Annotated in this window: 52 protein-coding genes (2 of these 52 only partly in view); 27 read left to right on the forward strand and 25 right to left on the reverse strand. The window is 68.9% G+C overall.

Going from position 1 to position 56,302, the window contains the following annotated elements; translation table 11 throughout:
- Together ACQHIV_RS04815 and ACQHIV_RS04820 are read left to right on the forward strand one after the other, a co-directional pair.
- On the forward strand, window positions 1-455 hold the end of the coding sequence (locus ACQHIV_RS04815) for a glycoside hydrolase family 20 zincin-like fold domain-containing protein (RefSeq protein ID WP_427892054.1). It extends 2,122 nt beyond the left edge of the window; 455 of the gene's 2,577 nt are visible here — the last part of the coding sequence; its start codon lies beyond the left edge, outside the window; it ends in the stop codon at window positions 453-455.
- Between the two features lie 76 nt (window positions 456-531).
- Window positions 532-2,832, forward strand: coding sequence for a DUF4838 domain-containing protein (locus ACQHIV_RS04820; protein ID WP_427892056.1), 2,301 nt, complete (start codon window positions 532-534; stop codon window positions 2,830-2,832).
- A 10-nt stretch (window positions 2,833-2,842) separates the two neighbouring features.
- On the opposite strand, the gene ACQHIV_RS04825 is transcribed toward ACQHIV_RS04820, so the two are convergent.
- Genes ACQHIV_RS04825 through ACQHIV_RS04840 form a run of 4 tightly spaced genes read right to left on the reverse strand, consistent with a single transcriptional unit; the run spans window position 2,843 to window position 5,825 of the window.
- Window positions 2,843-3,664 (reverse strand): hypothetical protein, encoded by an 822-nt coding sequence (locus ACQHIV_RS04825; protein WP_427892057.1) that lies wholly within the window; start codon window positions 3,662-3,664, stop codon window positions 2,843-2,845.
- 7 nt (window positions 3,665-3,671) lie between these two features.
- Window positions 3,672-4,205, reverse strand: a complete 534-nt coding sequence (locus ACQHIV_RS04830; RefSeq protein ID WP_427892059.1) for a hypothetical protein — start codon at window positions 4,203-4,205, stop codon at window positions 3,672-3,674.
- A complete protein-coding gene (locus ACQHIV_RS04835) occupies window positions 4,187-4,738 on the reverse strand; it encodes a hypothetical protein (RefSeq protein ID WP_427892060.1) in 552 nt (183 codons plus the stop codon). Before ACQHIV_RS04835 ends, ACQHIV_RS04830 begins: the two co-directional genes overlap by 19 nt.
- A 52-nt stretch (window positions 4,739-4,790) precedes the next feature.
- Window positions 4,791-5,825, reverse strand: coding sequence for a LacI family DNA-binding transcriptional regulator (locus ACQHIV_RS04840; protein ID WP_427892062.1), 1,035 nt, complete (start codon window positions 5,823-5,825; stop codon window positions 4,791-4,793).
- Window positions 5,826-5,944: 119 nt separating this feature from the next.
- Between ACQHIV_RS04840 and ACQHIV_RS04845 the strand changes: the two genes are divergently transcribed.
- Genes ACQHIV_RS04845 through ACQHIV_RS04860 form a run of 4 tightly spaced genes read left to right on the forward strand, consistent with a single transcriptional unit; the run spans window position 5,945 to window position 10,612 of the window.
- Complete coding sequence (locus tag ACQHIV_RS04845; RefSeq protein ID WP_427892064.1) at window positions 5,945-7,447, forward strand: alpha-N-arabinofuranosidase; 1,503 nt, start codon at window positions 5,945-5,947, stop codon at window positions 7,445-7,447.
- Window positions 7,448-7,469: 22 nt separating this feature from the next.
- Window positions 7,470-8,810: an ABC transporter substrate-binding protein gene (locus ACQHIV_RS04850; protein WP_427892066.1), complete on the forward strand. Its 1,341-nt coding sequence runs from the start codon at window positions 7,470-7,472 to the stop codon at window positions 8,808-8,810.
- A 9-nt stretch (window positions 8,811-8,819) separates the two neighbouring features.
- Window positions 8,820-9,713, forward strand: coding sequence for a carbohydrate ABC transporter permease (locus ACQHIV_RS04855; RefSeq protein ID WP_427892068.1), 894 nt, complete (start codon window positions 8,820-8,822; stop codon window positions 9,711-9,713).
- Window positions 9,710-10,612: a carbohydrate ABC transporter permease gene (locus tag ACQHIV_RS04860; protein ID WP_427892069.1), complete on the forward strand. Its 903-nt coding sequence runs from the start codon at window positions 9,710-9,712 to the stop codon at window positions 10,610-10,612. Before ACQHIV_RS04855 ends, ACQHIV_RS04860 begins: the two co-directional genes overlap by 4 nt.
- On the opposite strand, the gene ACQHIV_RS04865 is transcribed toward ACQHIV_RS04860, so the two are convergent.
- The 4 genes from ACQHIV_RS04865 to ACQHIV_RS04880 are packed head-to-tail and all read right to left on the reverse strand — an operon-like array spanning window position 10,609 to window position 13,865.
- On the reverse strand, window positions 10,609-11,541 hold the full coding sequence (locus ACQHIV_RS04865; RefSeq protein WP_427892071.1) for an aldo/keto reductase: 933 nt from the start codon (window positions 11,539-11,541) through the stop codon (window positions 10,609-10,611). The genes ACQHIV_RS04860 and ACQHIV_RS04865 overlap by 4 nt on opposite strands.
- Window positions 11,542-11,570: 29 nt before the next feature.
- Window positions 11,571-12,485 carry an alkaline phosphatase family protein gene (locus ACQHIV_RS04870; protein WP_427892073.1) on the reverse strand — a complete coding sequence of 305 codons (915 nt, stop codon included), beginning with the start codon at window positions 12,483-12,485 and terminating at the stop codon, window positions 11,571-11,573.
- Window positions 12,464-13,264, reverse strand: a complete 801-nt coding sequence (locus tag ACQHIV_RS04875) for an alpha/beta fold hydrolase (RefSeq protein ID WP_427892075.1) — start codon at window positions 13,262-13,264, stop codon at window positions 12,464-12,466. Before ACQHIV_RS04875 ends, ACQHIV_RS04870 begins: the two co-directional genes overlap by 22 nt.
- 13 nt (window positions 13,265-13,277) lie before the next feature.
- Entirely contained in the window at window positions 13,278-13,865 is a 588-nt protein-coding gene (locus ACQHIV_RS04880; protein ID WP_427892076.1) for a TetR/AcrR family transcriptional regulator, read from the reverse strand.
- Between the two features lie 89 nt (window positions 13,866-13,954).
- On the opposite strand from ACQHIV_RS04880, the gene ACQHIV_RS04885 reads away from it, so the two are divergent.
- On the forward strand, window positions 13,955-14,407 hold the full coding sequence (locus ACQHIV_RS04885; protein WP_427892078.1) for a nitroreductase family deazaflavin-dependent oxidoreductase: 453 nt from the start codon (window positions 13,955-13,957) through the stop codon (window positions 14,405-14,407).
- On the opposite strand, the gene ACQHIV_RS04890 is transcribed toward ACQHIV_RS04885, so the two are convergent.
- Window positions 14,304-15,527 (reverse strand): MFS transporter, encoded by a 1,224-nt coding sequence (locus ACQHIV_RS04890; protein WP_427892080.1) that lies wholly within the window; start codon window positions 15,525-15,527, stop codon window positions 14,304-14,306. The genes ACQHIV_RS04885 and ACQHIV_RS04890 overlap by 104 nt on opposite strands.
- A 99-nt stretch (window positions 15,528-15,626) precedes the next feature.
- Here ACQHIV_RS04890 and ACQHIV_RS04895 point away from each other — a divergent pair, with 99 nt between their 5' ends.
- Entirely contained in the window at window positions 15,627-16,706 is a 1,080-nt protein-coding gene (locus tag ACQHIV_RS04895; protein WP_427892082.1) for a DUF5937 family protein, read from the forward strand.
- Here the strand turns inward: ACQHIV_RS04895 and ACQHIV_RS04900 are convergent.
- Window positions 16,683-17,924, reverse strand: a complete 1,242-nt coding sequence (locus ACQHIV_RS04900) for a glycosyltransferase 87 family protein (RefSeq protein WP_427892084.1) — start codon at window positions 17,922-17,924, stop codon at window positions 16,683-16,685. The genes ACQHIV_RS04895 and ACQHIV_RS04900 overlap by 24 nt on opposite strands.
- Window positions 17,925-18,246: 322 nt before the next feature.
- Between ACQHIV_RS04900 and ACQHIV_RS04905 the strand changes: the two genes are divergently transcribed.
- Entirely contained in the window at window positions 18,247-19,119 is an 873-nt protein-coding gene (locus ACQHIV_RS04905; protein ID WP_427892086.1) for a GDSL-type esterase/lipase family protein, read from the forward strand.
- Here the strand turns inward: ACQHIV_RS04905 and ACQHIV_RS04910 are convergent.
- From ACQHIV_RS04910 to ACQHIV_RS04920, 3 genes are all read right to left on the reverse strand, one after another.
- Window positions 19,095-19,283 (reverse strand): phytanoyl-CoA dioxygenase family protein, encoded by a 189-nt coding sequence (locus ACQHIV_RS04910; RefSeq protein WP_427892087.1) that lies wholly within the window; start codon window positions 19,281-19,283, stop codon window positions 19,095-19,097. The genes ACQHIV_RS04905 and ACQHIV_RS04910 overlap by 25 nt on opposite strands.
- Before the next feature lie 43 nt (window positions 19,284-19,326).
- Window positions 19,327-21,030: a hypothetical protein gene (locus tag ACQHIV_RS04915; protein WP_427892089.1), complete on the reverse strand. Its 1,704-nt coding sequence runs from the start codon at window positions 21,028-21,030 to the stop codon at window positions 19,327-19,329.
- Between the two features lie 135 nt (window positions 21,031-21,165).
- The gene (locus ACQHIV_RS04920; RefSeq protein ID WP_427892090.1) at window positions 21,166-22,119 is read right to left on the reverse strand and encodes a helix-turn-helix domain-containing protein; all 954 of its coding nucleotides are present in this window, start codon (window positions 22,117-22,119) and stop codon (window positions 21,166-21,168) included.
- A 102-nt stretch (window positions 22,120-22,221) separates the two neighbouring features.
- Between ACQHIV_RS04920 and ACQHIV_RS04925 the strand changes: the two genes are divergently transcribed.
- The 5 genes from ACQHIV_RS04925 to ACQHIV_RS04945 all read left to right on the forward strand — a co-directional run bounded on the left by ACQHIV_RS04925 (window position 22,222) and on the right by ACQHIV_RS04945 (window position 28,785).
- A complete protein-coding gene (locus tag ACQHIV_RS04925; RefSeq protein ID WP_427892092.1) occupies window positions 22,222-23,355 on the forward strand; it encodes a glycosyltransferase WbsX family protein in 1,134 nt (377 codons plus the stop codon).
- On the forward strand, window positions 23,352-25,172 hold the full coding sequence (locus tag ACQHIV_RS04930) for a DUF2264 domain-containing protein (RefSeq protein WP_427892094.1): 1,821 nt from the start codon (window positions 23,352-23,354) through the stop codon (window positions 25,170-25,172). The genes ACQHIV_RS04925 and ACQHIV_RS04930 overlap by 4 nt, the downstream gene beginning before the upstream one ends.
- Window positions 25,173-25,268: 96 nt before the next feature.
- Complete coding sequence (locus ACQHIV_RS04935; protein WP_427892096.1) at window positions 25,269-26,240, forward strand: ABC transporter permease; 972 nt, start codon at window positions 25,269-25,271, stop codon at window positions 26,238-26,240.
- Entirely contained in the window at window positions 26,237-27,130 is an 894-nt protein-coding gene (locus ACQHIV_RS04940) for a carbohydrate ABC transporter permease (RefSeq protein WP_427892098.1), read from the forward strand. Before ACQHIV_RS04935 ends, ACQHIV_RS04940 begins: the two co-directional genes overlap by 4 nt.
- A gap of 59 nt (window positions 27,131-27,189) precedes the next feature.
- Window positions 27,190-28,785: a hypothetical protein gene (locus ACQHIV_RS04945; protein ID WP_427892100.1), complete on the forward strand. Its 1,596-nt coding sequence runs from the start codon at window positions 27,190-27,192 to the stop codon at window positions 28,783-28,785.
- On the opposite strand, the gene ACQHIV_RS04950 is transcribed toward ACQHIV_RS04945, so the two are convergent.
- Both ACQHIV_RS04950 and ACQHIV_RS04955 read right to left on the reverse strand, forming a co-directional pair.
- Window positions 28,782-29,666, reverse strand: a complete 885-nt coding sequence (locus ACQHIV_RS04950) for a sigma-70 family RNA polymerase sigma factor (RefSeq protein WP_427892102.1) — start codon at window positions 29,664-29,666, stop codon at window positions 28,782-28,784. The two genes, ACQHIV_RS04945 and ACQHIV_RS04950, sit on opposite strands and share 4 nt — an antisense overlap.
- A gap of 24 nt (window positions 29,667-29,690) precedes the next feature.
- Window positions 29,691-30,380 (reverse strand): NAD(P)-dependent oxidoreductase, encoded by a 690-nt coding sequence (locus tag ACQHIV_RS04955; RefSeq protein ID WP_427892104.1) that lies wholly within the window; start codon window positions 30,378-30,380, stop codon window positions 29,691-29,693.
- A 98-nt stretch (window positions 30,381-30,478) separates the two neighbouring features.
- Here ACQHIV_RS04955 and ACQHIV_RS04960 point away from each other — a divergent pair, with 98 nt between their 5' ends.
- The gene (locus ACQHIV_RS04960) at window positions 30,479-30,943 is read left to right on the forward strand and encodes a DoxX family protein (RefSeq protein WP_427892105.1); all 465 of its coding nucleotides are present in this window, start codon (window positions 30,479-30,481) and stop codon (window positions 30,941-30,943) included.
- On the opposite strand, the gene ACQHIV_RS04965 is transcribed toward ACQHIV_RS04960, so the two are convergent.
- Entirely contained in the window at window positions 30,940-31,233 is a 294-nt protein-coding gene (locus ACQHIV_RS04965) for a putative quinol monooxygenase (protein ID WP_427892107.1), read from the reverse strand. The two genes, ACQHIV_RS04960 and ACQHIV_RS04965, sit on opposite strands and share 4 nt — an antisense overlap.
- 82 nt (window positions 31,234-31,315) lie before the next feature.
- On the opposite strand from ACQHIV_RS04965, the gene ACQHIV_RS04970 reads away from it, so the two are divergent.
- Window positions 31,316-31,933 (forward strand): TetR/AcrR family transcriptional regulator, encoded by a 618-nt coding sequence (locus ACQHIV_RS04970; protein WP_427892109.1) that lies wholly within the window; start codon window positions 31,316-31,318, stop codon window positions 31,931-31,933.
- Here ACQHIV_RS04970 and ACQHIV_RS04975 read toward each other — a convergent pair.
- From ACQHIV_RS04975 to ACQHIV_RS04990, 4 genes are read right to left on the reverse strand one after another with little or no spacing between them, the layout of a single operon-like run.
- Window positions 31,902-32,729: a carbohydrate ABC transporter permease gene (locus tag ACQHIV_RS04975; RefSeq protein ID WP_427892111.1), complete on the reverse strand. Its 828-nt coding sequence runs from the start codon at window positions 32,727-32,729 to the stop codon at window positions 31,902-31,904. The genes ACQHIV_RS04970 and ACQHIV_RS04975 overlap by 32 nt on opposite strands.
- 25 nt (window positions 32,730-32,754) lie before the next feature.
- Window positions 32,755-33,732 carry a carbohydrate ABC transporter permease gene (locus ACQHIV_RS04980; RefSeq protein ID WP_427892113.1) on the reverse strand — a complete coding sequence of 326 codons (978 nt, stop codon included), beginning with the start codon at window positions 33,730-33,732 and terminating at the stop codon, window positions 32,755-32,757.
- Window positions 33,733-33,739: 7 nt separating this feature from the next.
- Entirely contained in the window at window positions 33,740-35,080 is a 1,341-nt protein-coding gene (locus tag ACQHIV_RS04985; RefSeq protein WP_427892115.1) for an ABC transporter substrate-binding protein, read from the reverse strand.
- Between the two features lie 44 nt (window positions 35,081-35,124).
- Window positions 35,125-36,255, reverse strand: a complete 1,131-nt coding sequence (locus ACQHIV_RS04990; RefSeq protein WP_427892117.1) for a DUF4185 domain-containing protein — start codon at window positions 36,253-36,255, stop codon at window positions 35,125-35,127.
- A 188-nt stretch (window positions 36,256-36,443) separates the two neighbouring features.
- Here ACQHIV_RS04990 and ACQHIV_RS04995 point away from each other — a divergent pair, with 188 nt between their 5' ends.
- A complete protein-coding gene (locus tag ACQHIV_RS04995; protein ID WP_427892119.1) occupies window positions 36,444-40,160 on the forward strand; it encodes a hypothetical protein in 3,717 nt (1,238 codons plus the stop codon).
- Here ACQHIV_RS04995 and ACQHIV_RS05000 read toward each other — a convergent pair.
- The gene (locus tag ACQHIV_RS05000; RefSeq protein ID WP_427892121.1) at window positions 40,157-42,163 is read right to left on the reverse strand and encodes a right-handed parallel beta-helix repeat-containing protein; all 2,007 of its coding nucleotides are present in this window, start codon (window positions 42,161-42,163) and stop codon (window positions 40,157-40,159) included. The two genes, ACQHIV_RS04995 and ACQHIV_RS05000, sit on opposite strands and share 4 nt — an antisense overlap.
- A gap of 111 nt (window positions 42,164-42,274) precedes the next feature.
- Window positions 42,275-43,000 carry a FadR/GntR family transcriptional regulator gene (locus ACQHIV_RS05005; protein ID WP_427892123.1) on the reverse strand — a complete coding sequence of 242 codons (726 nt, stop codon included), beginning with the start codon at window positions 42,998-43,000 and terminating at the stop codon, window positions 42,275-42,277.
- Window positions 43,001-43,171: 171 nt separating this feature from the next.
- On the opposite strand from ACQHIV_RS05005, the gene ACQHIV_RS05010 reads away from it, so the two are divergent.
- The 9 genes from ACQHIV_RS05010 to ACQHIV_RS05050 are packed head-to-tail and all read left to right on the forward strand — an operon-like array spanning window position 43,172 to window position 52,433.
- On the forward strand, window positions 43,172-44,479 hold the full coding sequence (locus tag ACQHIV_RS05010) for an ABC transporter substrate-binding protein (protein ID WP_427892124.1): 1,308 nt from the start codon (window positions 43,172-43,174) through the stop codon (window positions 44,477-44,479).
- Window positions 44,476-45,447: a carbohydrate ABC transporter permease gene (locus ACQHIV_RS05015; RefSeq protein ID WP_427892126.1), complete on the forward strand. Its 972-nt coding sequence runs from the start codon at window positions 44,476-44,478 to the stop codon at window positions 45,445-45,447. The genes ACQHIV_RS05010 and ACQHIV_RS05015 overlap by 4 nt, the downstream gene beginning before the upstream one ends.
- Window positions 45,448-45,450: 3 nt before the next feature.
- A complete protein-coding gene (locus ACQHIV_RS05020; protein ID WP_427892128.1) occupies window positions 45,451-46,278 on the forward strand; it encodes a carbohydrate ABC transporter permease in 828 nt (275 codons plus the stop codon).
- 4 nt (window positions 46,279-46,282) lie between these two features.
- Window positions 46,283-47,449 (forward strand): mandelate racemase/muconate lactonizing enzyme family protein, encoded by a 1,167-nt coding sequence (locus tag ACQHIV_RS05025; RefSeq protein WP_427892130.1) that lies wholly within the window; start codon window positions 46,283-46,285, stop codon window positions 47,447-47,449.
- Between the two features lie 14 nt (window positions 47,450-47,463).
- Entirely contained in the window at window positions 47,464-48,189 is a 726-nt protein-coding gene (locus ACQHIV_RS05030) for an SDR family NAD(P)-dependent oxidoreductase (RefSeq protein ID WP_427896405.1), read from the forward strand.
- Window positions 48,174-49,304: an aldose 1-epimerase family protein gene (locus ACQHIV_RS05035; protein ID WP_427892132.1), complete on the forward strand. Its 1,131-nt coding sequence runs from the start codon at window positions 48,174-48,176 to the stop codon at window positions 49,302-49,304. The genes ACQHIV_RS05030 and ACQHIV_RS05035 overlap by 16 nt, the downstream gene beginning before the upstream one ends.
- A gap of 47 nt (window positions 49,305-49,351) precedes the next feature.
- Window positions 49,352-50,632 carry a CaiB/BaiF CoA transferase family protein gene (locus ACQHIV_RS05040; RefSeq protein ID WP_427892134.1) on the forward strand — a complete coding sequence of 427 codons (1,281 nt, stop codon included), beginning with the start codon at window positions 49,352-49,354 and terminating at the stop codon, window positions 50,630-50,632.
- Window positions 50,632-51,669, forward strand: a complete 1,038-nt coding sequence (locus ACQHIV_RS05045; RefSeq protein ID WP_427892135.1) for a hypothetical protein — start codon at window positions 50,632-50,634, stop codon at window positions 51,667-51,669. Before ACQHIV_RS05040 ends, ACQHIV_RS05045 begins: the two co-directional genes overlap by 1 nt.
- Window positions 51,666-52,433, forward strand: coding sequence for an enoyl-CoA hydratase/isomerase family protein (locus ACQHIV_RS05050; RefSeq protein ID WP_427892137.1), 768 nt, complete (start codon window positions 51,666-51,668; stop codon window positions 52,431-52,433). The genes ACQHIV_RS05045 and ACQHIV_RS05050 overlap by 4 nt, the downstream gene beginning before the upstream one ends.
- A 106-nt stretch (window positions 52,434-52,539) precedes the next feature.
- Here ACQHIV_RS05050 and ACQHIV_RS05055 read toward each other — a convergent pair whose 3' ends face one another.
- A complete protein-coding gene (locus ACQHIV_RS05055; RefSeq protein ID WP_427892139.1) occupies window positions 52,540-54,417 on the reverse strand; it encodes a DUF222 domain-containing protein in 1,878 nt (625 codons plus the stop codon).
- Window positions 54,418-54,668: 251 nt separating this feature from the next.
- Here ACQHIV_RS05055 and ACQHIV_RS05060 point away from each other — a divergent pair, with 251 nt between their 5' ends.
- Window positions 54,669-54,983, forward strand: a complete 315-nt coding sequence (locus tag ACQHIV_RS05060) for a DUF7660 family protein (protein ID WP_427892141.1) — start codon at window positions 54,669-54,671, stop codon at window positions 54,981-54,983.
- Between the two features lie 122 nt (window positions 54,984-55,105).
- Here ACQHIV_RS05060 and ACQHIV_RS05065 read toward each other — a convergent pair whose 3' ends face one another.
- Both ACQHIV_RS05065 and ACQHIV_RS05070 read right to left on the reverse strand, forming a co-directional pair.
- Window positions 55,106-55,783: a FadR/GntR family transcriptional regulator gene (locus tag ACQHIV_RS05065; protein WP_427892143.1), complete on the reverse strand. Its 678-nt coding sequence runs from the start codon at window positions 55,781-55,783 to the stop codon at window positions 55,106-55,108.
- A 10-nt stretch (window positions 55,784-55,793) separates the two neighbouring features.
- Window positions 55,794-56,302, reverse strand: partial view of an SDR family NAD(P)-dependent oxidoreductase gene (locus tag ACQHIV_RS05070; RefSeq protein WP_427892144.1) — the 3' portion only. It continues 253 nt past the right edge of the window; 509 of the gene's 762 nt are visible here — the last part of the coding sequence; the start codon falls outside the window, past its right edge; its stop codon occupies window positions 55,794-55,796.

Consider the following 56,302-nt stretch of genomic DNA (forward strand, 5'->3'; position numbering starts at 1 on the left):
CGGACGTCGCCAGCGGCGTCGTGGGCGACCCGGCCGGAGTGGTGAACTCAGGCGGCGACCAGGTCCTGTGCTTCTTCGTCCGCACCTCGGCAGGCCAGATCCTGCACGGCTGGGAAGGGCTGAACGGGTACTGGGGCTACCGGACTCTGGCCGCCAACATCGCCGGCAGCCCGTCCGCGATGGTCGACGCGAACGGCCGGATGACCTTCGTCGCCCGCCGCACCGACGGACTGATCGTGTCGGGCTACCAGAACACCCCGGGCACCGGGACCTGGACCGACAACAACGTCATCACCAGCACCACGGTTGCCGGAGACCCGAGCATCGCCCGCGACCTGAACGGCGTACTCGTCTTCTTCGCTCGCACCGGGCGGGGCACCGTGCTGCACGGTTGGCAGGCCTCAGCTGGTGCTACCCGATGGGACACCACCGAGGTCGGCTCAGGCATCACCTGACCGATCCCCGCGCCCGCCGTGTTCAGGGATACGGCGGGCGCGGTCCGTCCGCATGACCTCATGAAAGGAACTGAAGATGGGCTCTTCGAACGTGTCGAGGCGGACCGTGCTGGCCGTCGGGGGGATCGCGGCGGCCGCGACGATGGTGCCGGTGACGGCGCAGGCGGCAGCGCCCACGCTGGAGCTGGTGCACAAGGGGGCGCCGAAGTACACGATCTACCACGGCCCGAGCGAAGGGCCGGTGACCCGGCAGGCGGCGCGGGAGCTGTCCGAGACGATCGGCGCGATCACCGGGGTGGCGCTGCCGATCGTGGTCGGCGCGAAACCGCCGTCCGGCGGCGACAGGCTGATCGTGCTCGGCCAGGAGAACCCGCTGACCGTTGCCCTGAACCTCGACTACAGCACGCTCGGCGACGACGGGTTCGCGCTCCGGACTGTTGGGCAGACCATCTATCTGACCGGGCCGATCCCGCGCGGCACGCTGTACGGCGTCTACTGGGTGCTCGACCGGTTGTGCGGTGTCCGGTGGTGGTCGCCGGACTTCACCAGCATCCCGAAGTCGCCGACGCTCGCCCTCGCGGTGAGTGCACTGAACGGCGACCAGGTGCCGCGGTTCCGGTTCCGTGAGTACGCCTCCGGCGACGGCAAGGACGCGGCGTACCGGCAGCACAACCTGCTGAACGGGCTGCGTGGACAGGACGAGTTCGACACGTTGCCGCGGACGCCGGGGATCGACACCTGGTCGCGGTACTGGCCGGAGGACAAGGACGACTACTTCAAGACGATCCTTCCCGAGTCGCAGTGGGCGGACGGCGGGCAGGTCAGGATGATGGACGCGACGACCCGGGCCACGGCAGCGGAACGGCTGATCGTCAAGATCCAGCAACGCGTCGACGCCGGGGAGGCTGCGACCGCGTCGTTCGCACAGAACGACCAGCCGTGGAGTCCCGACCCGGCCAGCAGGGCCTTCATCGACCTGCACGGCGGCGCATACTCGGCGCCGCTGGTCGACATGCTGAACGACATCGCCACCCGGGTGACCAAGCGGATCCCATCCGCGATGCTGGAGACCGAGGCGTACACCTGGAGTTTCACGCCGCCGACCGGGATGAAGGTGCACGACGCGGTCGTGATGACGGTCGCCCCGATCCTCGCCGACTTCGGCAAGTCGCTGATGGGTCCGGGCAACGCCGACGTCGACGCGGGCATCCGGGAGTGGGGGCGGATCGCGAAGAACATCGTGATCTGGGACTACCTCTGCGACTTCCACGCCTACCCGCAGCCGTTCCCGAACTGGTGGGCGATGTGCGAGTCGTTCCCCGAGTTCGCCAAGATCCCGTCCATCCAGGGGTACTTCGGCGAAGGCGCGTGGAACGTCCGCGGTGCCGAGTTCGCGCACCTGCGGATCTGGGTGCTGTCGCGGCTGATGTGGAACCCGGCGGAGGACCCGGACGCGCTGATCCGCGAGTTCCTCCAGGGGTACTACGGTCCCGCGGCCGGGCCGCTGTACGAGTACATGAAGCTGATGGCCGGTGCGGTCGCGTCCACGAACACCCGGCTGACCTGCTTCGTGCCGGAGAACTCGCCGTACCTGAACTTCGAGTCACTGACCGGGGCCGACGCGCTGCTGGACAAGGCGCAGACGCTGGTGCAGGACGATCGGGTGCTGGCCGCGCATCTGGCCGCGGTACGGCTCGGGGTCGACTTCCAGATCCTGATCCGGCGGGACGAGTTCGGGCGGTACGCGAAGGCGCACGGGATCAGCTGGAACCCGGACACCACGCGCCGGCTGGCCCGGTTCAAGACCGAGATCATCCAGTCGGGGCTGACGCAGTACACCGAGACCGGCGGCACGCTGCAGCAGATGATCGACCGGGCGACGACGGTCGTGGAGCGGGTGCCGGCCCCGGTGCCGCAGGTCGCGCAGGGGCTGCCGGCGGGGGACTGGTTCGAGATCCAGGACTTCGACTTCACGATCTCGACCAAGACGGCGGCGATCGTCCCCGACGACCTCGCCTCCGACCACGGCACCGCGCGGATGGTTGCCACCGGCAACACCGACTGGGCGGTGATGTTCCCGCTCGACAAGCTCCCGGCGGAGGGCACCTGGAAGCTGTACGTCGCGGCCCGGATCCCGGCCACCGCCGCGGACGGCAGCAAGCAGGCGCTCGCGACGGGCGTCTGGCCGCCGTTCGGCAACGTGGTCTTCCCGACGGTCGCGTCGATGCGCGACGGCCAGTACCACGAACTCGCCATCCCCGGCAGCTACCAGCGCGACACCGACCCCAATACCACCCACTGGTTCTGGATCGCCCCGGTCGACAACGCCGACGTCCCCTACCTGTACGTCGACCGCCTGATCGGCGTCCGCGTCTAGGTGGGTCGCCTCACGTCGTTCGCACCCCGGTGGACGGCGTGAGGGTGTCGGCGGCGTGGAAGGCGAGGTCGACGATGCTCAGCAGGTGCTGCCAGGTGGACGGCTTCGCCGGATCGAAGTGGCCTTGGCGGGTGAGGAGGAGCCATTCGCCGGAGATCTCGATGCGGAACGCGGTCAAGAGGGCGAGCGCCTCGGGAGGGAAGGCTGCCCGCACGAGCGGGCGCCAGTCGTCCGGCGTGTGGTCGAGTTGGTAGCCCGGGGCAACGAGTGTGATGTCGGGGACCGGTGAGCGCAGGCGGACCGCGACGTACTGGGAGAGTTCGAGTTCGTTGTACTCCGTGTCGGCGCGGGAGCCGGTGCTGGTGAAGTAGTTGCCGATGTCGAAGTACCGCCCGGACTCGCAGATCAGCCGGTCCCGGACCTCCGGCGGCTTGGTGCCCTTGCGGAAGATCGCGCCTGGGTAGCGGGGCCCGATGGTGGACGGCTGCATCCGCCATCCGTTGGCGCGGGCGAAGGCATCCAGTCGCGCCCATCGACGCCAGTGCGTCCATCCCGCGGCGTAGCTGAACGCGAAGATCGCGGCCAGCGTGATCACGAAGACGGTGCCGAGGATCGTCGCCGGCGACTGTGCGTGGGCGAACAGCGCGATCGGCGTGGCGATCGCGGCGCCGGCGCAGAGCACGACGCTGATCCGCCAGACGACGTTCAGCGCGTACGGCGCGGCCGCGCGACCGACCGGCGGTCCGTAGTCGCCGCGTCGTACGGCACGGCGGAACGCCGAGACCTGCCCGGACGTGATGCGCCCGCGGAGCGGCCGGTCGTCGTACTGCACGGTCTCCTCAGATCGAGATGAAGTCGGTGAGCATCGCGATCGCGCCCGGGCGGCCTGGGCCGATGGCGAACCACAGCAGGGCGATGGCCAGTTGGTCGAGGTCGTCGGTGGGGGTGGCGGACTTGAGGTGGAGGTGGCCGAAGAGGCCGCTCTTGGCGGTGGCGATCAGGGTGCCGGCGCGGCGCAGTTCGGTTCGCATGCGGCGGAAGTGGAGCACCTCGTAGGTGCGGCCCGCGAGTTGGAGGGTGCCGTTGTGGTCGCGGCGACGTTTGCGGGTGGGGTTGCCGAAGGTGATCAGGGCTTCTTCGGATGGTGCGTCGGGGTAGTAGACGGTGACCGGATGGATCTGCACCATGTACGGGACGAGCGTCGTCCTGGCGGGCGGTTTCCAAGGGAGTGCCTTGCCGCCGCCGGTCCAGCGGAGGAGTTGCCAGGTCGCGCGGACATGGCCGCTCGGGTCGCGGAGTACCGCGTGGCCGGTGTCGTCGGCGGTTGCGGTCCAGCCGAACGGTGACTTGCGCTTCACGGTTGGTTCGGCCACCGCTGGATCCTTCCCGGAAGGCCGCGGGCAGCGTCGTGCTGTTCCTTCAGCAGGAGGTCGAGGGCGATCTTCAACGTGTCCGCCCGGGGACTGAGCAGCAGCGGCAGGGCGGCGGGCCGTGCCGGTTGCCCGTCAGGTCCGGTGCGTTCGGCGACCACATAGGTGTACGTCGCGCGGCTCTGCGCGACGCCGATCCGGAACTCCGAGATCTCCGCCCAGCGCACCCGCTTGCCGCGCACCACCAGGCCCTCGCCGTCGACCACGACCCGGACCCGGGGGATCAGCAACCACGCGATCCAGATCGCGACTCCGAGCAGCGGCCCCACGAACACGCCGCCGATCGCGATCGGCATGTCCGGGTTCGGGCTGGTGAAGGAGAACGCGAACATCCCCAGGAACGGCACCGTGCACGCGACGATTCCCGCGACGGCCTTCGACGACGTCCGCACCTCGAACGCGCCCGTACGCCGGAACTCGTCCACGAGCCGTCCCGCTGCCGGGGGAAGCTCCCACGGGAGCGGAGGATGCGACACGGCGCGAGAATACGGCACTCCGCCGATCCGCAAGAACCGTGAAGCACTTGCCTTAATCCTGCTCGCCTCCGGCCCGCTCGCGGCCCGATGACCGGCCGGCGGTGCTCTCCCGGATCGTGAGCGACCACGGTACGTCGACCTGTACGCCGTCGTCGCAGCCGTCGATGAGGAGCCCGACCGCGCTGCGGACCAGCGCCTCCATGTCGGGCGTGATCGTGGTGAGGGACGGCGTACTGAACGCGGCCTGGCGGTTCCCGTCGAACCCGGCGATCGCGATCTCGTCCGGGACCGCCACGCCGGCCTCGTAACAGGCCCGGATCGCGCCGAGCGCCATCAGGTCGTTGAAGCAGACGACGGCGTCCGGTCGTTCGGACCGCTCGAGCAACGTCAGCATCGCCTGCCGCCCGCACTCCTGGTCGTACTTGTGGACGCCCTGCAACAGTTGCCGGTCGAACGTCAGGCCCGCGGCGTCGAGCGCCTCGATGACACCGCGGAAGCGCAGCACCCCGGTACCGATGCTGCGGTCGTGCTCGAAGTGCCCGATGACCGCGATCCGCCGGCGGCCGGTGGCGATCAGGTGTTCGGTGACGGCGCGCGAGGCAGCGACCGAGTCGACCGTGACGCGCGACCAGCCGGGCGGTGGTTCGCGTTCGCCGAGCAGGACCATCGGCTGGCTCGGTGAGTGTTCGGCCAACTCCGGGCCGGACAGGCTGAGCGGCGAGAACAGGATGCCGTCGATCATGTGTGTCTGCGCGCCACGCAGTACCAGCTGCTCGTGTTCCCGGGTGCCGCCGGTGCTTTCCAGCAGTCCCAGGTAACCACGTTCGACGCACACCTGCGTGAAGAGCGCGGCGAGTTCGGCGAAGTACGGCGCCTCGAGCTCGGGGACGACGAGCGCGAGGAAACCGCCGCGGCCGTACTTGAGCTGGCGCGCGGACAGGTTCGGGCGGTACCCGAGCGCGGTGATCGCGTCCAGCACCCGTGCCCGGGTGCCGGGCCGCACGTGCGGTTTCCCGTTCACGACGTTCGAGACGGTTCGCACCGAGACGCCGGCGCACCGGGCGACGTCGCGCAATGTCACGGCCATACAGGGATTCTAACGATGAAGATTTCTGGGTGCCGAGCCGTTGACAGCCTGTTTGCACCCGTTGCAAACTTCCTGCACCGCGGGCGTTACATCGTTGGAACTACCTGTGAGGACTGCCCATGCTCACGTCCACGATCGACCCGGCTTTCACCGTCGGTGAGCTCAATCCGCTGCTGTTCGGCACCTTTGTCGAGCACCTCGGCCGCTGTGTCTACACCGGGATCTACGAACCTGCCCACCCGACCGCCGACGCGGACGGGTTCCGCGGCGACGTCGCGGCGCTCGTCCGCGAGCTCGGCGCCACCGTCGTCCGTTACCCGGGCGGGAACTTCGTCTCGAACTACCGCTGGGAGGACGGCGTCGGGCCGCGCGAGCAGCGGCCCCGGGTGCTCGACCTGGCCTGGCGGTCGATCGAGACCAACCAGGTCGGCACCGACGATTTCCTTGCCTGGTGCAACAGAATCGGCATCCAGCCGATGCTGGCCGTGAACCTCGGCAACCGCGGCCTGGCCGAGGCGGTCGACTACCTGGAGTACGTCAACGGCGCGGCCGGCACCCGGTACGCCGACCAGCGCGTCGGCAACGGCTACGCCAAACCCTGGAACGTCCGGCTCTGGTGCCTCGGCAACGAGATGGACGGCCCGTGGCAGATCGGCCACAAGACCCCGCTGGAGTACGCGCGCCTCGCACAGGAGGTCGCGCGGGCGTACAAGACGTTCGACGCGGACCTCCAGCTGGTCGCGTGCGGGTCCTCGAACACCACGATGCCGACGTTCGGCGAGTGGGAACGGGTCGTCCTGGAGCACTGCTTCGACGACGTCGAGCTGATCTCCGCGCACGCGTACTACGAGCCGGTCGGCGGCGACGAGGTGTCGTTCCTGGCCGCCTCGACGCACATGGACCGCTTCATCCGGGACGTGGTCGCGACCGCCGACCACGTCGCGGCGATGCGGCACTCGAAGAAGCGCATCAAGGTGTCGTTCGACGAGTGGAACGTCTGGTTCGCCGCGCGGCACGGTGAGCGGGAGGTCGAGCGGACCGAGGCGTCCGAGGCGCCCGACCTCATCCAGGACGTCTACAACGCGCTTGACGCGGTCGTGGTCGGATCGCTGCTGATCACGCTGCTGCGCAACACCGACCGGGTCGGCGTCGCCTGCCAGGCGCAACTGGTGAACGCGATCGCCCCGATCCTCACCGTCGAGGGCGGGGCGGCCTGGCGGCAGACGATCTTCCATCCGTTCGCGCTCACCGCGAAGCACGCGCGCGGAACGGTACTCACGCTCGCCGGCGACCACGGGCGCATCGACACGCCGGCGTACGGCGAGGTCGAGCAGGTCTGGGCCGTCGCGACGTACGACGCGGAGTCCGGCGACCTCGCCGTCTTCGCGGTCAACCGGTCGCTGACCGACTCCGCCTCCTGGACGGTGAAGCTCGGCGCGTTCGGCGAGGTCCGGCTGCTCGAACACCTGACCGTCGCCGACGACGACCGGTACGCCGTCAACTCCCAGGACGCGCCCGACCGGGTGGTCCCGCTCCCGGGCGTCTCGCACGTTGCCGGCGGCAACCTCGAGGTCACGCTGCCGCCGGCGTCGTGGCACTGCATTCGGCTTTCGAGCCGTTGATCCCCTCAGAAAGGACCTGACCATGAACGCACCAGATCCTGTGCGGCTCGGCCGCCGGACACTGCTCGGTGCCGCCGGCGCGGCCGCGACCGCTCTCTCGCTCGCAGCCTGCGGCGGCAGCCACGGACCCGGCCAGGCCGGGGCGGCGCCCGCGACCGGCAAGGGCGGCGCGGACGGGTACGACGGCCCGAACGTCGAACTGCAGTACTGGAACGGCCTGACCGGCGGCGACGGCCCGGTGATGAAGAAGCTGGTCGCGAACTTCATGGCCGCGAACCCGAAGATCAAGGTCACCACCACGTCGATCGCCTGGGCCGACCTGTTCCAGAAGCTGCCGGCCGCGGTGCAGAGCGGCAAGGCGCCGGACATCTGCCTGATGCACACCGCGGACATCGCGACCAACGGCGCCCGGCGGGTGATCCAGCCGATCGACGACGTCGTGAAGGGCCTGAACCTGACCGCCGCGGACTACGCGGACGCGGTCTGGAAGTCGGCGCACTACAAGGACTCGCAGTACGCGATCCCGCTCGACATCCACCCGGCGGGGCTCTACTACAACAAGAAGGTGCTGTCCCAGGTCGGCGCGGATCCGGAGAAGCCGCCGACCACGAAGGACGAGTTCATGGCGGTCCTGGACAAGTGCAAGTCCAAGGGCGTCAAGGGCTACTGGGTGAGCGCGCTCAGCGTCGGCGGGCTGATCGCCCAGTCGATGATCTTCCAGAGCGGCGGCTACATGATCAGCGACGACGGCACCAAGACCGGCTTCGGCGACCAGCCCGCGATCGACTCGATCTCGTTCTTCAAGAGCCTGATCGACCAGGGGTACTCACCGCAGAACGCCGCTGGTGACGGCGACTGGGTGTCGTTCAGCAACAACAAGGCCGCGTTCATGATCGTCGGCCCGTGGATGGTCACGCCGTGCAAGACCGCCAAAGGCCTGGACTGGGGCTGCGCGCCGATCCCGGTGTTCGGGTCCGACCAGCAGACCTGGGCCGGATCGCATTGCTTCACGCTGCCGCGGCAGGTGAACAACGACAAGAACAAGGCCGACGCGTCGCGGTTCTTCATCAACTGGATGAGCCAGCACTCGGTCGGGTGGGCCGAGGCCGGCATGGTCCCGGCGCGCAAGTCGGTGCGCGAGTCGGCGGACTTCGCGAAGTACACCGAGGTCAAGCAGTTCGAGAAGATGATCGACTGGGCGCACTTCCCGCCGAACGTGCCGGGCATGGGCGATACCGACCCGGAGTGGTCGAAGGAGGTCAGCCTGGCGATGACCGGCAAGAAGCCGGTCGACCAGGCGCTCCGCGACGCGGCCCAGAAGGGCGATCAGATCCTGACCTCGAACAAGAAGAAGTACGGGTGAGTCGGGGCCATGAGCCGGACCGCACTGCGCCACCACCGCCCGTGGACGCCGTACCTGTTCGTCGCCCCGTTCGTCGTGCTGATGCTGACGTTCCTGATCTGGCCGGCGATCCGCGGCGTCTGGATGAGCCTGCACAACTGGGACTTCATGCTGCCGGGCAAGCCGTGGGTGGGGTTGCAGAACTACCGTGACCTGTTCGACTCGGGGTCGGTGATCTTCCAGCCGTTCTGGAACGGGATGCAGAACACGTTCCTGTTCGTGCTGATCAGCGTGCCGTTCCTGGTCACGGTCCCGCTCGGGTTGTCGCTGCTGCTGAACCGCAAGTTCCCCGGCCGGACGTTCTTCCGGGCGGTGATCTTCACACCGTTCGTGCTCGGCGTCGCGGTGGTCGGCGTGCTGTTCGGGTACCTGTTCGACCCGGAGGTCGGCCTGGTCAACGGGCTGCTCTCCGGGCTCGGGCTGCCGAAGGTCGCCTGGCTGTCGAGTCAGCCGCAGGCCTGGATCACGATCCTGATCACCACGGTCTGGTGGACGATCGGCTTCAACGCGGTGATCTTCCTGGCCGGGCTGCAGTCGTTGCCGCCGGAGCTGTACGAGGCCGCCGAGCTGGACGGCGCCGGCCGCTGGGGACAGTTCCGGCACGTCACCGTTCCGGGGCTGCGGAACGTGTTCGTGTTCGTGCTGACCACGACGATCCTGGCCAGCGCGAACCTGTTCGGCCAGCCGTACCTGCTGACCCACGGCGGGCCCGGGGACAGTACGACGACGGCGATCATGGCGATGACCAACGAAGGTCTGCGGGGCTTCCGGATGGGTACGGCGGCCGCGATGAGCTACGTGCTGGCGCTCGCGCTGGCGCTGGTCTCGATCGCCAACTTCCTGCTGATGAGGGAGCGCAAATGACGACGACTCTGCCGAACGTAGCCGCTACCGCGACGCCGGACGACGACGGCCCGGGACGCCGGCGGCGGGCCTATTCGCGGAACCGGGTCGGCCCGCTGACGTACGTCGCGATGACGCTGATCTCGCTGATCTTCGTCCTGCCGCTGCTGTGGATGCTGCTGACGACGTTCAAGACCGAGACCGACGCGCGGTCGATCCCGATCCACATCCTGCCGGGGCAGTGGACGCTGCGCGCGTACCACCTGATCTTCGCCGACGCCGCGAACCCGGTGTACCTGTGGCTGGCGAACTCGCTGATGGTGTCGGTGCTGCACATGCTGCTGGTCGTCGCGGTCGCGTCGATGGCGGCGTACGCGCTGTCGCGAATGCAGTTCGTCGGGCGCAACCTGCTGTTCGGCGTACTGATCGCGACGCTGTTCGTGCCGGGCTTCATCTTCTTCATGCCGAACTACCTGACGATGAGCACGCTCGGCTGGCTGGACAGCATCTGGGCGCTGGTGGTGCCCGGCGCCGCCAACGCGTTCGGGGTGTTCTTCCTCCGGCAGTTCTTCCTCGCGATCCCGCGAGAGCTGGAGGAGAGCGCGCTGATCGACGGCGCGAACTCGTGGACGATCTTCACCCGGATCGTGCTGCCGCTGTCGAAGCCGGCCCTTGTGACGCTGGCGGTGCTGAGCTTCCTCGGTGCGTGGAACGACTTCGTCTGGCCGGTGTTCGTGCTGTTCAGCCCGGAGAAGATGACGCTCGCACCGGGCCTGGCGACATTGCAGGGCGCCTACACCACGGACTACCCGGTGGTGATGGCGGGCGCGACCCTGGCCGCGGTCCCGGTGCTGATCCTCTACGTCGTCGTCCAGCGCTACGTCATCGAGGGGGTCGCCAACAGCGGACTCAAAGGCTAAGGCACCTGGTGGCCGGCGGCTTTGAACAGCTCGTACCACTCGGCGCGTGTCAGCGGGACGTCGGAGCCTTGTGCGGCGCCCGCGACACGCTCGGGGGTGGTGGTGCCGAGGACGACCTGCATCTGCGCCGGGTGCCGAGTGATCCAGGCGGTGGCGATCGCGATCGCAGGTACGCCGTACTGCTTGGCGAGCCGGTCGATCACCGCGTTCAGCTCCGGGTACTCCGGGGAGCCGAGGAACGGGCCGGTGAAGAAGCCGGCCTGGAACGGGGACCACGCCTGCACCGTGATGCGGTGGATGCGGCAGTAGTCGAGCACCCCGCCGCCGTCGATCACGGCGGACTGGTCCAGGCCGGCCATGTTCGCGGCGACGCCCTGCGCGATGATCGGCGCGTGCGTCAGCGACAGTTGCAGCTGGTTGACGACGAGCGGCTGCCGTACGGCGGTCTTCAGCAGCTCGATCTGCAGCGGCGTGTGGTTCGACACCCCGAACGCGCGGACCTTGCCGGCCGCCTCCAGGTCGTCGAACGCGCGCGCCACTTCGGCCGGCTCGACCAGGGCGTCGGGACGGTGGATGAGCAGTACGTCGAGGTAGTCGGTGCGCAGCGCCCGCAGCGACGCGTCGACCGAGGCGACCAGGTGCTCGTACGACGAGTCGTACCCGAACGCCGGGTCGATGCCCGCCTTGGTCTGGAGGGTGACCTCGGCGCGCTCGGACGGCGTCAGCCGGAGGGCGTCGGCGAACCGTTCCTCGGCGCCGTGCAGCGCACCGCCGTACACCGCGGCGTGGTCGAAGAAGTCGATGCCGGCGTCCCGCGCGGTGCGGACGAGGGTGCGGATCTCCTCGTCGGTCTTGTCGCCGATCCGCATCACGCCGAGCGTGACGTTCGGTACGGCGAGGTCGGTGGCGCCGAGAGGCACGGTCTTCATCGAGAATCCTTACGGGGTTGTGGGTGGGGTCAGTTCCAGCAGTCGCTGATGGGTGCCGCGCCGGCGGCGGCACCCGCGGGTGGCAGGCCGTACATGTCCTCGACGGTGCGCAGTACGCGGAAGTGGTCGATCCGCTCGCCGTAGTTGCCCGGCTTGACCTGCTGGCCGTCGAAGATCGTCGCGATCTGGTTGCCGCTGTCGTTGTCGTCCTCGTCGAACGTGGTGATCAGCAGGCTGTTGTGCGTCTTCGCCCACTGGACGTAGCCGTCCAGGTGGCTCTTGAGCCAGCCGTCACCGGTCTCGACCGAGCAGTCGTGCATGTCGTTGCACACGTTCGGGATCACCCAGGACACCGTCGGCAGCTGGGTGTAGTCCGTCGGGAAGTCGCTGAACGGTTTGCTGTCCGTCGCCGGCACGTTGCTGAAGTTGGTCCACGGGACGTGCCGGCGCGCGTACCGGCCGGAGTTGCAGTCGGTCGACCCTGTGGACGGGAGGTCCTCGGAGTAGCCGGCGAAGGTGAGGCCTTTGGCGATCAGTTGGGCGGCTTCGTTGTCGGCGCTGAAGGTGTGTGGGCAGGAGTCGTCGGTGACGCCCTGGTTCGCGCCTGAGAACAGGTCGAGGTAGTTCGGCTGGCTCGGGTGTTCGATCGCGTACGACTTGGTGAAGCTGGCGCCGCTGGTGGCGAGCTGGTTGAAGTACGGCGCCTTGGAGTTGCCGATGATCGATCCGGCGGCGGTGTTCTCGAACAGCACGATCACGACGTGGTCGGGACGCGGGACATGGCCGGCGGCCGGCACCGATGTGGGTGTGGTCGACGGGGTGGTCGACGGGGTGGTCGACGGGGCGGTCGACGGTGCCGTCGACGGGGTGGTCGCGGGGGTGGTCGACGGCGTGCAGCCGCTGACGAGCAGGAGGGCCGCGACTACTGGTCCGAGGATGCGCATTCGGAGCTCCGCGGGAGGAAGCTGGTCAGTGCCGCGAGGTACTGCGGGCGGTTGTCGCGGCGGACCGAGTGGCCGGCGTTCGGGATGTGCGCGGCGTGGAACTCACCGGCGGCGGCCCGCGCGCACTGTGCGGCGTACTCGGGGGAGATGAGGCCGCCGCGTTCGGGGTCGCCGTGGATCAGCAGCACCGGGCAGGTGATCTCGGCCAGTAGGTCGGTCAGCGGGGCCGCGTCCTGGAACGTGAGGTCGAACAGTCGCGGGTTGACCTGGCCCTTCGACACGGCCCAGGGCTCGAGCTCGTCGTCCGGCCAGCCGGGGTCGTTGGCGCGGCCGCGGGCGATCCGGTCCGGCAGGTCGAGGGCGCGGAGGCCGGCCAGCCAGTCCGGCTCGGACCACGGCTCGTCCGGATGGTTGCCGGGGGCACCGGGTGGCGGATCCTCCAGTACGACGGCGCGCACCAGGTCGGGCCGCGCCGCGGCCAGGTAGGCGGCGGCCATCGCGCCCATCGAATGGCCGACCACGACGACGCCGTCGTTCGGCGGCTGGTCCGACAGTACGAGCGCCGCGTCGTCGCGGTGGGCGGTGTAGCGGATCGGTTCCTCGGGAAGGCCGGACTCGCCGTGGCCGCGGGCGTCGATCGCGAGCGTACGGACGTCCGGGAGCGCCCGGATCACCGGGTCCCAGCACTGCGCCGAGTCGGAGAAGCCGTGCAGGAAGGCGACCTCAGCGGCGCCCTCGCCGGTCCGGTACCACACCAGATGCCCCGTTCTGCCTCGCATACACAGCATGATTTCACAGCTGGAAGACGCCGGCCCGTGCGGCCGCGAGGGCGATGCCGGCGGCTTGCTCGGCGGTGCGCTCGTCGACGGGTTCCGAGACGACCGTGAGCTGGAAGTAGATCGGGGCGATCAACGTGCGGATCACCGCGACCGGGTCGGTGCCGGCGGGGAGTTCGCCGCGCTCGACGGCCCGTACGACGACCTGCTGCGCGCGGCGCGGGCCGTACTCGAACAGGTCCCGGCGTACGGCGTCGATCTCGGCGAAGCGGGCCGCGTCGCTGTAGATCGCGGTGAAGATCATCCGCCCCGGCGGGCTCGTCACCCACGCCACGAACGCCTGCGCGAGCGCGAGCAGATCGTCGGCAAGCCTCCCGGTGTCGGGGATCGGAAAGTCCGTCGTGATGTGCTCCCCGAGCACATCCGCCACCAGCCGCTCCCGATCCGGCCACCGCCGATACACCGTCGTCTTGTGCACCCCCGCCCGCCGCGCCACGTTCTCGATCGTCAACGCCGCATACCCACCATCCCCCAACTCCGCCAACGTCGCCGCCAGTACGGCCGCCCGCACCTTGGGACCACGACCGGGGGGTTGTGTACTCATTCGATCAGCTTATCGCAACTGGGAGTTGCGATGGGGGGAGTTGGCGTGCGACTCTGTATTGCAACTTGGAGTTGCGATGGAGGGTGGAGATGCGGACCAAGGACCTGCTGTACAAGTTCTCGACGAAGCTGCACGTGGTGGTGTTCTTTCGGTCGAAGGGGCGGGTGTTCGGGCGGGCTATGGGGATGCCGGTGGTCGGGCTCGTGACCGTTGGGCGGAAGAGTGGTCAGCGGCGTACGACGACCCTCGCCGCGCCGATCGCCGACGACGAGCGGGTCGTGCTGGTCGCGTCGTTCGGCGGGGATGACCGGCACCCCGCCTGGTACCGGAACCTGCGCTCCAACCCCGACGTACAGGTCCTCCTCCGCGGCCGCACCCGCTCCCTCCGCGCCCGCACCGCAACCGGCCCCGAGCGCGAAGCCCTGTGGAGCAGCATCGTCAAGATCTACGAAGGCTACGAGCGCTACCAGCGACGGACCGAGCGTCAGATTCCGGTGGTGATACTCGAAGCCGCGCCGCAGCGAGCAGCGTCGCAACCGTGAGCGGCACCCACAGTGTGACCTCGCTGCGAGCGGCGAGCGTGGTGATGATCGCGGGGGAGACGGCGAGGCTGAACCCGGTCGAGAGCTGGAAGCGCGACAGCGCCCGTCCGAGCAACCGCGGCGGGGCGAGCGCGGTGACGAGAGCGGTGGCGCTGCCCGCGTAGATGATCTCCCCGAGCGTGCAGACCACTGACACCACGCCGACGGCCGGAGCGCGCCACCCGTGTCCCAGCGCGGTCGCCGCGAGGAACCCGACGTACGACGCCGCGAGTACGACGCCCGCGACGACCAGCGCCGGACGCCGGGAGAAGCGCGACATCAGGATCGTCACCGGCACCTGCAGCGCGACCACCAGCACCGTGTTCGCCACCAGAACGGCCGCCGCCCACGCGGGGGATTCGTGCAACTGCGTCACCAGGATCAACGGGATCGCGATCTCGGGAACGTTCAGACAGAAGACATAGACAACGTTGACCGCCAGCAGCACACCCATTTTCGGCGCCGGCCCGACCGCCTGACTGCGAGCAGCAGGTACGTCGACGTGCACCGACCAGGCCAACGCCGCCGCGACAAGATACGCAAGCCCCGTCACCGCCGCCATCGCATGCAAAGCCGAGGTCCCGCCTGCCAGGCAAGCCGTCGCGACCAACGCCCCCGCACCCACACCCGCGTTGCGCAGGGAACGACCAGCCGCCAGCGCGGCGTCGCGCTCACGCCCGTGCGCGACCGCCGCGACAAGTGCCGCGTGCGCGGCGGGCCACGCTTGGTTGCCGATGCCAAGGAACAGCGCCGCAGCCGCGAAAACCCAGACCTGCTGAGCGTTCGCGGCCAGCAACAACCCCACACCGACCACCCGCACCAGCATCGACGCGGCAACGACCGTACTGCGCGCCCCGCGGTCCAGCCATCGCCCGACCGCGGGCATACACACCAGGCCCACGACGATGCCGCCCGTCATCGCAAGGCCGGCGACCGGCGCGGACAACTTCAGTACCGCCACGCCGTACAGCAAGAGGAACGGCCGCAACAGCCCGGTGCCGAGTGCGTCCACGACGAGCGCGACGGCGTACCGGGGGCCTCCGGAGGCGCGGACGAGGGGCCGCAGCTGGATCTTTGCCATGGCGGCAACGGTGCGGCCGGCCGCCGTACGAGGCATGCCGGTTGACGAAACCTGTCAACTGACGTGCTCGGCGTACGGGCGTCCGGCGAGAATGTGGAGGTGACGTTGAGGATCGACATCGGCGGTGTGCCGTCCGGGCGGGTGCGGTTCGCCGCGTCGCCGTTGGCCGAGCTGACCGCGATGCTCCACGTACTGGCCGAGCCGGCGCATCACCCGCAGCTCGCCGGCTGGGCCGCGGACGTCTGGGCCGGGCTGCGGCCGGAACTGGCCGAGCGGTTGCGGGAGGCCGAGTTCCTCTGGCGGTCCTCGCGGGCCGACTTCCTGGTGCCCGCGCGTCCGCGTCCGACCCTCGCCGAGGAGCTGGACGACGTCGACCGGATCGACGACGAAACTTACGTCACCGCCGCGCTCATCACCACCTGTGGCAGCAACCGCGTCCACTTCGGTACGCCGTCACCGCTGGCCGACGCGACGGCGCGGGAGCGGGCGCTGGACCTGGCGCAGGCCCGCGGCGTACTGCAGGAGGCGTTCGCGGAACGGCTGCTCGCGGATCCCGCCGCCGTACGGGCGCGGGTCCGGGACACCCTCGAACAGTGCGCCGAGGCGTTCTTCGACGCCGCCTGGGCAGGGGCCGCCGTACAGCTCGCGACCGATCTGCGGGTGAAGAACGACCTGCTGAAACGCCAGGGCATCGCGGCAGCGCTCGCGGCCGTCTCCAGCGCGATCACGCTCTCGCCGGACGGGGACTGCATCGTCGTCGACAAGCTACAGGACAACGCGACCTCCGGCGCCGGGGTCACCCTTCTGCCCAGCGTCTTCGGCCGCCCGCACCTCGTGGCGGTGCACGCACCAGGGTGGGAACCGGTCATCCAGTACCCCGTCGCCGACCCGATCGCGGCGGAGCCGGTCTCGCTGGAAACGGTCACCCTCCGGCTGGAGGCGCTCGCGCATCCGGTTCGTCTCCGCCTGCTCCGCACCCTCGCCCGCGGCCCGCACACCACCGGCGAACTCGCCGACGCCTGGCAGCTCACGCCCCCGGAGGTCTCCCGTCACCTGGCAGTCCTCCGCCGCGCCGGCCTGCTCACCTCCGAACGCCAGGGTCGATACGTCCGCTACACCGCCAATCTCCCGGACCTGACCAGCCTGGGCTCCGACCTAGTGACCGCTGTACTGCGTTGACGGGTACTTCGTCTGATGCCGGGCGCGTCCGGTCCTGCTCGTGATCGCGAGCATGGTGACGGCGGCGATGCCCGCGAGGATGTAGGCGTTGCCGGGGAGTTGCTGGCCAAGGGTCCAGTCGTACTCGCGGTCGAAGGCCTGTGGCACCCACCGGAACGGCCCCGCGATGAAGTAGCCGAACCAGACAGCGGCCACCGCGAGCCTGACCAGCGGCCGACGAGCAGGCACCATTTTGGCCAGTGCGATGCCCATCGGGACCATCCACACCCAGTGGTGGTCCCACGAGATCGGCGCGCACAGCAGTCCGACGGTCGCGCCGACGCACAGACTCGCCAGCGTCTGCCCCTGGTCGTACAGGCGGCGGCTCAGCCAGAGACCGGCGACGACGGTCGCGAGCACCAGGACCATCCACACCGCTCCGCTCGAGGGTGCGCCCAATCTCACGAGCAGGCCGTTCCAGGACTGGTTGCCGGCGAACGCCGGCGGTCCGATCCGGCCCGCGTTGAAGACGAGCCGCGTCCAGTACTCCCACGATGCGCTCGGTGCGAAGACGAGCCCGATCAGCACCGTGCCGCAGAAGGTCGCGGCCGCGTACCTGAGGGCGCGCCATTGCCTGGTGACCAGGAGCCACGCGACGAAGACGAGCGGCGTCAGCTTGATCCCCGCCGCGACCCCGATCCAGATCCCTCGACCGGCGTGTTTCCGGTCGAGTACGTCGTACATGACGAGGGCGCAGAGGAACAGGTTGATCTGACCGTACGACAGCGTCTCGCGCACCGGCTCGACGAGAAGGCACACGGCCACCGCCACCACCATGGCCGCGGTCCGCAGCCGCGGATGGTTGAGCGAGTACCGGAGAATCAGCCACAGCGCGGCGATCGAGCCGGCGATCGAGACGCCGTACGCGAGCGGCCACGGCAGCAGTGCCAACGGTACGAAGACCAGCGCGGCGAACGGCGGATAGGTGAAGGGCAGCGAGATCCTCGGCAGCCGGGCCGAGTAGAGCGCCGACGGGTCGGTCACGATCGTGTCGCCGCCGAGCCGGTAGACCTTGAGGTCCGCGCCGGTGTGGTCCCACAACACCGGCAGCAGGACAGCCGCCGCTATCCCGGCCAGTACGGCGAGGACCCACAGCCACCGGGCGTCCAGCAGCGCGACGACGCCCCACCGCCCGGTTACCGCTCGGTCGTGCTGTTTCGCTGACGGATCGTCTGTCAACCCGGTCTCCCCCCAAGTCCCACCCCCTCCAGCATCCGGCTCCGGGCCGGATCCGCGCTAGCGCGGTATTGGAGCGACCGTGTTACAGCCTGTTAACAGCCGGGCCGCGAAATATCGTCCGGTGATCGGGCAACGTAGTCCAAGGACTGTCGCGCGCGCAGTCGTTACGGTCACTCCGAAAGGAGGCGGTCGAATGACTGGGATCGGTCGGAGAGTGGTTCTCAAGGCTGCGGTGGGTGGGATTGTTCTGGGGGTTCCCGACGTCGCGTTCGCGGTGCCGAGGACAACGGTGGTTTTACCGAGTGACCGGTGTGTTCGATATTTGGGCAGATGGCAGCCGCAGCCGGACGGGTCTGTCGTCGGGTATTTCCAGAGCGGGCTCGAGTTCGATTTCGTCGGTACGTCGGTATCGGTCACGCTCGGCAATACCTGCCGGCTGCTGTACCGCGTCGACGGGGGACCGGTGCAGCGGAACATCACCGCGAGCGGGACGGTGGTGCTCGCGTCCGGGCTCGAGAACAGGCGGCACTCCGTCCAGTTCTACTCGGAGTACCAGCAGTCGTTCCCGCGGGTGAAGTACTTCGAAGTGGGGCAGGTGGTCCCGGCAGCGAAGCGGCCGGCGATGGAGTTCGTCGGCGACTCGATCTCGGTCGGGTACATCGGGCCGGGGCTGGTGAACTCGCTGGGGAGTTCGTTCAGTTACAAGACGCCCGAACTGCTGGGGTTGTCGCACAACACCGTGGCGTTCGGCGGGATCGCGATGACGCCGGGGTTCGGCTCGCCGGACAAGTCGGGAATGCTGAACCGGTACACCAAACTGTCCGAATATGTTCCGGGTGAGGTGAACGTTCCCGAATGGGACACCTCGCGCTATGTTCCGGACTACGTCGTGATCAACCTCGGGACGAATGATTCCACCAGTCCGGACTTCAAGCCGGCCTATCTGGCGTTCCTGCGGAATGTGCGCGGCTACTATCCGGACGTCACGATCATCGCGATGTCGCCGTTCAACACCAACCACCGCGACGAGATCGCCGAGGTGGTCGGCACGACCGGGGACCTGTTCGTGGACACCACCGGCTGGATCGACCGGGCGACCGAGACGACCGACGGGACGCATCCGACGATCGCCGCGCACAACAAGATCGCCGGCAAACTGGCGGCCGCGATTCAGCAGCTGACCCCCTTGCCCTGACCGCCGAAGATCTCGAGCCGCCGCGCCTCGGCGATGTCCACGACGCCTGCCGGCAGGTAGTGCAACTGGACAGCGCGGCGGCGGGTGCCGGTGCGGTTGGCCGGCGTCCCGTGGTGCAGGAGCCCGTGGAAGAACAGGATTCCGCCCGGCGGGAGCGGAACCACAGTGTCCCGGGCTACCTGCACCTCGTCGTCACACAGCTGCTCGTCAATGGCCGCGTCGTTTGGTGAGCCCGGTTCGCGACACCCCGGCGATGGCGTCCAGCCGGAGTGGCCGGCCGGAGTCGCGGATCTCGTAGAGGGTCGGGCAGATCCAGCCGCCCTCGTCGAACTCGTTCCAGGCGTAGATCAGGACGGTGTTGGCCGGCGAGTTCGCCGGATGGCCCGCACCCCAGGTGATGGCGGCTCCGAGGTGGGACGCGATCTCGGCGGGTGTCGCCTGCTGGCTCCAGTTGTCCTTCAGCGGTGTGTAGTCGGCGATCCACGACACCGGATAGTCGTACCGGGGCCGGTTGTCCCACCCGGTCGACACCGTCGGGACGACCTGGCCCGCGGCGGTCGAGTAGTCGTTCCACAGCCCGGCCTCGGACGCGGCGAGGCTCGCGTACGTCGCACCGTTCACCCCGCCGGTCGCGTACCGGCTGACCGCGTCGGCGCCGACCGTGGTCTTCAGGTCGGCCGCGCCCTGCGCGGTCCACGCCATCACGACGACGTACGGGTCCGCGACGCCGAGCTCGGTCGCCTTCGCCCGCAGCTTGGCGACCTTGCCGGCGTCGGCGCCGGACAGGAAGTAGACCAGCGGGCGCCCGCCGAGCACCTTCTGGTAGTTCGACTCGCTCCAGTGCGACGCCAGCGCCGGAAGGTTCGCGTCGAACGCCCCGGTGAAGTTCCCGTCGAGCAGCGCGCACCAGCTGACGTCATTGCGGTGGGTGCTCGACAGGTAGAGGTTCCGGGCGCGGTTCAGCGGGTCCTGCGGGTAGTAGACGAACGCCCAGTAGTCGATGCCGGCCGCCGCGGCGTACTGGATCTCCTGGTCCATGATCGCCTGGGTCGCGCCGTCGGCGTTCACCGACTCGGTCACCGCGACGCTGACGTTGTCGACGTACAGGTCCGAGGTGAGCGCCTCGTTGGTACGGAGCGCGAGGCTGTCGAACGTCGGCGCCGTCACCAGCAGCGCCGCGTGGCTGATCCGCCGTACGCCGTTGACGTATACGTCCACCCACGGCGTCTCGCCGGGCGGCGCGGGGTCGGCGATCACCTTGATCGTGTACCAGGTGTCGTCGGCGACGTCCTGCAGCGTCTTCCACGTGCCGTCCGGCGCGCGCATCATCAGATGCTTGCCGTTGGCATCGGTATTCGTGGCGATGTCGACCGCGGCGGCCGAGCCGGCGACCAGCAGGGCGCGCGCCCACTTGCCGGCGACGGTCTCCTTCCAGTCCCACTGCACCGTCACGGCGCGGCTCTGTCCGGCGAACGTGTGCGTCATCGAGGCCATCAGCGTCGTGGACTCGTCGTGCAGGTGGACGGTCTTGCCGGTACGGTCGGGGCCGTCGACGACGGACACCGTCGTTCCGGCCGGCGACGACACGGTCCACCCCGACGGCGCCGCGCCAGTCGTCTCCGCATCGAAGTTCTGGTTGATCAGCAGCCGGTTGGGCACGGTGATCTGGGCGTAGTACGGCAGCCGGAACTGGTACTGCTGCGGGGACAACGTGCGGTTCACGGTGCTGCCGACGTGCGTGTCGCCGCCGACCCAGGCGTCCCAGCGGATCGCCCCGACCAGCGCCGGGGCGGCCTTGATCCTCTTCGCGGCAGCCGTGCCGCCAGGTAGACCCAGGACGACGCCGCCGGACACGACGGCCGCCGCCTTCAGCACGTCGCGGCGATTCAGCCCCGACTCATGAACAGACATGACTCATCTCCAATGCTGGGAGCCTCAACTGTTCGTGCATCATTGCCTGTCGGGACCGGATCCGCCTTCGCTCCGGTTGACCGAATCTAGGACGAAGTTGGCCGCCCCACCGACAAAAGTTGCCAGGGGCACCTTTCAGCCGACGATCTGGCCACCGAAGCGCGCACCGCTGACCGGCAGCGCCGGCATCGGCTCGGCCGTCGCGTGGTACCGGGCCTCGCCGGTGCGGGCGCGGTTGCGGTACGCCGACGGGCTCAGGCCGTACGCCGTCTTGAACCGGCGGGCGAAGTACCCGGCATCCTCCCAGCCGACGCGCGCACCGATCTGCGCGACCGGTGTATCGGTCTGGACCAGCAGCCGGGCCGCGGCCTGCTCCCGTAGCCGGTTGAGGTAGGCGATCGGCGGCGACCCGAGCTCGCGCTGGAACAGCCGCACCAGGTGGGTCCGCTCGGTGGTAGTCGCGGCGGCCAGTTGTGCCAGCGTCCACGGCCGGCCCGGTTCGTCCTCCATCAGCTGCGCGGCCCGCGACACCGCGGGGTGCAGCGGGGCGATCGACCGGCGGTGGATCGCCTGCTCCGGCGACCAGCAGCGGTTCAGGATGTTCAGGTAGATCAGCAGGTGGCCGACCAGCTCGATCCGGGTGCGCCGGGCCGGGGTGGTGTCGCTCATGCTGTGCAGCTCCGCGATCGCGAGGCTCACGTCGTACTTGCCGAGCTCGATGCGCTGCGGCAGCGGCAGGCTCGACTTGTGCACCGTCTGCATCAGCGGCAGCTCGGCGTCCAGGAACGACAGCGTGCCGTCGATCAGCTCGGGCGCGACGAAGCTGTCGAACACCACCAGGTCCTCGCACTGCGCGTACCCGTGCCACTGGTTCGGCGGTACGACGATCGCGCTGCCCGGGCCGATCGGGTGGTCGCCGTCGGCCGCGATGTGCAGGCCGCGGCCCTGCGTGACGAGCGCGATCTCGAAGAAGTCGTGGTCGTGCGCCGCGACGTCACCGGGCAGCCGGTGCCGGTCGGCCCAGACCGGCAGGCCGTCCGGGTTGAAGACCGCGGCGCGCTCGTACCGGGGCTTGCTGCGACTGGCCACTTTTGTCCTACTTTCCCTCAACCTCCGCGAAGGTGCGGCGCCTCGATCGTCAATAACATCACATCACCGAGCACCGTGACAGAGTTCCGAGGAGTGACCCCTGTGTCCCAACGCGACGTCGCGATCGCGGCGTACTACTTCCCCAACTACCACGTCGATCCGCGCAACGAGCGGTGGCACGGCGAGGACTGGACCGAGTGGGAACTCGTGAAGCGTGCCGAGTCCCGGTTCGAGGGCCACCTGCAGCCGCGGGTCCCGCTCGACGGCTACCTGGACGAGGCGGATCCGGACGTGATGGCGGGCAAGATCGCGATGGCGACCGGGCACGGCGTGGACGCGTTCCTGTTCGACTGGTACTGGTACGACGGGCGCCCGTACCTGGAGCGTCCCCTGGAGGCGGCGTTCATGCCCAACGCGGCCGCCGGGGAGATGAAGTTCGCGCTGATGTGGGCGAACCACCACTGGAGCAACATCCACCCGTGGAAGTCCGCGACGCCGGCCACCCAGCTCGAGTCCGGCACCGTGGACGCGGCCCAGTTCGAGGCCGCCACCGACTACATGATCGAGCGGTACTTCGGGCACCCGGCGTACCTGCGGATCGACGGCGACCCGTACCTGTCGATCTACGAACTCGCGACGCTGGTGGAGGGCCTCGGCGGCGTCGAGGCCGCGCGGGCCGCGCTCGACGGTCTGCGCGAACGGGCCGCGAAGGCGGGGTTCCCGGCGATCCACCTGAACGCGATCGCCCGCGAGCGGCAGGTGCTGCCCGACGACGGGGTCTCGCTCGACGGCCCGACCCTGATCAGCCGCCTCGGCTTCGACAGCGTCACGTCGTACGTCTGGGTGCACCACCACCCGATGCCGGACCTGCTCACGCCGTACGCCGACATGCTCGAGCAGGCCGTGGACGGCTGGAAGCGGTACGCCGCGGAGTACGCGCAGCCGTACTACCCGAACATCACGGTCGGCTGGGACTCGTCGCCGCGGACCGTGCAGTCGGACCGGTTCAACCCGGCGCTCGGGTACCCGCACACGAACATCATCGCGGACGCGTCGCCGGAACAGTTCGGCCGGGCGCTCGAACAGGTTCGGGAATTCGTTGAGCAGACCAACGTTCCGCTGGTCACGATCAACGCCTGGAACGAGTGGACCGAGGGCAGCTACCTGGAGCCGGACACACTGCACCGGCACGGGCACCTGGAGCAGATCCGCCGGGTCTTCGGGACCCGGGAATGACGCCGACCGGCTGGACCCGGCAGCACCTCGCCGACCTGGCCGACGAGTCGCTGCTGGCGCTGCGTCCGTGGGCGACCCCGGACCACGCCCGGTTCGATCTCCCCGGGCCGGCGGGGCAGTCGGGTCCGGTCTCGGACGGGCTGGAGGCGTTCGCCCGGTCGTTTCTCGCGGTCGGGTTCCGGCTGTCGACCGCGGAGTCCGATCCGCACGACCACGCCGGGTGGTACGCGCGCGGGCTGGCGGCGGGTACGGATCCCGACTCGCCTGAGCGGTGGCCGTCGCTGGTCGACGTACCGCAGGCGCGGGTCGAGGCGGCGGCGATCTCGATCGCGCTGCACGAGACCCGGCGGTGGATCTGGGATCGGTTGCCGGCCGCCGTACAGGGCCGTGTCGTCGACTGGCTGGCCGGGTCGATCGGGGCTTGGTATCCGGAGAGCAACTGGCAGTGGTTCCACAACGTGACGCAGGCGTTCCTGCGGTCGGTCGGGGGACCGCACGACCAGGCGCGGACGGACGAGTTCCTCGCGTATCTCGACGGCTGCTACCTGGGCGACGGCTGGTACAGCGACGGCCGGCCGGACGGGCGCGGCGGGAACATCGACTGGTACGCCGGGTTCGTGATGCAGCTGTTCTCGGTGTGGTACTGCCGGATGTCTGCCGGCGAGCCGGGGATCGTCGAGCGTCAGGCGCTGTACGCCGAACGGCTCCAGGCGTACGTCGCGAGTGCCGCCGGGCTGTTCGGCGCCGACGGTGCGCCGCTGTATCAGGGCAGGTCGTTGGTGTATCGGCATGCTGTGGTCGGGGCGCTGTGGGCGGGCGCGGTCTTCGATGCGAACCCGCTGCCGCCGGGTCGGCTCCGGCATACGTGCCTGGGAGCGATCAAGTACTTCGTCGAGCGGGGTGCGTACGACAAGGACGGTCTGCTGAGCCTTGGGTGGCTGGACCGGTTCGAGCCGATGCGGCAGCCGTACTCGGGTCCGGGTGGGCCGTACTGGGCGAGCCTCGGCTTCGCCGGGTTGTTGTTGCCGGAGACGCATCCCGTGTGGACCGAGCCGGAGGAAGTCGCGCCGATCGAGGGTGTGCGGGCGATCCGTCCGACCGGCTGGCTGGTCGCGGGCACCGAGGCGGACGGGATCGTCCGGGTGATCAATCACGGGGTTGATCACAGCACCGCCACACCGGGCCTGGAAAGCCCGCTGTACAACAGATTCGGCTACTCCACCGTGACGGCTCCTGTCCCGCTGACGGACGGCTCCGCCGGGCAAGCGGTGGACAACCAGGTCGCCCTCGTCGACGCCGCCGGCCGCTGGTCCCAACGCCCCCTGATCAACCTGGTCGCCATCAACAACAACCGCGCCGAAAGCCGCCACATCGCGCGCTTCGCGCGCACGTCCGGAGGGTCCGACGCGGGCCCGGAACTGGAGTGCGTGTCGGTCGTCCGCGGCCCGATTGAGATCCGAGCCGTACGCCTCACGGGCACCGCCCACCTGCAACCCGACCGGGAGGCTGGGGGGTTGGTGGTTTCTGGGTTTGGGGTTCCGCGGGAGGCGGCTGAGGGGGCTCGGGGGGATCTTGTCAGTGCGGTTGTCTCGTTTACTGCGGGCGGGGTGATCGGTCGTTCGGTGCATGAGTTGGAGACGGCGTTCGGGGCCGAGATCGAGGTGCCGTGGTGCCGGTTCGACGGGCCGGAGGTGGGGCGGTGGTACGTGGTCGGGTCGTACCTCGGCGTCGCCGCGCCGGACTGGCCGACGGTTGTGGTGTCCGGAACCGGCCGTCCCAGCGTCGCCTGGCCGGACGGCGTTTCCGATGAGATCTGAGCGGGGCGCCAATCCTGTCCTAGTTTCGGTCAATCCAGCCGGTAGTAGGTGCCCGACAGCCGTCAATAACATCCGGGAAATCGAGAGGAGGAGTTCATGGCCATGACCGTCAAGCACAAGCTCGCCGCCACCAGCCGATCGGCAGTCGCGAGCGAGTCACCGCGACGGTTGCAGCGGCTCCGCCGGGACCGGCTGCTGGTCGCCCTCGGGCTGCCCGGTGCCACGGCTCTGGTCCTGTTCCAGTACGTTCCGCTGCTCGGCAACATCATCGCGTTCAAGGACTACCAGCCGTACCTCGGCATCACGGACGCGCCGTACGTCGGCCTGCAGAACTTCTCGTTCCTCTGGGACGGCAACCCCGCGTTCCGGAACGCGCTGCTCAACACGCTGATCCTGACCGTGGTCCAGGCCGTGCTGGTGTTCCCGATCCCGCTCGGGATCGCGCTGCTGCTGAACAGCCTGGCCGGTGAGCGGCTGAAGCGGCTGCTGCAGTCGGTGCTGTACCTGCCGCACTTCCTGTCGTGGGTGATCGTGGTCGCGATCTTCCAGCAGATGCTCGGCAACGCGGGCATGCTGAACACGTTCCTGATCCAGCACGACCTGCCGATGTTCCACATCATCGGCGTACCGGACCTGTTCAAGGTGCTGCTGACCACGCAGGTGATCTGGAAGGACGCGGGCTGGGGCACGATCATCTTCCTGGCCGCGCTCGCCCAGGTCGACCAGGAGCAGTACGAGGCGTCCGCGGTCGACGGCGCGAACGCGCGCCAGCGGCTCTGGCACATCACGTTGCCGGCGCTGCGCGGGATCTTCGTCCTGCTGCTGATCCTGCGGCTCGGCGACAGCCTGTCGGTCGGGTTCGAGCAGATCATCCTGCAGCAGGGGCCGGTCGGCGCCGACGCCAGCGAGGTGCTGGACACGTGGGTCTACAACAACGGCATCATCGGCGGCAACTGGGGGATGTCGACCGCGGCGGGGCTGGTGAAGAGCGTCGTCGGGGTGCTGCTGGTGATGGGTGCGAACAAGCTGGCCCATCTGTTCGGCGAACCGGGGGTGTACCAGAAATGAGTACCCGCCCGATCTGGATGGAACGGCCCAATCCGTTGGTCCAGGCAACGAAGTCGATCGCGCTCGGGATCGCCGTACTGCTGGTGATCGTCCCGTTCTGGTCGATCGTCGCGACCTCGCTGGCGGATCAGAAGACGATCGACACCTCCGGCGGCGGCATGGTGCTGTGGCCCGGTGGTACGTCGATCTCGGCGTACCGGGCGATCCTGTCCGGGGGAGTGGTCACGCGCGCGTTGACGATCTCCATCGGCATCACGGTGGTCGGTACGTTGTTCTCGCTGACCGCCACGTCCGGCCTGGCGTACTGGTTGTCCCGGCGCGGCGCGGCCGGCGCGCGACCGATGCTGATGGTGGTGCTCGGCGCCGTGCTGTTCAGCCCGGGGCTGATCCCGAGCTATCTCGTGGTGAAGCAGCTCGGCCTGCTGGACTCGTGGTGGTCGCTGATCCTGCCGGTGGTGGTGAACGCCTTCAACGTGCTGGTGATGCGGGCGTTCTTCCAGCAACTGCCGCAGGAGCTGTTCGAGTCGGCGGCGATCGACGGCGCGTCCAGCGCGACCACGCTGGTCCGGATCGTGCTGCCGCTGTCGAAGGCGGTACTGGCCGTGATGGGTCTGTTCTACGCGGTCGGCTATTGGAACGCGTTCTTCAACGCACTGCTGTACATCCAGAGCACGGACAAGTGGCCGATGTCTCTGGTACTGCGCACCTTCGTCGTGAACCAGACGACGATCGGCGGTGACCAGGTCGGCGCCGGAGCCGAGGCGATGCCGCCCCAATTGCCGTTGCAGATGGCGATCCTGGTCGTCGCCCTGGTACCGATCCTGGTCGTCTATCCCTTCCTGCAGAAGCACTTTGCCAAGGGAGTCATGGTCGGCGCCGTCAAAGGTTGAAGTTTTCAGTCAGGAGAAACGCAATGGTGTACAGAGCAATCGGGCGCAGGTCCTTTCTGGTGGGTGCGGGGGGCGGGGCAGCGGCGTTCCTGGGCATTTCCGGCTGCAGCAGCGGTGGCGGCGGCAGCCAGTCGAACTCGGTGGAGTCCAACACCAAGGTGACGCTGCCGACGTACGCCGCGTACGGCGGGATCACGCCCGATCTGCCGGCGACCGCCGAGGGAGTCGACCCGGCGTTCCGGCACTTCCCGAAGGAGCGGCCGAAGTCGGTGCCGGACAAGCCGGGCAACGGCGAGACGGTCACCGGGATGGCGAACATCTTCCTGCCCGTGCCACCAGGTGCCGGAAGCAACAGTTACTGGGCCGGCCTGAACGACCGGCTCGGCGTCGACCTGAAGCTGCAGATGGTGCCGGCGGCGGACTACGAGCAGAAGTTCGCGACGACGATCGCCGGCAACGAGCTGCCCGACGTACTGCAGATGCGGCCGGTGGCGAACCTGCCCGCGCTGCTGGACAAGCGGTTCACCCGGCTGGACGAGTACCTGGCCGGGGATGCGATCAAGAAGTACCCGAACCTCGCGAACATCCCGACCCGGACCTGGAAGTCGGCGGTGTACAACGGCGGGATCTACGGCGTACCGATCCCGCGGGGTGCCGTGCAGCTGTACAGCTTCATCCGGCAGGACCTGTTCGAGGCGGCCGGGGTGTCGCCGGAGCCGAAGAGTTTCGCGGAGCTGACCGACGCCGCGAAGGCGCTGACCGACCCGAAGTCCAGGCGCTGGGCGTTCGGCGCGTGGAACCAGGTCCGGGACTTCCTGCAGATGATGAACAAGGCGCCGAACGGCTGGCGGGAGGAGGGCGGGAAGCTCACCCACCAGTACGAGACCCCGGAGTACAAGCAGGGCATCGCGGACCTCACCCAGTTGTGGAACGCGGGCGTGATCCATCCGGACTCGTTCTCGGACCAGATCCCGTTCAAGAACCTGTTCAACGCCGGGACGATCGCGATCAACGCGATCGACGGGTACCTGGGCTGGAACCAGTACATCCAGACCGCGGCCGGGAACCCGAAGTTCAAGCTCGGGCTGATGCCGGCGTACACCCGGGAGGGCGGCGAGCTCGCGCCGTGGTGGCAGGGCGGCGGCATCTACTCGATCACCGCGCTGAAGAAGCAGACCGATCCGAAGAAGATCGAGCTGGTTCTGCGGGTCCTGAACTGGCTGGCGGCCCCGTTCGGCACGGACGAGTACGTCTACCGGGTCTTCGGCAAGGAAGGCGTCGACCACACCGTGAACGCCGACGGCGATCCGACCCTCACGCAGGCCGGTCAGACGAACACGGCGATCCCGATCCGGTACCTGGCCGACGCCCCCGCGGTCGTCTACCAGCCGGGCCGGCCGCAGGACGCCGACGTACAGCACGCGTACCAGACGAAGGTGCTCGCGAAGACCTCGGTCAACCCGACCGTCGGATTGTTCTCGAACACCAGCGCCACGAAGAACGCCGTACTCGACAAGGCGATCAGCGACGGCGTGAAGGACATCGTCCAGGGCCGCAAGCCGATGAGCACGCTCGACGACCTGGTGCGGACGTGGCGCAACACCGGCGGCGACGCAATGCGCAAGGAGTACGAAACCCAACTGCAGACCCGCTAGCGCGCACTGGGTTCGTTCACGCCGGCGAGCTTGTCGGTGTCGAGGACGAGGTTGATCTCGGTGATGCGGTTGTGGACGACGGTCATGCCGACGACGGCGACGGTGCGGCCGCGGGTCTTGGCGATCACGCCGGCGGCGCCGTTGACGACGGCGGGGTGGCAGAGGGTGGCGAAGCGGGGGCCGTGGGCGGCGGCGTGTTCGGCGACGTCCGCGGCGCCGGTGAGCAGTGCGGGGGCGAGCCAGGTGCGGGAGCCGGTGTCGACGCGGAACACGACCTCCGGGTCCAGGACCTTGAGCAGTCCTTCGAAGTCGCCGGCCCGTGCCGCTTCGAGGAACGCGGTCGCGACCCGGAGTTGGGTGTCCAGATCGGCGTCCGGGACCGTCGGCGTACCGCGGATCCGGCGGCGGGCGCGGCTGGCGAGCTGCCTGGCTGCCGCTGGGCTGCGGTCCAGGATCGGCGCGAGCTGGTCGAACGGTACGCCGAACATGTCGTGCAGCACGAAGGCGAGACGTTCGGCCGGCTCCAGGGTGCCGAGCACGACCATCAGTGCGAGCCCGACCGAGTCGGCGAGCAGGGCGGCCTGTTCCGGGTCCTGCTGGTTGCCGTCGGCGAGCAACGGCTCGGGCAGCGACGTACCGCTCGGGTCCTCCGGGTGGGTACGGCGTTGCCGGAGGATGTCGATGCAGACCCGGCCGACCAGGGTGGTCAGCCAGGCGTCGATGTTGTCGATCGACGTGCTGTCGGAGCGGATCGAGCGGATCCAGGCCTCCTGCAGCGCGTCCTCGGCCTCGGTCGTCGAACCCAGCATCCGGTAGGCGATCGCCCGCAGCCGGGGCCGCTGCTCCGCGAAGTGTTCGGCGAACCACTGCTGGTCGTCCACGGTGCGTGTTCTCCTCGTCGGGGTTCAGCGGAGAGCTTCGCCGAACATCAGTTGTAGCAAGGTCGGGGCGCCGTCGGAGGTCGTCACCACCACGTTGCGGCGTACCCACTCTGAGGTGTCCAGCTGGGCGAGTACGGCCGCGGCCAGGTCGGCGCGACTGGTCCGGAAGCCGTCGGTGCGGTCCTCTTCCAGTCTGTACGCCGTGACGCGGTCGGCGTTGTACAGCCCGGCCGGGCGGACCACGGTCCAGTCGAGCGTCGTCGCCCGGAGATCGGCCTCCATCCGGCGCATGTCGGCGTACGTCGTCCGGCCGATCGTCGCGGTGACCAGCGGCTGGATCACCCTGTTCATCAGGAACCCCGCCTCGGCGTGCGGGTGCGGGTCGGTGGAGACCGAGCTGATCACCACGATCCGCTCGACACCGTGGCGCCGCATGCCGGCCACGATGTTCGCCGTACCGCGGCTGTAGATCGTGACGGGCCGCCGCGTGAACGGGACCCCGAGCGCGGACAGCACCGCGTCCGCGCCGTCGACGGCGCCCGCGACCGCCTCGGGATCGTTCACGTCGGCCCCGACGACCGTGAGTCGCGGGTCGCTGACCGGGAACTCAGCGGGGCGCCGCGTCACCGCGACCACCGTGTGATCGGCGGCGAGTGCCTGCCTGGTCAGATGCAGGCCGGTCCCGCCGTGGGCTCCGAACAGCGTGAGTCTCATGACCTGTATGTCGTTTCCGGCGCCAGGAATGTGACTGTCACACGCGTGGTCGGCGGGACGACGTACTGATTGCCCGCACGACTACAAGGAGCTGTGTTGTGTTCACGACCACTGTCTGGATCGCCGAGGGGTTCCTGGCGCTGTTCTTCGCCCTGTCCGGCGTGCCGAAGATCCTCGGCACCGGGATCGACCGCTGGGTCGGCTTCGACGACGTACCGCGGGGGCTGACGGTCCTGATCGGGACGTCCGAGCTAGCCGCCGCGGTCGGCCTCGTCGTACCGGTCCTGGCCGGCCGCGGCGAATGGACCACGCCGCTGGCCGCCCTCGGGATCGCGGTCATCTCGCTGATGGCCAGCGGCTTCCACCTCCGCAACCGCGAGTGGCTCGCCGCCCTCGAGACCGCGCTGTGGGCATCGCTCGCCATCACGGTCACGGCCGCGCGGTGGGACAAGTTCGCGACCGCACCGGCACTGTCCCGCCACGACCTCGTGCCGATCGCGATCCTCGTCCTGCTCCCCGCCCTCCTCGTCAACCTCGTCGTACTGACCCGGCGAACCGCTTAGGGCATCAGGCTCGCGACGACGTCCACGTACCGCACCTCCGGATCCGCCACGAAGAGCTCGGCCCCGGCCGCCCGGAGCGCGGGTCCGTTCGCGTCCAGATGTGCCTGCGGGTCCGCCTCGTTCGTGAATGCGTCGTAGATCGCGAACGACGTCGGCCCCAGCCGCAACGCGAACCACACGACCGCCTTCGCCTCGGCCCGGACGATCTCCACCACCTCCCGCAACGTCGCCTCGACGTCCGCCACCCGATCCGGCTTCGCCTCGACCCGGATGCACAACCCGACACTCATCATGACGCCTCTCAGACTTCTGTATCGATCGTTCGGGAAATACGCTAACGCACTTCCCGAACGATCGCTATACAATTGAGCCATGAGAACCGGAAGGCCACGCTCGTTCGACCGTGACCAGGCGCTGGAGGCCGCGGTCGCGGTCTTCTGGGAGCACGGGTACGACGCGACCTCGATCGCGATGCTGACCAAGGCACTCGGGATCACCGCACCGAGTCTGTACGCCGCCTTCCGCGACAAGCGGACGCTCTTCCTCGAGGCGCTCGACCGCTACCTCACCGGGTACGCCGCCTTCACGACGGAGGCCCTCGCCGCGGAACCGCACACCCGCGACGCCGTCGAGCGGCTGCTCCGGGAGGCGGCCGTCGCCTACACGCGCCCCGACCGCCCGCAGGGCTGTTTGTTGATCACGGCAACGACCAACTGCGGGCCGCAGTCGGCCGACGTCGCCGAACACCTGCGCACGCTCCGCGCCGCGGGGGTCGAAGCACTCCGGACCAAGCTCCGCCAGGCGACCCGGAACGGCGAACTTCCCGAGCGCACGGACACCCGCGCGCTCGCGAGGTTCTACTCGGCCGTCCTGCAGGGCATGTCCGCCCAGGCCCGCGACGGTGCGACCCGCGCCGACCTCCAGCACATCGCCCAGAACGCCCTCCGCGCCTGGCCGGCTACTTCATCCCGGCCAGGCGGACGCCGTTGACGATGTAGCGCTGGAAGATCAGGACCAGGATGATCGTCGGCAGGGCGGCCAGTGTGGAGCCGGCCATCAGCATGCCCCAGTCGTTGCCGCGGGACGAGCGGAACGTGGCGAGGTACTGCATGATCTGGGTCAGGTCCGGGTTCGACACGACGAGGACCGGCCAGACGTACGAGTTCCAGTAGGCGAGGAACGAGCCGATGCCGACCACGACGTACGGGCCGAGGGACTGGGGGACGAAGATCTGCAGGAAGATCTGCCAGCGGGTCGCGCCGTCGATCAGCGCGGCCTCCTCCACCGCGGCCGGCATGTTCAGGTAGAACTGGCGGAGGAAGAACATCTGCGCGCTCGACGCGACGCCGGGGACGATCAGTACGGCGAGCGTGTCCAGCATCCCGAGTTTGCTCACCACGACGAACGACGTCAGCAGGATCGCCATCGCCGGGATGAACATCGGGGTGATGCAGACGACCCACCACAGCCGCTTGCCGGCGAACTCGAGCCGCGCGAACGCGTACGCGGCCGTCGAGTTCACCACCAGGCTCGCGACCGTGAAGATCACCGCACCGGCGAACGTGATCGCCATCGCCCGGACGAACGCGGGGTCGGCGAGGATCAGCCGGTAGTTCTCCACCCGCCATACGTCGGGGAAGAACTGGAACGGGCTGCGCAGTACCTCGGTCTGGCTCTTGAAGCCGGACATCGCCATCCACGCGAGCGGGAAGAGCGCGGTGAGGGCGATGCCGGCGACCAGCACGTACGACAGCAGCCGGCGTGGTGCGTACCACGAGCGGTTCATCGAAACAGGTCCTTTCGGTGACGCCTCAGGCGTCCGACGACTTCTCGGAGCTGACGACCCGGAAGATGATGATCGAGATGGTGCCGATGACGACGAACAGCAGCAACGCCGCGGTCAGCGAGTAGCTCGTCGCGTACGGCGTGCCGTCGCGGAAGCTGTTGAAGATGTACAGGTTCGGCGTGTTGGTGGCGTCCACCGGGCCGCCGTTCGTCATCACCAGCGGCAGCTGGAACTCCTGGATCGTCAGCGTCAGCCCGGTGACCAGCAGGAACAGGATGACGTTGCGCAGCGACGGCACCGTGATGTAGCGGGTGCGCTGCCAGAAGTTCGCGCCGTCCAGCCGGGCCGACTCGAAATAGCTCTCCGGGATGTCGAGGATGCCCGCGAGCATGATCAGCGTGGAGACGCCGAACCCGAGCCAGATCGCCGGGATCGCCACCGCCGGCAGCGCCGTACCGGCCGTGTTCAGCCAGGCGACCGGTCCGTGGCCGAACAGCCCGATGAACCAGTTCGCGACGCCCTCGTCCTGGTAGATGAAGACGAAGATGATCGCCGCGACGACGCTCGAGACGACCGCCGGCACGTAGACCGTGGTCTTCATGAACGCCGCCAGCCGCTTCGACAGCGTCGCGATGAAACTCGCGAGCAGCAGCGCGAGGACGAGGATCGCCGGGACGACCATGATCGCCAGCTTGAGGCCGACCCACAGCGACGCGTAGAAGTCCGGGTCGGTGAGCACGTACTGGTAGAAGTCGAACCCGACGAACTTCGCGTCCTTGTAGAAGCTCATCTCGAAGAAGCTCAGGTAGAACGCGTAGACGAGCGGCCAGATCACGAAGATCCCGAGCAGGATCACCATCGGCGCGATCATCAGGTAGGCGGTCAGATGGGCGCGCAGGTGCCTGGGTACCTGGTCACGGACCTTCCGACGGCGGCGGGACCGGCCGGACGGGCCGGTCACCTGGGTGACCCGGCCCGTCGGCTGTGTGGAGGTGTCGAGCATCGTTCGGTCAGCCCTTCGGTGCCGTGCCCTTGAGGTGCTGCTGCTTGATCACCCGGTCGATCGCGTCACTGGCCTTCTGGGTCGCCGCCGGGATGTCGGACTTGCCCTTCATCACGGACTCGATCGCGGTCGCGAAGGCCAGCGAGATGTCGAACGGGTACGCCGGCTCGGCCTTGCCGGTGGCGACCACCTTGTCGCTGATGATCTTCATGAACGGGTCGGAGGTGGCCGCCGGGTCACTGGCCAGTGCCTGGTCGACCGACGTACGCACGGTGTACTTCGAGAAGCCGCTCTGCCGGAAGAAGTCCGCCATGATCGCCGGGTCGCCGGCCAGCAGGTAGTCGATGAACTTGGCTGCGGCCTCCTTCTTCTTCGTCTTGCCGTCGACCGTCAGCGTCCAGCCGCCGAGCGTCGCGGTCGGCTTGGTCGCGTCGCCGTCGACCGACGGGAACGGCGCGACCGCGGTGTTCTTGATCATCGCCGGGAAGCTCTGCTTGAGCTGGCCGACCGCCCACGAGCCGTCCGCCATCATCGCCACCTGGCCCTGGCCGTACGGCGACGCGTCGGCGTACCCGACCTTCGGCTGCTGCGGCATCCAGCCCTTCTGGAACAGGGTCTGGTACAGCTGGAAGAGCTTCGTGTAGCACGGGTCCTTCGCGTTCGCGGCGGACCAGTCGTCGTTGATCGGCAGGTGGCCGCACGCGTTGTACTGCAGGCCCCAGCTCGACCAGCCGAGGTCGGGCGCGACCGAGGCCATCGTCATTCCCTTGACGTTGCCCTTGGTCAGCTTCTGGGCCCAGGTGAGCAGTTCGTCCCAGGTCTTCGGCGGCGAGTTCGGGTCGAGCCCGGCGGCCGTGACGAGGTCCTTGCGGTAGTAGAGGACGGTCGAGGGCTCGACCAGCATCGGGTACGCGTAGTGCTTGCCGTCGACCTTGACGAAGCCGGCGACGTTCGGCTTGAGGTCGCCCCAGACCTTGTCCGGCAGCAGCCCGTCGAGCTCGGCGAACTGGCCGTTCGCGACACCGGCCGGGATGCCGCCGTAGTTCGTGGTCGCGACGTCGGGCTGGGTGCCGGCGGCCTGCGCGGCCTTGAGCTTCTGCGTCCAGGTGTCACCGGGAACCACCTGGTACTTGACCTTGACCGCGGTCTGCGACGCGTTGAACTTGTCGACGTACGTCTTGAACCACTTCTGCTGGTACGGCTCGAACTGCTGCTGCCAGAACGTGATCTCGGTCGTCCCGCCCTTACCGCCGGAGCTCCCCGAGTTGTCGGACGAGCCGCAGCCGGCGAGGGCGAGCGTCGCGGCCACTGCCGAGGCGACGAGAATCCTGAGTCTCCGGTGACGCATGTTCCTGCTCCTTGTGATCTGTGATAGATGGTGCCGGGTGCCGGTCACTTCGACTTGACGAGGTCGGCGCGGTACCAGAACACGTTGTAGGGATCCCATTGGGAGATCGAGAAGTAGATCGTCCGGCCGCCGTTCCCGACGTACCTGGGATGCAGGTACGGCGAGTAGACGCCGGGCAGATCCTGCTGTGTGACAAGGGGTTTCGGGTCACCCCACGGCCCCCAGGGTGTGATGCCTTCGCGGATCGTCGAGCCGAGGCCCGACCCGTCGGTCGAGGTCATGATCCAGCGGCCGAGGTACTCGCTCCACATCACCGAGAGCTCGCCGACGGTTCCGTCGACGATCTGCGCGGCCGCCGCGGGGTCCTTGCCCCAGGCCGGCCTGCCGTCACGGACGCCGGTGAAGTACTCGTACGCCTTCTGCTGCTCGACGTCCGCCTCGGCGACCCGCATCAGCGCGACGCCGCCGAACCTGCCGTGGGTGACACCCCAGAAGTAGAGCATCCCGTCGACGTTCGTGACACTGACCTGGACGAAGTTGCTGTTGCCGTCCCAGCGCGGGGTCTCCAGGACGGTCCAGTTCTGCCCGTGGTCGGTCGACTTCGCGAGGCCCGCGTAGTTGGTCTCCCATTCGCCCGGGTCGCCCCAGTGCCGCACCGACATGAAGGCGAGGTACATCGCGCCGTTCGCGGCGAAGCCGTACGTCGGGATGATCGTCATCTCGTCGTTGTCGATCTTCCGGCCCGGGATCAGCTCTTTCGCCCAGCCGGTGTCGTCGGTGACGTAACCGCCGAAGGTGATGCCGTCGGACGGGTCGCCGTCGGTCGTCCAGGCCATCGTGTTCGACCGCCACTCGGTGCCGCCGCCTCCGGTCTGCCCGGCCTCGCGCTGCCCGAACGTGTCGCCGAACACGAACCAGGTCTTCCCGTCCGCGTCGAACATCGACCCGAGGTCCTGTCCGGCCACCTCGACCGACCCCGTGTGGTTGATCGAGTCGTGACCTGTCAGCTGCGCTACCTTCGTGACGTGCTCGACCCCGCCGAGCCGGAACGGCGCCTTCTGGTCACCGGTCAGTCGCGGATCGGTCGTGGCCGGCGCTCCGCCGCAGGCGGCGGTGCTCGACAGCGCGAGGCACGCGAGCCCCGCCATCACACCGACCCTACCGACGCTGTTCATGCCGGGGAGTGTGGCAGAAATCGATTTCCCGCACAATGGGTCAAGGAGCGATGGCGAGGCAACGATCTGGGCACGACAGGGTCCTGACGCCTTACTGGCGCCGGGTCGGGAGTGTGGTGGATGCGGAGCGGGTTCGTGGGCTGACGCGGCGTGTACCGTGCAGCTGTGCTGGGACCGGGTGAGGCTGGGTGACGGGGCCGGACGTCGACTTCGGGCGGATCCGGGCGTACGGGGCGCCGGCGGGGCGGGCGGCGGGGTTCGAGGAACTGGCGTCGCTGGTCGTGACGGCGGGGGTTCCGGGGCTGGTGGAGTGGCCGGCCGGTACGGCGTTCGACCGGTTCGGGAACCCGGACGGCGGGCGTGAGGGGAAGGGTGTGCTGCCGGGCGGCGACGTGTGGGCCTGGCAGGCGAAGTACCTGTTCAGGCTGGGCGACAACGAACTCGGTCAGGTGGACGCATCGGTCCGGCGGGTGCTGGAAACTGAGCCGAACCTGAGGCGTTACATCGTGGTACTCCCGTACGACCGGCCCGCGGGGGACACCCGGCGGACGAAGTCGGCGTACACCAAGTGGCTCGCGAAGACGGCCGAGTGGGAGTGGCTCGCGGCGGACCGGGGGATGGACGTCGAGTTCGTGTACGTCGGCGCGAGCGAGCTGATGGCGGAGCTGACGAGGGCGGAGAACGCCGGGCGCCTGCGGTACTGGTTCGGTACGTCGATCCTCACACCGGAGGAGCAGCGCGACCGGTTGAGCGACGTACTGAACAAGGTCGGACGTCGCTACACGCCGCAGCTGCACGTCGAGGTGCCGACCGTCGAGGCGCTCGAAGGCCTCGGCCGCACCGAGGCCTATGTCCTCCGCATCCAACACGTCCTGGCCGACCTACGCCGGATCCGCGCGTACCGCCGGCCGCTGCAGAACGAGCTGGCCGCCGCCGCGGCGGCCCTCGACGCCTTCCTCACCGCCGCCCGCTCAGGTGCCCGCCTCCCACCGATTGCCACCGATCTCGAATCCGCTCGCGCCGCGCTCGCCGATGCCGTCGCCGCAGCAGACCCGCGCACGCAGTCCGTCTACCGGACCGCGGTGCGGGCACTCGAGGAAGCGCTCGGACTGGTCCGCAGCGTCGCCACGGAGGCGGCCGATCGCGGTCTGCTCCTGATGACCGGACGCGCTGGTGTCGGCAAGACGCACCTGTTCTGCGACGTCGCGGCGCGGCGCATCGAGGCGGGGCTGCCGACCGTTGTACTGCTCGGGCAGGACTTCGACGAGACCGCGCTGCTCCCGCAGCTCGGCAGGCTCGCCGGGATCGACGGCCGGCTGGACGACGTTCTCGGCGTACTCGACGCGGCGGGCGAGGCCGCGGGACGGCCCGCGATGCTGATGATCGACGCGATCAACGAAAGCGCCCGCGCCGACCGGTGGGCCGACGAGCTACGCGTCCTCGCCGGCGCGGTCGACCGGCATCCGCACGTCGTGCTCGCCGTCTCGTGTCGGACCGAGTTCGTGGATGCGGTGGCCGGCGGCAACGACTTCCCACAGGTCGAGCACACCGGCTTTGCCGAGTCGACCGCGGAAGCCGTCGACAGGTACACCGCGGAGTACGGGCTGGAACGCGTCACGTTCCCGGTCCTCGACCCCGAGTTCGGCAACCCGCTGTTCCTCAAACTGGCCTGCGAGGGGCTCAGTACCTTGGGACGGCAGAGCCTCGGCAACGCCGGCCTGACCACGGTGTGCGATGCCTTCCTCGAAGCGGTGAACGAGCGCCTGGCCGGACCTTCCCGCTGCGACTACGACCAGGCGTCGGACCTGGTCCGAGCTGTCACCCGCCGGCTGGCGGAGCTCGGTCCCGGACCGTACCGGCGCGCGGACGCCATCGAACTCGCCGACGTCGCGCTTCCGGACCGGCGCTGGTCCCAGGGCCTCTACGTCGGCCTGCTCCGCGAAGGTGTGTTGCTCGAGGCAACGGCCGGTACGGTCGTCTTCAGCTACCAGCGGCTCGGCGACGTCCAACGCGCCGCCCTGCTGGCGGAGCGGACTCCCGCCGAGCTGCAGGACTGGTACCGGTCGCTCGACGACGCGACGGGCTGGGCCGAGAACGGCGTGATCGGGGCGCTCGGTCTGATCCTGCCGGAGCGGTACGGCATCGAGATCGTCGATCTCTTCGCCGACGAGACCGGCCGTGCCGACCGGCGGGTCGTCGACGCGTTCCTGCAGAGCCTGACGCTGCGCTCCGCGGAACACACCACCGGCCGGACGACCGAGCTCGTCGCCGGACTCCTGCCCGCGCCTGACGCCTGGCTGGCCCTTCTCCGGGTCGCCTGCGTCGCCGGCCACGCCGCCAACGCCGATTTCCTGCACCGCGTCCTGTCCGGTCTGACGCTCGCGGAGCGCGACCGCACCTGGTCCGAATGGCTCGCCTCGTCGGAGCACGACCAAACAGCCGTCCTCCTCGACTGGGCCTGGCCCGACGTACGCCGACCACGTCAGGACGGCAGCTCCCGGCTCGCGGCGCTGACCATCGGCTGGTTCCTCACCTCGACCGTCCGCACACTGCGCGATCACGCCACCAAAGCGCTGGTCGCGATCGGCGAGGACAGCCCGGCCGAGTTAGCCGTCGCGGTCCGCGCCTTCCGCGGCTGCGACGACCCGTACGTCGTCGAGCGCCTGACCGGTGCTCTGTGCGGTGTGGCACTCCGCTCCACTTCCGCGGACGTGGTCACCGCGATGGCCGACGCGGCTGCCGAGCTGGTCGCGGACGGCGTACCCCTGCACCTCGTCACGCGCGACAACCTCCGGCGCATCGGCGAGGCGGCCACCGCGCACGGGTGGTCGGGGCCGGACTGGCATCCGCCGTACGGCGCCTCCTGGCCGGTCGAGGCACCGCGCGACGAGGAGCGCACGACCGTGGACTCCGGGCGTGACGTGCTCGGGTCCACGCTCGACGCGTTTGTCACCGACGACCGGGAGCGGCTGTTTCGCGAGGCGCGGCGGGCCGTTGATGTGCGCGCCTCCGAGCTCGGCGGTGGTGAGAAGTACCGGTGGATCGGCCTGTACGAAACGCTCGGCCGGCTCGCCGACCATCATCGACCGCACGACCTCGACCAGATCATCGGCCGCGACATCGACCCGACCGTGCTGGTGCGTCCGCGCGCGGACCAGCCGGGCTGGTTCGCGCCGGTGGCGGCCGCCTTCGTGGACGAGCCGGACGTTCTCGACGGCGTACCGGACCCGCTGGACCTGATCGCGCTGGCCGACCCGGACGGCACCCGCTGGCTGTCGCTGGTGCGGTACGACAACTGGACCGAGGACCTGCCTCCGGAGCTCGCCGCCTCCGGCCCGCCGATCCTCAACATCTGGATGCGGACACGCTCGTACCTCGTTCCCGCGGACGACGTCGCCGTACTGCGCACCTGGGCCGCCGGACAGAACTACGAAGGGCACTGGATGCCCGAGTACCCGGACGTCAACAGCCGTCTCCTCGCGACGTACCCGACCTCGCCCGACTGGGATATCGACACCGGCGAGACCGGGCTCCCGTTCACCCTCGAGCTGCCGAACTACGAGTACACCGGCACCGGCACCACCCGCGACACCTCCGGTACCGTGACCGGATACGTACCCAGCAGGCTCCTCCACGACCTGCTCGGGCTGCGGCACGGCAACGACTTCTGCTGGCCCGACCGCACGGCGCGGCCCGCGGTGCTCGACCCGACGGCCGGGATGACCGCGGTCCGCGCTCTCGTGCTGCGCCGCGACCTGACGGACGCGCTGGCCCGCGCGGGGTACACCTTGTTCTGGACAGTCCTGGTGCGCAAGGAACTGCTGAACGACGGGTACGACGAATACCGCGGGACCAGCGCGAGTGCCTCCTATCTCCTCGTCGACCGCTCGGTCGAACGGATCTAGCGGGCGCCGGCCTCGTCCATCACCCGCCGGGCCTCGGGCGGGAAGTTGCCGTCGGTGATCTGGGTGTTGCCGATCACCTGGTTGTTGTAGCCGGGGCCTTCGGGGTTGCGTTCCGGGCCGACGTCCCACCAGTTGCCGGTGACCAGGTTGTCCTTCGTGTTGAAGGTGTCGGGGTTGCCGGCGTCGGAGTTGATGTAGACCCAGCGGCTGCTGCCGAGGAACACGTTGTCGCGCATCACGACGTACCGCGTGCCCTGGTCGATCAGTGCGCCGAACGTGACCTGGCTGTCGTACACGTAGTTGCGTTCGATCACGGTGCCCGGGCTCGCGGACAGCGTGTAGATGCTGCCGCCGTCGTGCATCGCCTGCTTGGTGTCGTGGATCAGGTTGTACGCGACATAGTTCTCGCGGAACGTCGTCGGCGTGCGGTAGATCGGCTGGTAGCTGTACAGCCCGGCCTTCAGGTAGTACCCGTTGCCGCCCGGGTCGTTGATGCCCCAGCCCCAGCCGATGTCGATGCCGTCGTACGGCAGGTCCGTCAGCGTGTTGTGGGTGATCGTCGCCCGGGTGACGTACGTCGACAGGATGCCGGCGTTGTCGCGGTACTCCTTCGAGACGCCGGCGATCGTATTGCCGACGATCCGCACGTCGTGGTTCGTCATCCGCGTGTCCCGCGGATGATGGGCGTCGGGCTGTACGCCGCCGACGACGATCGCCGAGGCGGCGCTGTTCGTGAAGCTGTTGCCGCGGACATCGATCTCGGCGGCGCCGTACCCGGTGCCGGAGGCGTGCGCGTTCGGGTCCATGCCGAGGCCGAGGCCGACGGAGCCGAGCTGCTCGAAGCTGTTGCCGTCGAAGCTCACGTGCGCGGCGGCGGACACCTGCACGGCCGCCGGGATCTGGTGCCACTCGTTGCGGGTCTTCTCGAACTCGGGGCAGCCGTTCTGGCAGCTGGTCAGGAAGTCGGCCGGCTTGGCGTACTCGCCGACGGCGTGCGCGCCGCTCTGCTGGTCGACGTACCCCTGGGGTCCGCTCGGGAAGTTCCAGGTGGTGTGCGCGAACGTGATGTTGCTGAAGGCAAGGTTCTGGACCGGCGCGGAGTAGCTGCCGCTGATCTGGACGAGGGACTCGAGGCGGGGGAGTCGTACGTCGGTGGAGGTCATCGACCGGCCGTCGGCGGGGCGGTAGAACAGCTTGCCCTTCGCGGAGTCGAGGTACCACTGGTTCGGGCCGGAGATGAGCTCGTAGGCGTTGTTCAGGTAGATCGCGCCGCGGGCGTACGGCGACTTGAGGGTGTCGTAGCCGAAGTTGTTGTTGTCCCAGGCCGGCTGTTCCATCACCAGGGTGTTGCCGTCAACCGAGTGGACAGGGGAGTAGCGGTCGGTGAACGAGCCGAGTTCCTCGATCTCCAGTGCGCCGGGGTTGGAGAGGGCGGCGATCCGGGCGGCGAGGGCCGGGTCGTTGACGGTGAGGCCGCGTTGGCTGAAGACCAGGCTGCCGCGGGTCTTCTTGGATTCGGCGAGGAGCAGTTGGGTGCGTTGGGCGAGTTTGCCGTCGACGTACAGCTGGCGTGATCGGGTGCCGGCCGGGACGTCGGCGGACCAGATGTTCTTGGCGGGGTCGGTGAGCTTCCAGTTGCTGATCTTGGAGCCGCCGGAGAGTACGGCGCGCTGGCCGGGGACGCTCTGCCAGCTGACGGTGTGGCCGTTGCGGCCGCCGTCGCTGGTGCCGAACCGGAGTGGGGCGGTCAGTTCGTAGGTGCCGCCGGTCAGCAGGACGCGGACGTCGGTGGTCGCGCTGCGGGCACGGACGAGGGCTTGGGCGGCACCGAGGGTACGGACGACCTGGTCGGCGCCGAGGTTCTGGGGCTTCTTGCCGTCCGGGGCGACCACGATGACGTCGGTCGGCCGCGAGGCGGCGAAGGTCGGGGCGGAGAGCGCGGCCGCGGCGACCGCCAGCGCGAAGGCGGCGGCCGGCACCCGGGCCGGACGATGTCGGGTCATCCAGGGACTCCTATGTCGTCTGTTGTCTGTCATCTGTCAGCGGCAACGTAGAAGTCCCGGCAGGGGTCGTCAAGACCTGACGACCGGATCCGGCAATCGACGAGGGGGCGGCTAGGCCGGCGGGAGGGGGCGGCGGCGCTGCCAGGCGGAGCGGATGTGGGTGGTCATCGCGGCGGCGGCGCCGGCCGCGTCCCGGGCGAGGATGCGGTCGAGGACGATGCGGTGTTCGGAGTTCGTCGTACGGACGTCCTCGACGCTCGGGTGGCCCTGGTAGCGCATGCTGGTCCGCGCCTGGCTGTGGACCGTGCTGACGATCGACCGCGCCAGCCGGTTCCCGGACGCCGCCATGATGCGGTCGTGGAACTCGACGTCGGTCTGGATGAACACCTCGGGCCGCGACGTATCCGCCTCCAGTCGGTGGAACACCGCCTCGATCGCCGCCCGGTCCTCGTCGGTCGCGTTCTCCGCGGCCAGCCCGGCCAGGTTCGACTCCAGTGCGATCCGCACCCCGACCAGCTCGTCCAGGATCGTCAGGTTCGCGTCGTTCCGCACCGCAGACGCGAGGACGTCGGCGTCCAGCAGGTTCCAGCTGGAGTCGTCCTTGACGACCGCCCCGACGCCCCGCCGTACCTCGACCAGCCCCTTCGCCTCGAGCAGCTTCACCGCCTCGCGGACCGTGATCCGGCTGACCTGGAACTGCTCCGACAGCGCCGACTCCGGCGGCAGCGCCGCGCCCGGTGGGATCGAACCCGACACCACCCCGTCGAGCACCGACTCGACGACCAGGTCGGCGAGTCGGGCCGGCCTGCGCGCGGCCGCCGCGGGCGCGAGTCGCACGGTTGCCTGTCCGGGGTCCGACGCCACCTGTGCCTCCGAGGTCGATGTACCGATGCGTACACGGATTGTCGCCCATCCGTCAGCAGTCAACAAACTCTTGACAACAGACAACAGACAACTAACATCTTGCCACAGCGAGAGCCCCATGAACCCGAGAAGGAGGGCGCGATCATGCCGAGCGCCTCAGGCCACGTCTGGCAGTTCCGCCGCGGCTGGATCGCCGCCGCGCTCGTCCCGGCGCTGGCCCTGGTCGCCGCCGCCTGCGGCGCGGCCGCACCGCAGAGCCAGGCCGGCAGCGGCGGCAGTACCGGATCAGGAAAGCTGGTCGTCTGGGACTGGCACTCCGGTGACGCCAGCACGAAGGACTACTACGCGAAGGCCAAGTCCGACTTCGAGGCCAAGCACCCCGGCGTCCAGGTCGAGTTCGTCGCCCAGCCGTACGACCAGTACTACACACTCCTCGGTACGGCGATCCAGGCCGGCAAAGGCCCGGACATCTCGATGTTCAACGGCGGCGCGCAGCTGCGCGAGCGGGCGAGCGCACTGCTCCCGCTCGACGACAAGCTCGGCGACCTGAAGGACCGGCTCGTCGGCTGGGACGCGTTCAAGAACGACAAGTCGACGTACGCCGTCCCGGTCACGCTGCAGGGCTTCCCCTTCTACTACAACAAGGCCGTCTACAAGAAGGCCGGCCTCGACCCGAACAAGCCGCCGGCGACGCTGGCCGAGCTGCAGACCGACTGCGCCGCGATCAAGAAGTCCGGCAACGCCTGCTTCAACCTCGGCAACAAGGAAGGCCTCGGCATCGAGTTCTTCCTGTCCGGGTTCGGCCCCGGCGTGTTCAGCCCGGCACAGTACGACGACTGGCTGGCCGGCAAGCGGGACTGGAAGTCGCCCGAGGTCAGGCAGATCTTCGAGCTGTGGAAGAAGACCAACGACGACGGCTGGTACAACAAGGGCGTCAACTCGACCGCCATGTTCAACGACCAGTTCACGATGTTCTCCGGCGGCAAGGGCGGCAACGTGATCGGGCTGATCTCGGACACCGCGCACTGGAAGTCCTTCGACGAGTTCCTCGGCCCGGACCTCGGCGTCTACAAGCCGCCGATCTCGGACCCGGCCAACGTCAAGTCCACGTTCCTCCCGGCCGAGGGCGGCATCGGGTACGGCGTGATGAAGTGGACGAAGGACCCGGCGCTGGCGATGGACCTGGTGAAGAGCCTGGCGAGCACCGACGCGGAGAAGCTGTTCTTCGAGAAGGCCGGCGCGATCGCGGCCGACAAGACCATCGACACCAAGGCGGTCGACGTACCGGCGGCCGGCGAGATCGTGTCCTGGCTCCCGGACAGCAAGCCGCTGCTGCACACCGCGCTGTCGGCGAAGACGCTCGACCTGATGCACCGGCTGTCGCAGCAGCTGATCAGCGGTGACGTGACCGTCGACCAGGTGCTCACCCAGCTGGCAGCGTCGGACAAGTGACCGTGGCCGGAGAACGCACCGTGATCCACGAGCCGCAGCAGGCGCCGGCGGCTCGGCAAACCCAGCCGCCGACAGCGGCCCGGACCGCGTCCGCCCGTCGTCGGCGCCTCGGTGAGCATCAGATCGCCGCGCTGGTGCTGGTGACGCCGGCCCTGCTGATCATCGTCGGGCTGCGGGTCGTGCCGCTCGTCCTCGGTGCGCAGTACTCGCTCACCGGGGACGGCGACCGGAACGGCGTATTCGTTGGCCTGGCCAACTACCAGACGCTCGCCTCCGACCCGGTCTTCCGGACCGCGGTGAAGAACGTCGGGCTGTTGTTCCTCGCGCTGCCGGTCGCGGTCGCGGTGCCGGGGATCCTGGCCACCTTCCTGTTCCTGAAGGTCCCCGGCCATCGGTTCTACCGGAGTGTGTACTTCTTCCCGGTGGTGCTGTCGCCGGTCATCATCGGCGCGATCTTCAACATCCTGCTGTCCGTCGACGGGCCGCTGAACCAGCTGCTCGGCGCGTTCGGTGCCGGACCGGTCGACTGGCTGGGCAACCCGCACCTCGCGATCGTGTCGGTGATCGGCGTCCACATCTGGGCGACGTTCGGGATGGCGCTGGTGATCTTCATGGCCGGCTTCTCCACGCTCGACCAGTCGCTGCTCGACGCGGCCCGGTGCGACGGCGCGAGCCTGCCGCAGACCATCCGGCACGTGGTGGTTCCCGAGCTCAGCCAGACCATCCAGTTCGTCTTCGTCACCACGATGATCGGGATGCTGACCGGGATGTTCGGACTCGTGTACGTGATGACCGCGGGTGGCCCGGGCGGTGCGACGTACCTGCCGGAGTTCTACATCTGGGTCACCCAGGGGCAGCTGAACAGCCCGGCGCTGGCGTCGGCCGCGTCGATGGTGCTGTTCCTCGTGATGCTCGTCGTCGGGCTCGCGCAGATCCGGCTGATCAAGCGCGCCACCAAGGAGGTGTGAGCGATGCGCGAGCGCGGTTTCACCCGGTGGATCGTCGCCGTACCGATGTGCCTGCTGGCGCTGGCCACGATCTACCCGATGCTGTTCACGCTGAACGTCGCGATGAAGTCGCGCCGTGAATACGTACTCAACCAGTTCTCGCTGGCCGACCACGTCACCGCGGCGAACATCGCGGCCGCGTGGAGCTCCTCGGGGCTCGGGCGGTACACGCTCAACTCGATCGTGGTGACGGCCGGCGCGGTCGCGCTGTTGCTGCTGCTCGGCTCGATGGCCGGGTACGCGTTCAGCCAGGTCACGTTCCGCGGCCGGAAGTGGCTGTTCCTGGTCTGCCTCGGTGCGTTGATGATTCCGTTCCAGGTGATCATGGTGCCGTTCTTCCGGGTGCTCGGCCAGGTGCACCTGCTGGATACGTATCCAGGCTTGATCCTCGCCTACACCGGGCAGTTCCTGCCGTTCACGATCTTCCTGATGACGAGCTTCTACTCGCGGATCCCGGCCGAGGTGGTCGAGGCCGCCCGGGTCGACGGCAGTACGACGCTCGGCGTGTACCGCCGGATCATGCTACCGCTCGGTCGGCCGGCGCTGCTCTCGGTCGGCATCCTGAACGCGTTGTTCTGCTGGAACGACGTACTGATCTCGCTGCTCGTGATGCAGTCCGAGCAGCACCGCACGCTGATGGTCGGGGTGACCGCGCTGCGCGGGCAGTACTCCGACAACATCCCGCTGTTCGCCGGCGGGGTGCTCGTCGCCGCCCTGCCGGTGATCGCGATCTACCTGTTCTTCCAGCGCCAGATCACCGACGGCGTCACCGCCGGCTCGACCAAGGGATAGCCATATGCGCATCACGGGATACCGCACGCTCAGTACGGTGCACGACTGGGGCAGACCGATCGGTGACGCCAACGGGACGGTCGGCTCCGGGCGTACGTCGGTGCCGATCGTCGTACTGACCACGGACACCGGGCTCGAGGGGATTGGGCTGGGGTCGCACGAGGGGATCGACGCGCTGTTCCCGGCGCTCGACGGGCAGGACCCGCGGGCGGTCGTGGCGCTGTACGACCGGATGCTCGCGTGGGTGTTCAAGCGTGGGCACACCGGGGCGGTGTTCGGGGCGATCGGTGCTCTCGACATGGCGTTGTGGGACCTGAAGGCGAAGGCGGCCGAGCAGCCGTTGTGGCGGCTGCTCGGCGCGCGGGACCACGTCGTACCGGCGTATGCGTCGGGGCTGGACGGGCCGCTGGCGGACGACGAGCTCGGTCGGCTGCACAAGCAGTTCGCGGAGCGCGGGTTGCAGGCGGTGAAGCTGAAGGGTGGGCTCGATGTTGCCGACGATGTGCGGCGGCTGGAGCTGCTGAGTGAGTTGTACCGGGAGCAGACGGGGGCCGCGCCGGCGCTGATGCTCGACGCGAACGAGTCGTGGGCGCGGAAGGAGGCAGTGCGGCACATCCGGCGGATCGAGGAGCATGCCGATCTCGCGTGGGTCGAGGAGCCGGTGCGGCGGTGGGACGTCGACGGGCTGGCGCTGGTGACCCGGTCGGTGAAGGCGGCGGTTGCCACCGGGGAGAACCTGACGGGGTTGGAGCAGTTCCGGCCGTTGCTGGCGGCCAATGCCGTCGACATCGTGCAGACGGGGAGCGTTTGGGGGATCACGCACTTCTTGCGGGTGTCGGCGTTGGCGCACGCGTTCGACCTGCCGGTGAGCCCGGTGGGGTACGACGCGAATCCGCTGGGGCATGCGGCAGCAGTCGTACCGAACCATCTGTCGATCGAGATCCAGGACCTTGGGACGCCGGTCGGGATCAGCGCGGACCAGGAGATCGTCGACGGTCATCTGGTGCTGGGCGAGTCGCCGGGGCTCGGGTACGCCGTGGACGAGAACGTGATCGCCCAGCTGACAAGCTCCGGCAGTTGGGACGACGACACCGGCCCCCACGTCCGCCCCGCCCACGCCGGCCGCCGCCTCGTAGTCAAACCCGCTCTCCGCAACGGAGAGTCCAGATGACGCCCGGGGTGGCGATGGTGACTGGGGCCGGGGGTTCTCTCGGGCGGGCTATTGCTTTGCGGTTGGCTGGTGATGGGTATGGGGTGGCGTTGCTCGACCTGCCGGGTGACGGGCTGAGTGAGTCCGAGGCCGAACTGAAGTCGGTGGGTGCCGCCGTGCGTGCACTGCCTGTCGATCTGCGCGACGCGGAAGCGATCGTCAGGACGATCGCCGCCGCCGAGGAGGCGCTCGGCCCGCTCCACGTCCTGGTGAACAATGCGGCGATCTATCCGGCGACCCCGTTCCTTGACATTTCGCTCGCGGAGTACGAGGACGTTGTGGCGGTCAACCAGCGGGCGTACTTCGTCGCCGCTCAGACCGCGGCCCGTTCCATGCGGACCCGTAACACCGGCTCGATCGTCAATATCGCCTCGATCACCTGGCACGGCGGCTGGGACAAGCTCGCGAGCTACGTCAGCACGAAGGGCGCCGCGGTCTCGCTCACCCGCGCGCTCGCGCGTGAGCTCGGCCCGGACGGGATCCGCGTCAACGCCGTCTCACCGGGCGCCTTCCCCACGAAGGCTGAGACGATCCACGAGAACCCGGAGGCCTACACCGCGTTCGTCCTCGACCACCAGGCGATCAAGCGCCGCGGCAGACCTTCGGAGATCGCCGCGGTCGTCTCGTTCCTGACCGGCCCGGACGCGTCGTTCGTCACCGGGCAGACGATCAATGTCGACGGCGGATGGGTGATGGAGTGAACATCTTCGGATCTGAGGTTTCGGCGGCCGCGTTGCGGGAGCGGACCGGGGACCTGGCGAGTGTGGCCGGTGTCCGGGAAGTTGTGCTGGGCAACGGGGTGGAGCGCGGCGTCCGGGCGGTGCAGCTGCGGAGTGCGGCGGGGCTCGAGGTGGAGGTGCTCGTGGATCGGGCGCTCGACCTGGGCAGTGCCCGGTTCCGCGGCGTACCGTTCGGGTGGCGGTCGGGGAACGGGTTCCGGCACCCGGGGCTGCACGAGCACAACGACGAGGGCGGGCTGTCCTGGCTGCGGGCCCTCGACGGGCTGCTCGTGTCGGGCGGCCTCGACCACACGCTGTTCGGCAACGAGGTCGACGCGACGCAGTACGGCTATCCGCCGAAGCAGACCGTCGCGCACGGGCTGCACGGCCGGCTCACCGCGATCCCCGGGCGGCTGCTCGAGGCGGGCGAGGTGTGGGACGGCGAGCACTGCACGCTGCGGGTCCGCGGCGAGGTCGTGCAGGCGACGTCGTTCGGCGAGCACCTGCGGTTGACGCGGACGATCGAGGTCGACTTCGACGGGCTCGAGATCCGGCTGTACGACGTGGTCGACAACCTCGGGTACGAACGTACGCCGCACATGTTCCTGTACCACCTGAACTTCGGCTGGCCGGTGATCGACGCCGGCACCGAGCTCGTCGCGCCGATCGCCGAGACCACCTGGCAGAGCGACTCGGCCGCCGAGCAGGGCGTCTCGTACCGGGTGCTGCCCGACCCGCGGCCGGGCTTCGTCGAGCAGGTGTACGAGCACCGCCTGGTCGCCGGCGAGGACGGCCGGCACCGGGTCGCGCTGATCCGCGGCGACAGCACGTTCGGCGTCGAGGTGAGCTGGGACGCGGCGACGATGCCGTGCTTCTTCGAATGGCAGAACCTGCGCAGCGGCCAGTACGCCGTCGGCCTCGAACCGTCCACGCACCACGTCACCGGCGACGCGGCCGCCCGTGCGGACGGCTCGATGACGTGGCTCGAACACGGCGAGTCCCGTTCGTACCAGACCACGATCCGTGTCCTCGACGGCGTCGAGGCGACCACCGCCGCCCGGGACGCCGTACGCCGCGTCGCCGGCCAACCGGACTGACAGCCAACCGGACGACAGCCAACCGGACTGACGGACTAGGAGAACAGATGGGCATCCTCGACGGGTACCGCGTGCTCGACTGCTCGATCGCGATGGCGGGTCCGTTCGCCGCGCAGCGGCTCGGCGACCTCGGCGCGGACGTGGTCAAGGTGGAGCCGGTCACCGGCGAGTGGCAACGGCACGCGGCCGCGGGCGGGGCGCGGGGGAACGCGATCAACGTGTCGTTCCTGTCCCTGAACCGGAACAAGCGGTCGCTGGCCGTCGACCTGAAGTCGGCGGCCGGGAAGCAGGTGCTGACCCGGCTGGTGGAGACGGCCGACGTGTTCCTGCAGAACTACCGGCCGGGCGTGGCGGAGCGGCTCGGCGTGGACTACGCGACGTTGTCTGCGATCAATCCGCGACTGGTGTACGTGTCGATGTCGGGGTACGGCGAGGACGGTCCGCACCGGAACCTGCCCGGGCAGGACTTGTTGCTGCAGGCAAGATCCGGGGCGATGTTGTCGACCGGCCGGGAGGGTGAACCGCCGCAGCCGGCCGGGCAGTATCTCGTCGACGCGGTGACGGCGTCGACCGCGTTCGAGGCGGTGCTGGCGGCGTTGCTGCATCGGGAGCGGACCGGGGAGGGCCAGTTGGTGAAGGTGAACATGCTGGACGCGATCACCACGCTGCAGATGCAGGAGCTGTCCGTGTTCACCGCCGGCGGGGTCCCGCAGCAGCGCGGAGCGGAACCGCATGCGCATGTGTACATCCGGGCGCCGTACGGGACGTTCAAGACCGCGGACGGCTTCCTCGCGCTGGCGATGCCGGATCTGCCGACGCTCGGGCGGGTGATCGGGGAGGACAGCTTCCTCGAGATGGATTCCGAGGTGCACGGTTGGACGCATCGGGACGAGCTGTTCCGGTTGACGGCGGAGCGGTTGTTGCTGCGTACGACGGACGAGTGGCTGACGGCGCTGACCGAGGCCGGGATCTGGTGCGGGCCGGTGTACGACTACCAGCAGCTGGTCGACGATCCGCAGATCCGGCACAACAAGACCTTCGTCGAGTACGACCACCCGACGGAGGGCCGGGTGAAGACGCCCGGCTTCCCGTATGCCTTCGAGAAGACCCCCGCAACGGTCGAACGCGGCGCACCCCTGGTCGGCGAGCACACCCGCGACGTACTGACCGAGGCAGGTTTCACCCCGGAGCAGATCACGGATCTGCTGCACGAGGGAGCTGTCGCAGAAACCCGGCTGTCAGACGTCGGCCCGCGCCACGCGGACGCCGGCAGGCACCCGGCGGACACAGATCAGCGCTCGGCGGGAGCCGGCGGCGAGGTGCGGTGATGGGCCCTTACCGGGGTTTGACCTGGGATCACCCGCGGGGGCGGGATGCGCTGGTCGAGGCGTCTGTGCGGCGGGGGATCGATCTGGTGTGGGACGTGCAGCCGTTGAGCGGGTTCGAGTCGACGCCGATCAGCGAGGTGGCCGAGCGGTACGACCTGATCGTGCTCGACCACCCGCACCTCGGGGACGCGACGGAGTACCTGCAGCCGGTGGACGAGTTGCTCGACGGCGAGTTCGTCGGGCCGAGCGTGGCGTCGTACCGGCTGAGCGGCCGGCTGTGGGCGCTCCCGCTGGACGCGGCCACCCAGGTCGCGGCGACCCGCACCGACCTCGTCGGCCCACCGCCCAGGCTCTGGCCGGAGGTGGTCGCGCTGTCGCACCACGCACCGGTCGCCCTGTCCGTAGCCGGGCCGCACGCGCTGCTCACGTACCTGTCGATCTCGGTGGCGCTGGGGGAGGAGCCCACCTTCGAACCCACCGAAACCGCCCGGCGTGCGCTCGAGCTGATGACCGACCTGACCACAAGAGCCCCACGCCACGCCCGCACCCTCGACCCGATCGCCGTGCTGGACACGATGATCGCGGACGACACCATCGCACACTGCCCGCTGATCTACGGCTACGTGAACTACGCCCCCACCGTCACCTTCACCGACGCACCCTCGGAACGCCCAGGCTCCCGGCCAGGCTCGACCATCGGTGGCACCGGCCTCGCGATCACCCGCCGCTGCCGGCCCACCCCCGAACTCCTCGACCACCTCCGCTGGTTGCTGTCAGCAACAACCCAGGGGACCTTCATCCCGGCGCACTCCGGCCAGCCCGCCCGCCTGAGCGCCTGGACCTCGGACTCGGCGCCCGACTTCTACCGCTCGACCCTGAACACCATCACCTCCGCCTGGGTACGCCCGCGCAACCCCGGCTACATCGAGTTCCAGACCGCGGCGAGCGAGGTCGTCCGCGACGTCGTGTACGGCGACGTGTCGATCGCCGGAGGGCTCGACCAACTCGCGACCTTGTGGAAAGGGATCACGTCATGACCGAAGAGGTACTGTTCGAGCAGCACGGACAGGTTGCCGTCATCACTCTCAACCGGCCCGCGAAGCTCAACGCGGTCACGGCGGAGATGTCCGACGCGCTGGTCGAGCTGGCCGCCCGGTGCAACGAGACCGACGACGTCCGCGCAGTCGTGCTGACCGGATCCGGGCGAGCCTTCAGCGCCGGGTCCGACATCGCTGAGCTCGACAAGTACGAGACCCCGTGGGCGTTCCGCAACCGCGCCGACTACTGCGACGCGCTCAAGGTCCTCCGCAAGCCAATAGTTGCCGCGATCAACGGCTACGCCTTGGGAGGCGGTCTCGAAACGTCGCTGATCTGTGACATCCGGCTGGCTTCCAGTACGGCGGTGTTCGCCGCCGCCGAGGTGAAACTCGGCTGGATCGGCGGCGGCGGGATGTCCGCGCTGCTGAGCCACAGCATCGGACCGGGCAACGCCTCGCTGATGCTGATGACCGGCGACCCGATCGACGCCGAGCGCGCGCTGAGCTGGGGACTCGTCAGCGAGGTCCTCGCACCGGACGATCTGCTGCCCCGCGCGCTCGAACTCGCCGCCACGATCGCCGCCCGGGCGCCGATTGCCGTCGAGACCGCGAAGGCGAACGTCGCGGCCGCGCTGAACATGCCTCTCGAACAGGCGGTCGCCTACGAGCGCGACGTACAGACGATCTGCTTCGCCACCAACGACGCCGCCGAGGGCCGCGCGGCGTTCGCCGAGAAGCGCGAGCCGAAGTTCACCCGTGCCTAGATGATTGATGCACGGCGATCTCGGTCCATCGCAAGCAGATGGGCGCACCGGGTGGCTACCCTCGGCTGACGCCTTGTCCCACCGCCGGTGGGATAAGGCGTTCGGGTCAGAAAGGTGGTGGATCGTCCGGTGGCCCCGGGGCTGGAACTGGTTGTTGGGCGACGGGTCCGCGAGCGGGCGGGACGGTCGTATATCGGTGGCCGGTCGGTGCAGTCAGGGTGACCGACCCATCGGGGTGGTTGGTGGTGGACCAGTTCCAGGCGGGGGTGTCTTTGATGATGTGGTGGTATTCGCAGAAGGGTGCGAGGCCGGCCAGGCTGGTTTGGCCGGTGTGGGTGAACGGTGTGCCGTGGTCGCGGTCGCATTCGCGGGAGGTGCGGTTGCAGCCGGGCCAGGCGCAGACGGGGTGTCTGGCGAGGAGGGTTTCGGTGACGAGTGTGCCGGGGTCGTGGCGGGTGGTGGAGGCTTCCAGGACGGTGCCGTTGGTGGGATCGGTCAGTAGGCGTCGCCAGGTGCCGTCGGTGGCGATGCGGCGGGCCATTTCGGCGGGGATGGGTCCGTAGCCTGCGAGTTCGCAGGGGTCATCGTTTGCGCCGAGCAGCGTGGTGATGGGGATCAGCACCTCGATGTGGGGTCGTCGGCGATGTTGATCGGGAAGCCGGCGGCCGAGCCAGTCCAGACCGTTGTGGAGCATGTGCTCGAACAGGTCGGCGACGACGTCGGCACGTCGTTGCGGCGCGAGCCGTTCGTCACGTGCAGGGCGGGCCGGCTCGGGAGGTCCGGGAGTTTCGGGAGGTTGCGGTCGCGGGGCCTCGCCGGTCGGTACGATCCCGGACTCGTTCCCCGCGGCGGGCGAGTCGGTGGTATGCGTGGGCGTGGCGCAACCGCTGGTGCTGGGACGCTGAGCCCGTACGCCGCCACACAAACCGTATGCGTCGCCCGACGTGCCGTCCGACGTGGTGTCCGACGTGGTGTCCGACGTGTCGTTCAGGGTGGTGTTTGTGGTGGTGTGGATGTCTGTTGTGGCTGTGGTGAGGGTGTCACGTTTGGCGAGGTCGGCCATGGCTTGGATCACGGTCCAGATTTGCTGGATCTTCTCGGCGGTGTGGACGATCCACAGGCCGGCCATGCCGTCGGGGAGCGGGACGATTTTGCAGGTGCGGTCGCGGACGGCGTCGCGGTGGCGGCCGGTGTCTTCGTGGGTGGTGTGTTTGGCGACCTGGCGCCGTAGCGAGTTGTTGAGGTTGCGGTGGGTTTGGCCGGGGGCGCGTTTGAGGACGTGGGTTTCGACGGCCTGGGCGGCGGTGGGTGGCAGGGGGCGGGTGGCTTCGGAGATGGCGAGGGCTTTGGAGAAGGTGAGGGCGCCGCAGCGTAGGGCGGTGTGGGTGGCGGTCAGGGCGCCGGTGAGGTGCAGGGCGGTGTCGATGTGGCGGGCGGCGGTGGTGGGGGACAGGTGTAGGGCGGCGGCGATCTCGGCGGTCCAGGAGCGTTCGGGGTCGATCGGGCGGCCTGAGGTGTCGATCTGGGTGGGGCGGGGGATGTCGGTGGCCTGGGCTTTGCGTTGCCGGACGAACGAGGCTTGGGCGCCGGTTCTGATGGAGGCGGCCCAGGCTTCCATCCGGGTGGCGGCTTTCATGGCCTCGATCAGCGCGATCGGGGACTCGCATTGTGGGCGGAGTTGTTCGAGGGCGGCGGCGAGTTCGGCGCCGGGTGGCAGGAACACCCAGGCCGGTGCTTTCAGGCGCAGCATGGCCCGTTCGGCTTCGTCCTGCTCGACGCCGGCCCACTCTTCCCAGTCGAGTTGCTCGACCCGTGACATCGGCGGCAGGTCGTCGTACATGACGTCTTCGTCGGACAGGTACCGCGGCACACACGAACCGTCCACGTCGTACAGACCGTCGAGGAAGTCGGCGTCGTACGCATCATCGGGCGGCGCCGCGGGCGGCCACCGATCCGGCGGCAACGGGTCGGCCGGCAGATCCACAGACAGCAGACCGGCCGGTCCACCCGGCGGAGCCTGCGGTGGGGCAGTCTCCGGCCGGGCTGCTCGGGGGCCGATCAGCTCTGTGGTCATGTGCCTATATTAGAACAAATGTTCGATGAACCCAAATCCCATGCTCTTTCGGATCTGCCGAGGTGCGGGCGTCGTGGCATGCTGCGGGAATGGAACTCGAGTGCCGACGATGCCACTGACCCATCAGGGCCTCCGCGGCGCAGTTCGAGGTCTTCGAGCGAATGCATTACGTGTGCTTTCACTACGAGTTCGAGCATGGTGAGTTCGACGTGGACGAGGAGTGCGCGGCCGCTGGATGCCCTTCCGCTTCGCTGGCGAATGGCCGGGAACGGGTCATAGCAACGGCCCGTGACCTCGCTGAAGAGGCGGCCTTGGGGGCGCCGTGGACCAATGCAGCGCTCCACGAGTACCTCGAAGCCTTCGCGGCTTGGCTTGCCGATTCGGGCGGCTACTTCCTGAATCGACGAACGGTACCGCCTGGCAACGGCTGGGTGGTCGTCAACGATGCTCTCAGGGCCGCGACGGTCTACGAGTGATCGCACATGCCGCGAACGGTTCCCATGGCGCTCCGGGCCGATCGCCGGGGTATCCTCCCGTCACTGCGCGCGCGGGATGATAGGTTGCCTCCAGCAACTTTCCGGCGGGATCGGATGCGTCCCTAGACCGAGAGATTGCGCCGGATCCAGTTCTCGATGCCGGCGACGTGGGCGAGCGACAGGGCGGCGGCGACGGTCGGCTGGCGCTCGCCGATCGCCAGTGCGATCGCCCGGTGTTCGCGCTTGGTCTGCTCGAACGCGTCCTCCTGGGTGACGGCGCGCCAGGCCCGTGCCTGGTGGGTGCGGCCGGCGACGCTGTCGATCAGCGAGCAGAGGACGGGGTTGCCGGCGGCGGCCGCGATCCGGTGATGGAACTCCAGGTCGTTCGCGACCAGGTCGCCGATCGGGCTGTCCGGGTCGACCGCCTCGGTCAGCGCGAGCAGCTGTGCGGCGTCGTCGTCCGTCATCAGCCGGGCCGCCTTCTCGGCCGCCATCGGCTCGAGGGCCCGGCGTACCTCGAACAGGTCGAGGGTGCTGGAGTCCTGGTGGAAGTCGATGATGAAGCTCATCGTCTCCAGCAGCAGATCGGGCGTGAGGCTGGTGACGTACGTGCCGTCTCCGCGCCGTACGTCGAGGATCCGCAGCATCGACAGCACGCTGACCGCCTCGCGCAGCGGGCTCCGCGAGATGCCGAGCTGCTCCGCGAGGTCGGCCTCGCGGGGCAGCTTGTCACCGGGCTTGAGCCGGCCGTCGAGGATCATCGCCTTGATCTTCTCGATCGCGACGTCGGTCAGCGCCATCGGCGGCCTTTCAGTCTTCCTTCGGACGTAGCCGAAGACTAGCCATTCCGCCGTCGACGGCCAGCGCGGCACCCGCGGTCGAGCCGGACGAAGGTCCCGCGAGGTAGACGATCGCGAGCGCGACCTCCTCGGCCGAGACCAGCCGGCCGTGCGGCTGGCGGGCGTCCAGCGCGGCCCGTTCGGCGACCGGGTCCGGCGCCGCGTCGAGCAGGCGCTGCACCCACGGCGTGGCCGCCGTACCGGGGTTGACGCAGTTGACCCGGACACCTTCGCGGAGGTGGTCGGCGGCCATCGCCAGGGTCAGCGACTGGACCGCGCCCTTCGTGGTCGAGTACAGCGCGCGCTGCGGGATACCCGTGGTCGCGGCGACCGAGGCGACGTTGACGATCGCGGCCGCCGGCGACTTCCGCAGGTACGGCAGGGCCGCGCGGCTGACCCGGACGGCGCCCATCACGTTGACGTCGAACACCTTGTGCCACTGGTCGTCCGGGTTGTCCTCGACGGTGCCCTGCGCCCCGA

Origin of the sequence: Kribbella polygonati, from assembly GCF_050320105.1 — a bacterium.
Classification (GTDB): Bacteria; Actinomycetota; Actinomycetes; order Propionibacteriales; family Kribbellaceae; genus Kribbella.

What these genes read in the sequence shown, in the direction of transcription:
- ACQHIV_RS04820 (WP_427892056.1), top strand. Translation starts at nt 532, where the DNA reads ATGGGCTCTTCGAACGTGTCGAGGCGGACCGTGCTGGCCGTCGGGGGG.
- ACQHIV_RS04840 (WP_427892062.1), bottom strand. Translation starts at nt 5,825, where the DNA reads ATGGCCGTGACATTGCGCGACGTCGCCCGGTGCGCCGGCGTCTCGGTG.
- ACQHIV_RS04845 (WP_427892064.1), top strand. Translation starts at nt 5,945, where the DNA reads ATGCTCACGTCCACGATCGACCCGGCTTTCACCGTCGGTGAGCTCAAT.
- ACQHIV_RS04850 (WP_427892066.1), top strand. Translation starts at nt 7,470, where the DNA reads ATGAACGCACCAGATCCTGTGCGGCTCGGCCGCCGGACACTGCTCGGT.
- ACQHIV_RS04855 (WP_427892068.1), top strand. Translation starts at nt 8,820, where the DNA reads ATGAGCCGGACCGCACTGCGCCACCACCGCCCGTGGACGCCGTACCTG.
- ACQHIV_RS04860 (WP_427892069.1), top strand. Translation starts at nt 9,710, where the DNA reads ATGACGACGACTCTGCCGAACGTAGCCGCTACCGCGACGCCGGACGAC.
- ACQHIV_RS04865 (WP_427892071.1), bottom strand. Translation starts at nt 11,541, where the DNA reads ATGAAGACCGTGCCTCTCGGCGCCACCGACCTCGCCGTACCGAACGTC.
- ACQHIV_RS04870 (WP_427892073.1), bottom strand. Translation starts at nt 12,485, where the DNA reads ATGCGCATCCTCGGACCAGTAGTCGCGGCCCTCCTGCTCGTCAGCGGC.
- ACQHIV_RS04875 (WP_427892075.1), bottom strand. Translation starts at nt 13,264, where the DNA reads ATGCGAGGCAGAACGGGGCATCTGGTGTGGTACCGGACCGGCGAGGGC.
- ACQHIV_RS04880 (WP_427892076.1), bottom strand. Translation starts at nt 13,865, where the DNA reads ATGAGTACACAACCCCCCGGTCGTGGTCCCAAGGTGCGGGCGGCCGTA.
- ACQHIV_RS04885 (WP_427892078.1), top strand. Translation starts at nt 13,955, where the DNA reads ATGCGGACCAAGGACCTGCTGTACAAGTTCTCGACGAAGCTGCACGTG.
- ACQHIV_RS04890 (WP_427892080.1), bottom strand. Translation starts at nt 15,527, where the DNA reads ATGGCAAAGATCCAGCTGCGGCCCCTCGTCCGCGCCTCCGGAGGCCCC.
- ACQHIV_RS04915 (WP_427892089.1), bottom strand. Translation starts at nt 21,030, where the DNA reads ATGTCTGTTCATGAGTCGGGGCTGAATCGCCGCGACGTGCTGAAGGCG.
- ACQHIV_RS04930 (WP_427892094.1), top strand. Translation starts at nt 23,352, where the DNA reads ATGACGCCGACCGGCTGGACCCGGCAGCACCTCGCCGACCTGGCCGAC.
- ACQHIV_RS04935 (WP_427892096.1), top strand. Translation starts at nt 25,269, where the DNA reads ATGGCCATGACCGTCAAGCACAAGCTCGCCGCCACCAGCCGATCGGCA.
- ACQHIV_RS04940 (WP_427892098.1), top strand. Translation starts at nt 26,237, where the DNA reads ATGAGTACCCGCCCGATCTGGATGGAACGGCCCAATCCGTTGGTCCAG.
- ACQHIV_RS04955 (WP_427892104.1), bottom strand. Translation starts at nt 30,380, where the DNA reads ATGAGACTCACGCTGTTCGGAGCCCACGGCGGGACCGGCCTGCATCTG.
- ACQHIV_RS04965 (WP_427892107.1), bottom strand. Translation starts at nt 31,233, where the DNA reads ATGAGTGTCGGGTTGTGCATCCGGGTCGAGGCGAAGCCGGATCGGGTG.
- ACQHIV_RS04970 (WP_427892109.1), top strand. Translation starts at nt 31,316, where the DNA reads ATGAGAACCGGAAGGCCACGCTCGTTCGACCGTGACCAGGCGCTGGAG.
- ACQHIV_RS04975 (WP_427892111.1), bottom strand. Translation starts at nt 32,729, where the DNA reads ATGAACCGCTCGTGGTACGCACCACGCCGGCTGCTGTCGTACGTGCTG.
- ACQHIV_RS04980 (WP_427892113.1), bottom strand. Translation starts at nt 33,732, where the DNA reads ATGCTCGACACCTCCACACAGCCGACGGGCCGGGTCACCCAGGTGACC.
- ACQHIV_RS04985 (WP_427892115.1), bottom strand. Translation starts at nt 35,080, where the DNA reads ATGCGTCACCGGAGACTCAGGATTCTCGTCGCCTCGGCAGTGGCCGCG.
- ACQHIV_RS04990 (WP_427892117.1), bottom strand. Translation starts at nt 36,255, where the DNA reads ATGAACAGCGTCGGTAGGGTCGGTGTGATGGCGGGGCTCGCGTGCCTC.
- ACQHIV_RS05000 (WP_427892121.1), bottom strand. Translation starts at nt 42,163, where the DNA reads ATGACCCGACATCGTCCGGCCCGGGTGCCGGCCGCCGCCTTCGCGCTG.
- ACQHIV_RS05010 (WP_427892124.1), top strand. Translation starts at nt 43,172, where the DNA reads ATGCCGAGCGCCTCAGGCCACGTCTGGCAGTTCCGCCGCGGCTGGATC.
- ACQHIV_RS05020 (WP_427892128.1), top strand. Translation starts at nt 45,451, where the DNA reads ATGCGCGAGCGCGGTTTCACCCGGTGGATCGTCGCCGTACCGATGTGC.
- ACQHIV_RS05025 (WP_427892130.1), top strand. Translation starts at nt 46,283, where the DNA reads ATGCGCATCACGGGATACCGCACGCTCAGTACGGTGCACGACTGGGGC.
- ACQHIV_RS05030 (WP_427896405.1), top strand. Translation starts at nt 47,464, where the DNA reads ATGGTGACTGGGGCCGGGGGTTCTCTCGGGCGGGCTATTGCTTTGCGG.
- ACQHIV_RS05035 (WP_427892132.1), top strand. Translation starts at nt 48,174, where the DNA reads ATGGGTGATGGAGTGAACATCTTCGGATCTGAGGTTTCGGCGGCCGCG.
- ACQHIV_RS05040 (WP_427892134.1), top strand. Translation starts at nt 49,352, where the DNA reads ATGGGCATCCTCGACGGGTACCGCGTGCTCGACTGCTCGATCGCGATG.
- ACQHIV_RS05045 (WP_427892135.1), top strand. Translation starts at nt 50,632, where the DNA reads ATGGGCCCTTACCGGGGTTTGACCTGGGATCACCCGCGGGGGCGGGAT.
- ACQHIV_RS05050 (WP_427892137.1), top strand. Translation starts at nt 51,666, where the DNA reads ATGACCGAAGAGGTACTGTTCGAGCAGCACGGACAGGTTGCCGTCATC.
- ACQHIV_RS05060 (WP_427892141.1), top strand. Translation starts at nt 54,669, where the DNA reads ATGCATTACGTGTGCTTTCACTACGAGTTCGAGCATGGTGAGTTCGAC.
- ACQHIV_RS05065 (WP_427892143.1), bottom strand. Translation starts at nt 55,783, where the DNA reads ATGGCGCTGACCGACGTCGCGATCGAGAAGATCAAGGCGATGATCCTC.